Origin of the sequence: Bacillus sp. m3-13, assembly GCF_000175075.1 — a bacterium.
Taxonomy (GTDB): Bacteria; Bacillota; Bacilli; order Bacillales; family Bacillaceae_I; genus Sutcliffiella_A; species Sutcliffiella_A horikoshii_C.
Map to the genome: position 1 here is coordinate 230,687 of NZ_ACPC01000020.1, position 57,671 is coordinate 288,357.

Consider the following 57,671-nt stretch of genomic DNA (forward strand, 5'->3'; position numbering starts at 1 on the left):
TTGAAAACGTATTCACTAAAATCAACACTAAAGGTACTAAAATAATAGAAGCAATAAGTCCGAATCCTGGTAGATCCTTGTCATATTCCTTATCTTCGTCAATTTCCATATATTTTGGTACAACGACGTGAATTTTCTTACCGATATATTTACCGAACACCGGTCCAGCTAAAATCATAGCCGGAATACCTGCGATAACACCAAACAGGATAACCCATCCAAGGTCTGCGCCAATTAAGTCAGCTACAGCAATAGGTCCTGGAGTCGGCGGGATGAAGCTGTGCGTTACAGCAAGACCAGCTAGTAATGGAATACCGTAGTGTAAAAGGGACTTCCCTGTTTTTTTTGCCAAGCCATACACGATTGGCACTAAAATGATGAAACCTACATCAAAGAATACTGGGATTGCTACTAAGAAACCTGTGATACCAAGTGCCCATTGAGACTTGTCTTCTCCAAATTTCTTCATTAAAGTTTGAGCAAGTCTTTCTGCTCCTCCTGAAACTTCTAGCATTTTACCGAACATCGCACCAAGTCCGACAACGACTGCAACGAACCCGAGGGTACCTCCCATTCCGTTTTGGACGGATGCGGTAACTTCATTTAGCGGCATGCCTGAGGCGATACCTACTAGTAAGCTGACTAGCAGCAGGGCTACGAATGCGTGTAGTTTTGTTCGGATGACTAGGAATAATAGTAGAAAGATTGCTGCTGCTGCGATTAGGATTAGCATGGATCCTGACATGATTTGTTCCTCCTTTTTGAATACCTCTATTTTGAAAAAATATGTTTTCACTTTAACTTCCTGATGACTTCCGTTCCAGGTGTTCGCTTTCCGCGGGACGTGTGCTTGAGCCTCCTCGCTTCGCTGTGGGGTCTCAAGCTACCGTTATCCCCCGCTGGAGTCTCACACCTTGCACTCCAGTCATCAGGAGGAATCTTCATTAACTATGACGTCTCTTGTTATCTACATAAATTAATTTAATTCTTCTCTACTGCGTGTCCGCCGAATTCGTTTCGTAGGGCGGCGACTACTTTTCCGGAGAAGGTGTCGGGCTCTAGGGAGCGGTAGCGCATCATTAGGGATAGGGCGATGACTGGTGCTGCGGCATGGAGGTCAAGAGCTGTCTCTACTGTCCACTTACCCTCACCGGATGAATGCATAACGCCTTTGATGCCTTCTAATCTTGCATCTTTGCTGAATGCATTTTCGGTTAGTTCCATGAGCCATGAGCGTACGACGGATCCGTTGTTCCAGACTCTCGCAACCTTTTCATAGTCAAAATCAAAATCACTTTTTTCTAGGATGTCGAAGCCTTCTGCAATTGCTTGCATCATGCCGTACTCCACACCATTGTGGACCATTTTTAAGAAATGGCCGCTACCGGATTTTCCTGCATATAAGTATCCGTTTTCTACACAAATATCTTGGAAAAGTGCCTCCACGTGTTTAAATGCTAATTCATTTCCGCCAACCATGGTGCAAGCTCCGTTGCGAGCGCCTTCCATCCCACCGCTTGTTCCGACATCTAAGTAGTGGACACCTTTTTCAGCAAGCTCTTCCGCACGCTTTAATGTGTCTTTGTAGTTTGAATTTCCTCCATCGATGATGATGTCTCCCTCTGTTACGAATCTACTAATCTCTGAAAGCACATTTTCTGTGATCTCACCAGCCGGCACCATCATCCATACCACTTTTGGTGATTCCAGTTTGCTTAATGCTTCCTCGATGGAGTAAGCACCGATTGCACCAGCCTGTTCGCTTTTGACAACGTTTTCATTATCAACATCAAATGCCACTACTTCATGCTTGTTATCTATTAAATTTAATGTAAGGTTATACCCCATCTTGCCTAATCCTATCATTGCTAGTTTCATAAAAATTGAAACTCCCTTCTTCATTCAAAGCTAAGTATAGAAAAATATTTTTTGTCTTGTTCCTATTATGAAAAAAAATTCCCCAAAATGCAAGCGTTATCAAAAAATAGTTTCTTTTTTTTTGAAACCTCTTTATGATAGATAGTAGATTACTATTTCTGGAGGGTCGCACCATGAACAGACAAGAATCGCAATACTGCATGATGCGCATACGTTCCCACTATCCACAATTCAGGGGGAAGGAGCAAGTCATCGCGGACTATATCCTCAACAATCCACAAAAAATTGTTCACAGCACTATCAACCAGGTTGCCGATGATCTTGGTGTAGCCGACTCTACCGTATTCCGTTTTTGCCAGCGGATTGGCTTTAAAGGCTATCAGGCGATGAAAATTGCACTCGCAACGGAAATTGTCGAACCCATTCAAGATATTCATGAAAATATTATGGAACATGACAGCGAAAAAACGATCGCGGAAAAAGTGTTCCGTTCCAATATTAAAACGCTTGAAGATACGTTGAAAATCCTAGATGACCAGGCTTTCCACCAGGTGATCAGCGCTATTCTCGGGGCACGAAAAGTGGAGTTGTTTGGAAGCGGCGGTTCCAATGTCATCGCGATGGACGCCTATCATAAACTTATCAGGACAGGGGTTTCGGTGAACGTTCAGTCTGATACCCACATGCAGCTTATGTCTGCCAGCCAACTGACAGATGAAGACGTGGCCATCATCATTTCTCATACTGGAGCATCCAAGGATATGATGCACATTCTTGAAGTGGTGAAAGCAAGTGGAGTGAAGACAATCGGCATCACCAACTTTGCCAAATCTCCGTTAAGCCAAGGAGTGGACATCGCACTGTACACGATGTCAGAAGAGACGGACTACAGGTCAGAGGCATTGTCTTCTCGTATCGCCCAGCTTGCCATGATTGATGCCATTTATGTAAATGTGCTTATGGCGAAAAAGGATGAGGGAAAAGAGGCTTTGCAGAAGGTTCGTGCTGCGATATCGGTGAAGCGCGTATAGGCTTCACACAAAAACACGAAAGTCATCAAAGTGACTTCCGTGTTTTTTTAGTTCTATAAGACAATAAAGGAATAAATGACCATCGCTCCAAGTCCAACTGGAACCCCATGTCTTGCCCACTCTTTACTTGTAATCCCAAGTTTTCCAGCCGCAATGATATTCGGAATATTCCCAGGCACCAACATTCCTCCACTTATCATGAGGCCAAGTAAAATCACCCGAATGACTCCCGGATCCAGCTCGGCACTAATCTCAGCCGCCGCCAATGTCGCATTATCCAAAATGGCCGAGGACATATTGAACCAGTACAAAACAGAAGGATCCATTCCTAAAAAATAGGTGGAGACAAATGGCTCAAATCCTGCACCAAGAAAAGTCAGACCCATGACAAAGAAGTAAATCTTCAAGCCTCGAACAAAGATTTCCTCATAACTTTCCCTGTCCTTTACATTCCGTTGCAATTCGTTAGCACCTGATGCTTTCACCATGAAGGCAGCAAGCAAGCCGAACAAGAATAAAGATAATAGGACATCCTTTCCAATCAGCCTTAATAGGTAAAAGAAATCCCCGTTCAACTTACTGATGGTCACGATCGACAGCGGCTCTCCGATCGGGGTAAGCGCTGCTCCTAACCCTATCGAAAAACAAGCAAGTACTGTAAGCCGAATTTGTTCTTTCTTTTCCAAATCAAGTCCTACCACGATGAATACTAATAGAAGCGCAGCAATAATTGCGGTAATGACACTTGAGATTAGTCCAAGAAACACAACAAGCAAAAAGATAAATAACTTAAATGGGACTCTATTTTTCAAAAAGTGAAGAATTCGGCTAAACGGCATCTGCAACCATCTGAAAACCAGGCCCGCCATTAAGACGGCGAGTGAAATGAAGATGGGATCAGTTGCAGCAATGAAGAAAAGGTGTTCATTGTAGACTCCGCTTACCATACTCGAAAGTATCCCCATGCTTAACAGAAATACTTCCATATTTTCTTCTATTTTTTTGGCCAGTAAAGGTCCCAGTAATACGACCAGAAAAATCGATATCAATCCGAAATCCATTTTTCACACTCCCGCTGTCTGAAGAAATTCTTTAGATAACGGTTCATGTATATGCAGGTATTGGACAAACATGACTGGAGTAAAAAAAGAAGAGACATGCGCCAACATGCCGCGTGTCTCTTTAATATTATCCCACAGCTTCCGTCTGCTTCCACTTCTTCCCGACCTGAACGAATAGCAGTCCCAGTTCATGGTGGTCTCCTTCGTACAAAGCGGTTTGAGCAAAACGTGCTTCACCGTTTGCATCCACAACTTGCAGTTTACAAAAAGCCCTGTTTTGTTGAAGGGCTTCGTAAAAATTCGAAACGGAATTTACCGGTATATTGTTCACTTTTGTAATGATTTCTCCAATTTGGAGGTTCATTTTTTCAGCAGGGCTATCTGGGATCACCCCAAGAATAACAAGTCCTTTGTCACGTTGAACAAAGATCGGCTGATGCTTCTCGTCCTCTGTTTTGGCCCTGTAATTCAGCCATTCCCTACCTATTACAGCAACAACCGCTGCAAGGATGGAGGCATTTTCCCACCACAGGCTGCCAACTCCTGTCAACAAGACTACGACGGCAAGCAGAACCAATTGTCGACCAACGACCGGAATTGCATCAAGCGGTAAGCTTGCTTTCAGGCGTTGATAATACCCCATGCTGAATGGAACAAGCCACAAGGAAAGGGTGTGTTCTCCCATTTGCAGGACAGGCCACCACTCAAAGCTTGTCTCGATTCCTCCAGAACCGACGGGCACAAATAAGAATAACGGAAGAATCCATACTCGCTGGACAACATGTGTACCGACCGGCAACCCACGCTTACTTTTTTGAAGCTGCGGAGAGGTTTGCACAGGTGCCTGTTTCCAGACAAACAGTCCTTCAGCAACCATGAGTATCCCCATCAGAATGGCAAGTGTCGGTAAATGCGTTGCTTCTACAGATTCAAACAAGCGCTGAAAGATGGTGACACCCGTCTCCAATTTCGGTAATAGTACAACTGCCAAAGTAGTGAAACCGAATATATAGGCAGTTGAAAGCCATCTTGGCTTAATGAAAAGGGTAAAAATGATGCTAAAGAAACTAAGGAGCACAATCGTCCCAAAAGGAATGATCACTCCTAAACCAATTGTCAGCACAGATAAAGCTAGTCCCACCAAAAGACTCTTACAAGCCTTTTGAAACTCCGTCAGGCCGTATTCCACTCGTATATGAAAGTCATGGCGTTCTCTTTTGACGCGAAAATATCCTAATACTACAGCAACAGCTAAGGTCACATAAAAGACAGGGTGGATGAAAAGGCGACCCACTCCTATCAGCAATTCCCAAAACCATGATTCCATCACCCGATCACCGCCTAAACATACAAACTTTTCTTTTATTTTACCACAAAAAAGTCAGCTCCCACCATAAGGGAAGCTGACTGTATTAATTTATTTCAGCAATGTTTTGATTGCCTCTTTCAGTTGTACGTCGTTCTCTTTGGCACGTACCGCTTCAAGCAATTGTGCTTGCAGCTGTTCTGCTGTCTGGCTATCAACTTTTCCAGATGTGGATAAGTCATTTTCAGCTTGGAACGATTTCACGGCATCTTCCGTTTCTTTGCTGAAATACCCATCCTCACGTCCTGGATCGAAGCCAAGTCCTTTCAACATCACTTGTACATTCTTTACTTTTTCACTGTTTGCATCAAGCGCCAGCTCTTCCTCTTCTTCCATATTAATTGGATTTGCATAGAAGTAATCCGGCTGTTTGACAGGTATAGTAGGCTCCACTCCATCATTGTGAATCCAGTTCCCATCAGGTGTCAACCACTTATAGAGTGTAAGCTTCAGGTTACTGCCATCACCAAGCTCTAGTGCTTGCTGAACAGTCCCTTTACCGAATGAAGCGTCCCCAACGACCTCATAGTTACCTGCTTCTTTTAAGGCACCTGCTAAAATTTCAGACGCAGACGCACTTCCTTTATCGATTAGGGTCACGATTTCATAAGGCTTTTTCTCTGTTAAGGAGGAGAAGAAACGCTGCTTTTCCCCATTACGCTGTTCAATTTGAACATATGGTTTTTCCTTTGTCACAAGCTCTGCAGCAATAATCTGAACTTGATCTAAAAGTCCACCTGGGTTACCACGGACATCGACCACTAATCCTTCAATGTTCTGCTCTTCCAGTGCTGCTAACTGCTCTTGAAAGTCTTTCCCGGTATCTTGTGAGAAGGAGGTAATCTGAATGTACCCCACTTTTTTTCCATCTTGTTCAATCGTTTCAGAATACACCGTTTCAATCGGAATCGTATCACGTGTCACGTCTACATTGAAGGGTTCCTGAACACCAGGACGCTGAATTTCAAGTGTCACAACCGTCCCTTTTTCACCGCGGATCTTAAGTACTGCTTCATATAAATCCAAGCCTTCTATATCTTGATCATCTACTTTGAGAATTTGGTCATTTGGTTGCAGTCCAGCCTTTTCAGCCGGGGAACCACGGAATGGAGAAACAATGGTCACCTTCCCGTTCTGCATGCCCACTTCTGCCCCAATCCCTTCAAAAGAAGATTCAAGCGACTGAGTAAATTGCTCTGCTGTATCTTTATCCATATATACGGAGTATGGATCCTCCAGTGTATCGACCATCCCTTGTATGGCGCCTTGTATCAGTTTTTCTGATTCCGTTTCCTCCACATAGCGAGATGAAATAAGTTCATATGCCTGTTGAATCTTTTCCATCTGTGCCGCCGTTTCTTTCGGCGATTCCTGCGGTGCAGCTTGCTCTGTGTTATCAGTAAGAGGATTTTGCACGGAAGGTACAGCTGCTGCCGGTCCATGACCGAACCATTGTAATCCTGCGTACATTCCTGCCGCTCCAACTAGAACTGATACAACCATTAATACTGTAACAATTTTGCGATTCATGAAAGCTCCTCCTCATCCTATACCCCGTACCGAACGATAGATATGACGCAATTGTACCATAGCCGGCGTTGGTTGAAAATTATTAAAACTTATGTAAGTGGCTGCGGAATGTGGGACCGTCCATAGATATGCCTGTCCCACTCGCCAATTCCCTCGTTCCTGAAGCAAAAGGCATCACACAGGAAGTGTAATGCCTTTTATAGTGTAAGTATATGTGATGGGTGCAAATATTATGTGATGAAATCAGGAAAAGTAATACAAGGCGTAAAAAAACACAACCCCGCCGCCTAGACTGAACAGCGAGATTGTGTTGGTTAAAATTAAAAGTTAATATAAGATGCAGGGTTCACTGCATTGGACTTAGATCCATTCCAAGAACCTTTATGCAATTCAAAGTGCAAGTGAGGGCCTGTTGAGAAGCCAGTGTTCCCCATGTTACCGATGAATTGACCTTTAGATACGGATTGACCTGCACTTACTCCCAAGCTTTCTAAATGGGCATAAACCGTTGTCCAAGTTTGACCATCAATGTAGTGAGTGATGAAAACTACATTACCGTAAGAGCTGGAGTAGTAAGCTTGGAATACTGTACCGCTTCCTGCTGCTACGACAGGTACATTACCGCTTCTTCCGTTTTTCCCAACATCGATACCATAGTGCTGGGATCCCCAACGAGTACCAAAGCCAGATGTTACACTACCAGTTGTCGGTCTTGTCCAAGATCCGGATGAAACTGGTGGCGGCGGTGATGAAACATGTTCAGGAGCTGGTTCAGGTTCTCCTTTAGCCTTTGCTGCCGCAACCGCTGCTTCGTGTTCTCTTTTACGTTGCTCTTCAAGACGCTTTCTTTCCGCCTCTTGTCTCGCGCGTTCTTGTGCTTCACGTTTAGCACGCTCTTCCGCAGCTTTAATTTCAGCGCGGATTGCTTTTTCTTGAGAAGCTAATACTTCTGCTTCATTTTCCAGTTCATGGATTTCGTGCATCGTTTCTTTTTCTTTTTTCTTCAATTCAGCAAGTAGCTTATCTTTTTCTGCTATCTGACCTTTTAATTGAACTTCCATATTTTCCAAATCAACTAGTTGTTGTTCCAATGAAGCTAGTTGCTCACGCATTTCTAGTTCTTTCGCTTCCAGTTCTTTCATGTCATTTTGATGAGCTTGTAGAATATCACGATCGGCTTGAACAATTGTTGCTACCGCACCAACGCGGTCCAGAAAATCTCCAAAGCTTTGTGCACCTAACAATACATCTAAGTAATTCACGGCTCCTCCACCTTGTTGGAAGGAACGAGCGCGATCTTCTAGAAGCTCATTTCTTTTGGCAATACGCTCTTTTAGTACTTCTATTTCTTTTTTAAGTTTTTCAATATCTTTACGAGTTGTATCAATTTCTTCTTTTTTACCACTGATTTTATTTTTTGTTTCTGCAACAGCTTTATCAAGGCGTTCTACTTCTGCTCTAATTTCTTGTTGCTCAGCTTGCAGTTGATTTACTTCAGTTTGTTTTTCAGTTCTTGTGGATTCATTTGATGATTGTTGATCCTTTACTTCGTTAAGCTTTTGTTGCATCTCGTTCGCAAAAGCCTTTTCGGATAATCCCGAAGCAAAAAATCCGGAAAAGCCAATGACTGCAGCAATAGCGATTGTTCCAATCTTTCTTCTCATCCCTTACTTCCCCCTAAACTCTTATGTAACCTGACAGGAACAAATTGGATGTTCCTATCAGGTTTTCTGTATTTTCTAAGCGGGTAATACAATTATAGTAATCTATTACACTCGTAGGAATTTTCGAACAGACATCATGCTTCCCCACATACCGATAAACGCACCAATTGCAATTAAGATTCCAATGACTTGGAATGCGAATGGGTAAAACGGAAGCAACTGTATAAATGTACCTTGTATTCTTGGTTGAACAAGATCTATTAGATAATAGTAAGATGTTAGGATAATACCAATCGGAACGAATGCACCGAGTATTCCTAACCATAATCCTTCTAAGAAAAATGGCCAACGGATGAAACCGTTTGTTGCTCCAACCAGTTTCATGATTTCAATTTCTTTTCTTCGTGCAAATATGGTGATTTTTATTGTGTTAGATATTAGGAACATTGCTGTAAACACTAGTCCGAGGATTAGTGCAAGTCCAACGTTTCTCGCAATCTCAAACACTTTAAACAATCTTTCCACCGTTTCTGCACCATAGATAACTTTATGTGTAAATTCCAGCTCGTCAATTTTCTTGGCTGCTGTAATGGTTTCTTGGGGTGTTGCTGTCTTAATGATGAAAACGTCATATAACGGGTTGTTTTGTTCAAACAGCTCAAAAGCTCCGCCATCTTCTCCAAAACTATCAACCAATCCTTTTAACTCTTCTTCTTTAGAAGAAAATTCTACTGTTTCCACTTCCGGTAAGTTTTGTATCTCTTGTTTTAAAACTTCTTGATCTTCCGGGTTGGCAGTCAAGTCGATGTGGACGCGAATTTCCACGTCACTTTCGATTTCCGAAGCTACATTGTTCAAGTTCATCATTAGTACTAGAAATACACCAACTAATAGGAGGGTAACTGTCACGGCACTGACAGATGCAAACGTCATCCAGCCGTTACGCGCTAAGCTTTTAAAGCTTTCCTTAAAGTGTCGCAGTAGAGTTCTAGGCTTCATAACCGTAGTCCCCCTCTGCTTGGTCACGCGCGATCTTCCCATTTTCAATGGCAATTACACGTTTCTTGATAGTATTTACAATCTCACGGTTGTGCGTTGCCATTACTATCGTCGTACCCTTTTCGTTGATTTCTTCAAAAATATTCATGATCTCCCATGAGGTGTCAGGATCTAGGTTACCTGTTGGCTCATCGGCTATCATCACTTTCGGTTTATTAACAATCGAGCGCGCAATCGAAATACGTTGCTGCTCTCCACCAGAAAGTTCGTTTGGGAGATGTCGTGCCTTGTGCTTTAACTTAACTAAATCGAGCACTTCCATCACACGTTTTTTATATATTTTTTGGACTTTCTTCTATTACTTCTAAGGCAAAGGCTACATTTTCATAGACTGTCAACTGAGGTAAAAGTTTGAAGTCCTGGAATACTACTCCAATGTTTCTACGAAGTAAGGGAACCTTGCTTTCCTTCAGCTTTGAAAGATTTACTCCGTCAATGACAATACTTCCGCTTGTGGGCTTTTCTTCCCTGTACATCATTTTGATGAACGTGGATTTACCAGCTCCACTTGGACCTACTACATAGACAAATTCGCCTGCTTTTATATTTATATTAATACCATCCACAGCTTGTACGCCGTTTGGATATTTCTTAAACACGTCTTGCATTTCAATCATTTAATCACCTGTTGGGTCAAAGATTTGAATCATTGCATTCCTTCTCACTTCCAAAAACGAGTCAGAAATATTCATTAAGCAATTGCGGAAGGTCGATTAGACTAGTACATGGAATTTGCAATATGTATATTTATCTAAAATTTCCGCATAAATTCACTTTCTTATTATATCATCTATTTCGACAAAATAAGAGTTTTTATTATTACAGTTTCTTTTCAAATATAAGTCATCGTTGGTAACATAGGGATATTTTTCCTAGGGGCAGAAAGCTGTCGAATAATATTTGTCGATTTTTATGGAGAAAGGAAAAAAAACACCTTTGGGGGTCAGACCCCCAAAGGTGTTTTCAATGTTACGTAGAATACTATAAGGTTACACTGCAGCAACATCTTGTTGTTTTCGTTATTCGATTGTAAGGAGGTCTACACTAATTACGTAGTTGGATTCTCCGTTTTTGGCTGCATAACCTACTACTGTGTAGCTTCCTGGTTCTAGAACAGTACCATCCACTAATGTTCCATCCCAATTATGGTAGTTGTATCCTTTTCCTAAATTTGCATCGTAGAGAGCGTCACCAATGTAAGTGCTTAGGTCAGAAGAGTAAACCCAAACTTGGTATTCTTCTGCTCCACCAGGTAGATAAGAATAGAATTCGAATTCATTGTTTCCTAATGGTGTAACACCAAAGTGAGTAAGACGAGGGTAATCCGGCTCGCCTACAAATAGAATAGTTGGAACTTGAATTTCCGTATTACCTTCTGTTACCACTAAATGTCCTTCATAGTAACCAGGCTCAAGTTTTGAAGCATCTACTTGTACGTTTACATTTACTTTTTGCGTTTTGCCAGGATTCACACGAAGGTTCTTGCTTGTTTTTACCTTCACGTGTTTACCTACCTCATTTTTGAATGAGAATTCCATGTTGTATTTTTTCGCCTTGTTAGAAAGGTTTTGAATCTCGAATTTTTGTTTTTCTACTTGCTTGCCTTTCTTCTTATCGAATACTCCGAAAGAGTAGCTGCCAGGGTTTACTAAAGTTTCTGCTTGAAGAGCATCTACAACCCGGATACTTCCTGCACCTTGGGAATTGTGTGCATATTCTTCACCTGTAGCAGGGTCAATCAATTTTTCCGCTTTGTTCATAAGTGCGGATTTCACTTCATAAACGCCCCACTCAGGGTTCGCTTCAAGAATTACTGCCACAGCTCCAGCTACGTGTGGAGACGCCATACTTGTACCTTGTTTTGCTCCGTAACCGTGTGGATTAGCAGGGTCAAAAGTAGGTACTGTACTTACAATGTTTACACCAGGAGCAGAAACGTCTGGCTTGATCATCCAAGTGTCAACTACTGGACCACGGGAAGAGAATCCTGCCATTGTTTCTCCGACTGTTTGGTTAAACTCAATGTCAAAGCTAACTGTGTTATTACCTGCAGCCAACTCTTCTTGTAATTTAAGCCCATCTTCATTCGTTAACATGATAGTAGGAACAGCCATGCCTGGAACTTCAGGCATTTCACCTACTACATTATTGTAGATGATTGCACCTACTGCACCAGCATTTTTCGCTGCAGTTGCTTTATCAACGAATGGGTAAGCTCCTCGAATAATCAAGGCGATTTTTCCTTCTAAATCTTTCCCTTCAAAGTCTTGCGGCGCTCCCAAGCCTACATATACAAATTCATATTCTTCGCCATCTAAATTTGTCAATGCTTCATCAGACGGGAAACCTTGAACTTTTGCTGAAGGATATTCTACTCCTTCACTCGTAAAAATAGAAGCATCATATACGTTGTAAGGAAGCTGAGTAGCCCCTACAGAAATTGCTTCACGGGATGTACCCGGAGAACCTACTGTCCAGTTGTTTGGACCAGAGTTTCCATTTGATGTTACCGCTACTACTCCTTCAGCCATTGCTTGATCTAATGCAATGGAAGTTGCCCAGTCAGGAGCGTTTAAAGAGTTACCTAATGAAAGGTTCATAACATCTGCACCATCTTGAACTGCGCGCTCGATAGCTGCTACTACGTTTTCTGTAGATCCGCTGCCACCAGGGCCAAGTACACGGTATGCAAGTAATGTAGCATCAGGCGCCACACCTTTAATTTGTCCATTCGCTGCCACTGTTCCAGCAACGTGTGAGCCATGTGTTGTTGCTGCGCCACGAGGGTCACCTGTAGGCGTTTCTTGTGGATCTGCATCGTTATCTACGAAATCCCATCCTAAATACTCACCAAAGTTAGGCGCTAAGTCAGGGTGTGTGTAATCTACACCAGTATCAATGATTGCAACTTTTACACCTTCACCTGTAAACCCAAGGTCCCAAGCTTCGTTAGAACCGATGAATGGTGCAGAATCAACCATAGCCGGAGTGAATTCTTCTTCCGTTACAACCTCAGTAGTTGTATACTCCACGTTTGGATATACCGCTTTTACACCAGGAGTCGCTAGTAGACTAGGAATCTCATTTGCTGGAATCTCAAGAGAGAAACCGGAGAATACATAGTCATACTCACGTTCCACTTTACTTTTAGAAGTGCGATCTGCCACTTCTTTTTTCACTTTATCACGAGCACTTTTCAGATTCTGCTTGGACTGCTTCTTTCCTTTGTGCTTCGATTCAACAATTGATTCTTCCTGTAATTCAACCATAACCTTAACTGCTTTGGAGGATGATAAATCAAAATCTCCTTGTAAGGTTGCTAACTCAAGGTTTTCATTCCCCGTGTTAGCAGAGACACCGTTCGTAGCAAAAGTACTGAAAACTAGTACTAAAACTAACAAAGGCATGAATGCTGCGATTAATTTGTGCTTCAAATCATCCCACTCCCCTTTTGTTGTATCTTACGACTTATGTAAAAAATTCTAGACAAATACTTAAGTACCATTTACTTACGATAGTCCAAAATCTTTACAAACCAAATTATATTTTAAAAATTTAAATTTTCAATATCCTTTAATGTATTAAACGAACAATTCCGACAATTCAGTTAAAAAGAACCGACAAAATCCCACAAATACCCAACAAAAACACTCTGAATAGCCTACTTTACATTTCATATTAATAGGTAAAAAAGAACATAAAAAAGAACCCTCCATTTTTTTGGAGAGTTCAATCATTCTTATTTATGCTGCGCCAACCATTCCGCTAAAACCGTAGCATCTTCTTCTGGTACTAGACCAGCAGGCATGTTTCCTTGGCCGTTATTGATGATGCTTTCAATTTCTTCTTGACTGTATTTGCTTCCCACTTTTTGAAGGTTTGGACCACTTGCACCCTCCATATTGTTGCCGTGACAGCCAATACAGCTTTGATACAATTGTTGCGCTTCTTCATTTTCCACCATGGTGAATTCGCCACCGCCGGATGTTTCCTGCTCTTCGTCACCGCCGCCACATGCTGCAAGCGTTAAAAGTGAAGATCCAAGTACAAAAGCCATAAAATACTTTTTCATAGGTAGGCCCCCCAATTTTAGATGTAATAATTACCAAGATTGCTTTTATTATATCCTATTTATTCTCTTTTAAAACCCTCACCTAACACTTCAGATGCATTGGTTACGACCACAAATGCAGAAGGGTCAATGGTCCGAACCACTTGTTTCAATTTTGTGAATTCTGTCTGATCGACCACACACATCAAAACAGGCAATTCGTTTTCCGTGTAGCCCCCGTAGGCAGCAAGCTTTGTCACACCACGGTCGATTTTTGTAAGGATGGCATCCTTGACTTCCTCTTCCTTCTTGGTGATGATGATGGCCATCTTGGAATACCCTAGACCCACTTGTACGAAGTCAATGGTTTTGGAGGTGACAAATAGCCCAATAAGCGCGTACATCCCAAGCTCCAAATCAAATACTACTGCGGCTGAGATAACAATTAGCCCATCAATCATCGCAACACACGCCCCAAGCGTCAGACCCGTATATTTATGGATGATTTGTGCAGCAAGGTCAGTTCCACCTGTTGAGGCGCGCCCTCTAAAAACAAGTCCAAGCCCGAGTCCGACACCAATACCTCCAAACAATGATCCTAGCAGAGGATCCTGTGTTGCCGGAGTAACATCACTAGTCCAAAGTACAATTAAAGGCAATGTAATGGTACCGACTAATGTCTTGAGCCCAAACTGCTTTCCAAGAAGAATCACCCCTGCTAAAAAGAGCGGTATGTTAAAGCATAATTGCACGATACCCGGCTCCCAGTCTAGGAGCGATTTCAATATGGTACTGATTCCACTTACCCCGCCGGAAGCAACCTGGTTCGGCAGTAAGAACAGGTTGAACGCCAATGCCACAATCGCAGATCCCAACACCACATATGTATATTCTTTCACCCGTTGATACACGGGATTCACTTGATACCCATTTCTATTTTTCCGACTCAACTTTAAGCCCCCCAGAATCTTTCTAAAATACACACAACGAGCAAGAGTATAGCACGCGATTATAAGGGTGTAAATGGCATTGGTATAACGTGGTAAAGCGTTAATGGAAGTAAACTACGACCGTTCCTTTCCGCTACAGTCACTCGCTTTCCACGGGACGATGCTTGAGCCTCCTCACTTCGTTGCGGGGTCTCAACCTATCGTTACCTCCCGTAGGAGTCGAGTGCCTTCTGCTCCAATCCACTCTTTTGTTTACAAAACAGACTACTATTTTTAGATTGTCCTTCAATTATCACAGTATACTTCCACTAATTAGTGCGAAAAACACCTCCAGCCATTAAAGGCCAGAGGTGTTCCCATTCAAATTATAGTTTCGATCTTAAATAAGCATCAATAAACGGATCCAAGTCCCCATCCATTACCGCTTGTGTATTGCCGACCTCCGTGTTGGTACGGTGGTCCTTTACCATGGAGTATGGATGGAACACATAGGAACGGATTTGGGAACCCCAGCCGATTTCCTTTTGCTCGCCGCGGATCTCATCCAGTTCCGCCTGCTGCTCATCTAGCTTCTTTTGATAAAGCTTTGCTTGCAACATTTTCATCGCGCGCTCACGGTTTTTAATCTGAGAACGCTCAGTCTGACACGTTACAACTACATTTGTCGGTAGGTGAGTAATACGAACCGCGGAATCGGTCGTATTAATATGCTGACCACCCGCTCCACTTGCACGATACGTATCAATTTTTAAATCTTCGGTACGAATATCGATCTCGATGTTATCATCAAACTCCGGCATAACTTCACAAGAAACAAAGCTTGTGTGACGGCGGCCAGAAGAATCGAACGGAGAAATACGCACAAGACGGTGTACCCCTTTTTCTGCTTTCAAATAACCATACGCATTGTGACCTTTAATCAACAAAGTAACACTCTTGATCCCAGCTTCATCTCCTGGCAGGTAATCAAGCGTCTCCACTTTGAAACCTTTACGTTCTGCCCAACGAGTGTACATACGCAACAGCAGGGAACCCCAATCCTGTGACTCCGTACCACCTGCACCAGGATGCAACTCAAGAATCGCATTGTTCTTGTCATGCTCGCCACTCAACAATAATTGAAGTTCAAACTTGTTGAAATCCTCTGCTACTGTTTTCACTTCGCTGCCTAGCTCTGCTTGCAGCTCCGCATCTGGCTCTTCTTTTACCAATTCATATGTCAGTTGCAGGTTTTCATAGTTCTCACTCAACTCATGAAATTGTCCTACAGGCTCTTTTAATGCGTTCGCTTCATTGATGACGACTTGCGCCGAGCTCTGATTGTTCCAGAATTCCGGGTTGGACATCTCATTATCAAGCTCGGCAATACGACGTTCTTTGGCCTCTAAGTCAAAGAGACCCCCTAAACTCGACTAATCGCTTAGCCATTTTTTCTAACTCGTGACGAATCTCTACTAATTCCATTTATTTCACCTCATAAAAATTTTCACTAACACGGATTTAACCCTACATAAACGAACAGGGCAACTAATAGTCTATATTATCGTATTTCACCAAAATAAAAAAGTACCTGCCTGATTCTGTTCAAAAGATGGAGCAAGAATTGCAGGGTAACACAAATATTTCCTTTGCTAAAATAGCTTTTTCAAAAGTTGATCTGAAACACAACAGCTAGACCTATTGGGAGTACTAATTTTCTATTTTCGGTTATTCAAACGTTGGTTTAAAAAGAACTATCTTAAAGTAGTAAAAACACCGGAAAACAGTCATTTAGCACTTTATCCTACAATAGCTATTTCAAAAGTTAATCACAAACAGAACGGCTGAACCCACTGGGATTCCTAGATTTCCATTTTCACTTATTCAAACGTTGGTTTAAAAATCGCTATTGTAGAAGATGTCTAAGCGCTCTATTAACAAGGAAAAAGTGAGGCCGATTAAGCCCCACTCTCCCCAAAACTGCCTTTAGTTTCCGCAGCAGTTTTTATATTTCTTTCCGCTTCCGCAGATGCAAGCATCATTACGGCCAACGTCCATTACTTTTTTCACTGGTTTTTTCTTTGGAGGCTCTCCGCCACTCTCTTTCGGTACAACCGCTTGGCCTTTTGCCACTTCTTCACGTTGCAGGTTATTGCGGATTTGAGCCTTCATGACATACTTTGCCACATCTTCTTCAATGGAAGCAATCATGGTTTCAAACATCGCAAACCCTTCGAACTGATACTCACGAAGCGGATCAATTTGACCGTAAGCACGAAGGTGGATTCCTTGACGCAACTGATCCATCGCATCAATGTGATCCATCCACTTGCTGTCCACCGCACGAAGAACGATAACTTTCTCGAACTCGCGCATTTGTTCCGGAGTAAGCTCCTGTTCCTTCTCATCATAACGAGCTTTTACTTTCTCGACGATAAGCTCAGACATTTCTTCCGGTTCTTTCCCGCGAAGGTCATTAAGCGTAACTGCGCCTTCTTCTAAAAGGTTCGCATCTACATAATCAACGATTCCTTGCAGGTTCCAATCCTCCGGCACTTCCTCTTTGGGAGTATATAGTCCAACTTGACGTTCAATTGCGGAAACAAGCATTCTTTCCACCACTTCACGCAAGTTCTCGGAATCCAACACTTCAAAACGCTGCTTGTAAATAACTTCACGCTGTTGACGAAGAACATCGTCATATTGCAGTAGCTGTTTACGTGCATCAAAGTTATTACCTTCCACACGCTTCTGAGCAGATTCAACCGCACGAGAGACCATCTTACTTTGGATCGGCTGCGTATCATCCATACCCAAACGCTCCATCATGGTTTTCATATTGTCAGAACCAAAACGGCGCATCAGTTCATCTTCCATGGAAAGATAGAATTGCGTCACCCCAGGGTCTCCTTGACGACCAGAACGACCACGAAGCTGGTTATCAATACGACGGGATTCATGACGCTCTGTACCGATAACAGCAAGTCCGCCAACTTCTTTCACGCCTTCGCCAAGCTTGATATCTGTACCACGACCGGCCATGTTCGTTGCAATTGTTACAGACCCTTTTTGACCAGCACCAAGGATAATGTCCGCTTCACGCGCATGGTTTTTCGCATTCAACACGTCATGCTTAATGCCGCGTTTCGTCAGAAGTTTAGAGATAACCTCAGACGTCTCAATTGCAACCGTACCAACAAGCACAGGCTGTCCATTTTTGTTACGCTCAGCGATATCATCCGCCACCGCATTGAACTTACCTTCAATTGTTTTGAAAATAAGATCGGCACGGTCATCACGCACGATGTCCTGATTTGTCGGTATCGCAATAACATTCATATTATAGATATTACGGAATTCCTCTTCCTCTGTTTTCGCTGTACCAGTCATCCCGGCAAGCTTTTCGTACATACGGAAGTAGTTTTGGAATGTAACTGTCGCAAGTGTCATGCTTTCGTTTTGGATATCCAAGCCTTCTTTTGCTTCTATTGCTTGGTGAAGTCCATCAGAATAGCGGCGGCCTTTCATCAAACGACCTGTAAATTGGTCAACGATGACAACCTCGCCTTCCTGCACGACATAATCCACATCATGATGCATCGTCACATGAGCCTTCAATGCCTGGTTAATATGATGATTCAAGGTAACATTGCCGATATCAAACAGATTTTCGATGCCGAAAGCTTTCTCCGCCTTCGTAATTCCATCCTCTGTCAACTGCACACCTTTAGTTTTCACATCATACGTGTAATCCACATCTTTTACCAATGTACGAGCAAACGCATTTGCTTGAATGTACAAGGCTGCAGACTTTTGGGCACTACCAGAAATAATCAAGGGCGTACGCGCTTCATCGATTAAAATGGAGTCAACCTCATCGATTACGGCATAGTGTAGCGGACGCTGTACCATCTGCTCTTTGTACAACACCATGTTGTCACGCAGATAATCGAATCCGAATTCATTGTTTGTACCATAAGTGATATCCGCTTTGTACGCTTCAATCTTTTCATCACGGGAAAGTCCGTTCAGGTTCAACCCGACAGTAAGACCAAGGAACTCATATAGCTGACCCATTTCTGTCGCGTCACGGCTTGCCAAGTATTCATTGACCGTTACGACGTGAACGCCTTTTCCAGTGATCGCGTTCAGGTAAACAGGCATCGTTGCCGTTAACGTTTTACCCTCCCCTGTTTTCATCTCGGAAATGTTTCCTTCATGTAAGGAAACACCACCCATAAGCTGCACTTTATAAGGATAAAGTCCAAGTACACGTTTAGACGCCTCACGAACGACCGCGAAAGCCTCTACCAGCATGTCCTCTAGCTTTTCACCTTTTTGGTAACGGCTTTGAAATTCAGCTGTTTTCTCTTTAATCTGATCATCCGTAAACCTTGCCACATCAGCACTCAGGGAATCTATCTGATCCGCCATCTTCTCCAGACGTTTCAATTGACGCTTATTCATATCAAACACTTTATTTAATAAACCAAGCATACAAACGCTCCTCTGTAACTATAGTCTTATAGCCTAAATAATATATAAATTTTAACACTTATTGGGGGTGGGTACAACTTATTACCGGATATGCCACAACGATTTCCATTTCTCGAAAATTGTCAAGGAGATTTCTGTCGAAACAACAAATATATTTTTCGGAATTGGCTATTCCATTTTTAGTAAAATGGCCCTATAATCATTTTGTCACAACAAAATATTTGACAAAATCGGAGGAACAAAGCGTGTTAAAAAGTAAATTTTTTGTCGTTGTCCTGGCCTTTATTTTTGTATTTTCTTCACTTTCCACTCCTGGTGCTAATGCCTCAAGCTCTTTCTTTAAAGATGCAAATCTTGAACAAGCAGTAATGGACAGTCTTGAAGTGGACGAACTAGATGAGAACAGTTTCACAGACTTCACAGAGCTACACGGTTCTGATTATGGAATAGATAGTTTAGAAGGTTTAGAGACTTACGGAACTAACCTTGAGTTCGTACTTCTAGACAGCAACAATATATCTGACTTAACACCACTTACAAACTTAAAGCAAATCCAACACTTGGAGCTTTCCTTAAATAATATTGAAAACATCAAACCACTTAGTGGATTAAACGAGACTTTCTTATCGCTTGGATACAACAACATATCAGACATTTCCGCCTTTAAAGGATGGACTTCTGGAATGGTGGACCTTTCCGGAAACAATATCACTGATATCACTCCACTTAAAGATATGAAAGAAGGTATGGTTTTCTTATTTGAAAACCCATTGAATGAAAAATCCCTGGAACTGATTAAACAACTTGAACAAAATGAAGATTTAATGATCATTCATGACGGCTCCAAATTTGCTGACCGCCTTTCTGGTCCATCTAGATTTGAAACAGCTGTTGAGATCTCCATGACAGGTTGGTATGAAGCAGATACGGTAGTACTTGCTAACGGCTTGAACTTCCCTGATGCACTTGCTGGTGGACCATTGGCATATGCGATGGATGCACCAATCCTATTAACTCGCCCTGAAACCTTACATGCAGCTGCAAAAGAAGAAATCCTTCGTTTAGGTGCAAGGAAAGTAGTCATTCTAGGCGGAAAAGCAGCAGTATCGGAAAAAGTTGAAAATCAACTTAAAGCACTAGACATCAAGATTGATAGAATAAACGGTGCTGACCGTTACGAAACAGCTAAAAAAATTGCTGACCGTTTAGGGTCACAACATGACGAAGTTGTAGTAGTGAGCGGTAAGAACTTCCCAGATGCATTATCCATCGCACCTTATGCAGCGATGAATGAATTACCAATCCTACTGGTAGCACCTGACAAAGTCCCTGCTTTCACTAAAACAGTACTAAGCAAAGCTACTAAAACTCTTGTTATAGGTGGTCACGCTGCAATTGGAAAATCTCTTGAAAAAGAATTTCCGAACCACACTCGAATCTCTGGTGCGAACCGCTACGAAACTGCAGCAAATGTTATGGAAAAATTAGAAATGGATCCTATGCATGTATTTGTTGCAAACGGCAGAGGCTTTGCAGATGCTCTAACAGGCTCTGTACTTGCAGGTTACTACGGTTCTCCACTTCTTTTGGTTAATCCAGACGAAGCTCCTGAAGCTACTATGTTGGCTGTAGAAAAGTACAACATCAACAGCTTTACTATTTTAGGTGGAGAAGCTTCTGTACCTGAATCTGTAGTAGATCAATTGCTACGTGACTAATATATAAACGTGAAAAGCACTGCATATGCGCAGTGCTTTTTCATTTTCCCTAATAGTATCCCCAATACCTCAGTACTTCCCTCGTCTGGGCGTCATAGCGTTCTTTCCCAGACCACTGAAAATCCTCACCACAACTAGAATTGGTTATTTGAAAAACTTCATATTTCATACCCATACTTGAACTACCAGGTCCATAATGAATACAGGACTTTTTAATTTCCGACCTATTTCCTAGTTCATCGACATAAAAATATTTATCCGTTACCCTCCCAGACCTCCATTCACTAGATGTCTGGAAAATAGCATACTCTTCTATACCTGAACCTTTTAAAGTTGGAAGTTCGTCCAAGCGTAGAGGAATCATAAAGAACTCGCCTTCTTTTGCGATACTTTCTTCATTGGGCATATTATAAAAAACAACAATCGATCCCTCATACCCCTCTGGAATTAAGTAGATATTATTTGTCTCTTCTAAGGAAGTAGTAGTCTGAACATGCACACCCAAAATCGCTAAAGCAGCAAACGGAATAACACTTAATAACTTCGAGAAATGCAACTTCTTACTTTTGTCCTTTGGTGTATCCTTAACAACCTTGATTCCCTCATCAATAAGAAAGAATAATACAGCACAAATAATAGAAAAGATTGCAAGACCTTCTATCACGACCCCTGATATGTAAGCTAAAAACACATATATAAAACCTGCAACGAAAACCCTGCTCTTCGTTAAACTTTTGGTTAGGACATCAGATATAAACGAAACTGGTATACCATATATAAAATTTCCGAATAAGGCAAAAATCAGAACAAGTAAAATAAACCCTTTCTGTTCTGAATCCCAAGAGCTCATAAGTAATAGACCTAGTGTTAAAATAATACTTGAGAATAATGCTGCCACTAATTTTCTCATTAACATTATTTATCCCCCTTTTCCAAGAGAACCATTATCCTCCAATACTCTTCCAGAATATCTTATCACACGGGGACGTGATAAACAGTTATTTTCCGACAAATACCTGCATCATTTCCGGAGAAATTACGACAAAAAAAGAGGCCCACATAGGACCCCTTTAATTTAAAGTATTCACTTATTAATAAGACTCAATCAATCCATATTTTCCATCGTTACGCTTGTATACGACGTTGGTTTCATTCGTTGCAGCGTTTAAGAATACGAAGAAATTATGGCCAAGCAAGTTCATTTGAAGAATCGCTTCCTCACTGTCCATCGGCTTCAGATTGTATCGCTTCGTACGAACCAAGTCTGCTTCGTCCTCATCATCTTCTACTGCCACATGGGCTGGAGCACCGTTATCAATCACTTCGTTAAATAAGTATTTAGGTGAACCTGTATCACGGAGCTTTCGGTTGACCTTTGTTTTATGTTTTCGAATTTGTCGCTCTAGTTTATCTACGACAAGGTCTATCGCTGCATAGAGATCATCGTGACTTTCTTCTGCACGTAACACTAGGCCTGTCATAGGAATGGTTACTTCAATTTTTTGTTGGTTGTTGTAGACTTTCAGATTCACTTTGCATTCTGCATTGTCTGTGGAATCAAAATAGCGTTCAATCTTTCCGATCTTATTTTCTACATAATCTCGGATTGCTGGAGTTACCTCAATGTTTTCACCGCGTACGTTGTACTTCATAAAATGAACTCCTCCTTTTGTTCCTGTTTGGATTTTCCTTACATCCAAACAATCTGCCTACATTCCCCTCCAGTGTTTTTGGAAGGTTAAGCTTGCATTAAGCTTATGTAAACATATTTCTACAATACCCAACAGAATTCCTGCCTAAACGTAAAAGAATTGTTAAGAATTTGTGAATGGTTTTGGCTTGGCTTGTTCTTGTGGGGTGAAACAAGTATATGCTAGGGGGTGAGAAAACTTTCATGTATTTTAGGTACTACTTTTACTTCCTGTTTCCTTGCGTTCCAGTCGTTCGCTTTCCGAGGGGCGTGTGCTTGAGCCTCCTCGCTTCGCTGTGGGGTCTCAAGCTACCGCTATCCCCCTCCGGAGTCTCACGTCTTGCACTTCAGTCAACAGGGTGGATAGCTTACTCAATAAGACCTCACGATATAGCGAAATTAATAATAAAAACCCTCCGAATTTTTGGAGGGCTAGTGGGCGATGTGTGGAAGGATATGGTATTGAATTTCGTTTTTCCAGTTTTCGTATGCTGGTTTGATATAGGTTTGCAGTGCTTCTTTTTCAGGTGCGGTGTTTTGTTCGAAATGGCCAATTTGTTCGAGTTCATCTACCAGATTGCCAAATTGGGCAATGGCATGAAGGGCTTCCTCGTTATTATCAAAGAGAAGAACGAGGTTCACATGCGCTTCTGCAATTTTTCCAATTGCCTCATAGCTATCCAGCATGACTTGGCGCGTTACAGGTGCGGACGCGTTTTGATTTTTGTCACTCAAATAGTAGAAAGCTTCTTCCACCGTTTCAAGTAAGGAATTATACTTCTTTAAAAATAAAAATTCACCTTCTGTCAAATCAGTCATCCTGTACACCTAGTTTCTTTTGTCATAATACATTCCGTCTGCTGTCGGAGAGCTAAATGCTTGCCCATATGCTTTAGCAGTCTTTTTGGACTGCTGAATTTGGCCCCACTCCTGCTTTAACTGTTTGTGAAAAACTTCAAGCTTAGGAGTTACCTGTTGGCTAGCAAGTGCTACCTTTTTACCCAGTTCCATCTCTACTTCTGAAAAAGGCGGTGCTAATCGTTGAAGTAAGGAATCTCTGATTTGCAAGACCTTATCTATCTCTTCCAAAAAGGCGTCCCGGTTTTCTTCGGCAGGTAAAGGCCCATCAAGTAGTGTCAAAAGATGTGTAGTGACTTTATCCAGGTTTTCAATGAGGTTCATTACGCCTTTCCACCTTGCGCGAATGCCTGCTGGCGGTTTGCCTGAATAACTTGCTTCCAGGCATCACGGAACTCCATCATTAGACCTTCCACTTCATCCACGATGGAAGAATCATTCTTCAGGTTAGCATCAATTAGACGACGGTTCATATAATCGTACATTGTCATCATCGACTTTCCAACATCATGACTAGTATCCAATGTGACCATCAGTTCTTGTACAATTTTCTGCGCCTTGATCAGGTTTGTGTTTTTCATTTCAATATCCTTGTCTTCCATTCCCTTTTTGGCAAGCTTCATAAACTTGATAGCCCCGTTATAAAGCATCAACGTCAACTCACCAGGCGTTGCGGTGTTGACGGAATTTTGCTGGTAGGCTTGGTAAGGGTTTTTCATTGCCATATACGTTCACTCCTAGTTATCAGCCATTGGTAAACTGACTCATTAGTTGCATTGATTGTTGATTTGATTGTCCAATTGCCTTTTCCATTGCGGTAAATTGGCGCCAGTAGCGGTCTTCCACAGTTTGCATTCTTCGTTCGAAAGCGGATATGCGCTGGTCGACGTTTAGTAGTTCGCGACCGATGGTGAATTGTTGGGCGGTGCGTGTTGCGTTCCCGGCGCGGGCTTCAATTCCCGATATAGTTGATTCCGCGGCATCACGCAATTTACGAGCTATGCCAAGCGCTGTCCCGTTTTCACCATCCGAAGTGAACATCTGCATAACAGAATTCGGGTCGTTTGCAATTGCCGCTCTCAGCTCATCATCATCAATAACAAGTTTTCCTTTGTCCCGATAATTCGAGCTTGTTGTTATCCCGAGCTGAGCAAGTTGATCATATTGTCCCGTTAAACCAGAAACAGACTCATACAAAGCCGATCTCATTTTGCTTAATCCGGAAGATAGAATGGAGTCATTTCGAAGCAACCCGCTTCTTGCCTTTTCTTCCCACTGTTCAATCTGTTTTTCTGACAAAGCTTCTTTTTCTTCATCAGATAGAGGCTTGTAATCGCGATAGACAGGTTCACCTTTCTTCGCATTAATCTTTTCAATTAATTCATTATATTTGGTAATATAGTTTTTCACTGCATCAAATGTTTGGTCCGTGTCATTTGCAACATTGATAACGGCAGATTGACCCAGCATATCTTCTTTCAAGGTAAAGGTAACACCATTAATGGAAAATGTATTGGAATTCCGTTCCGTTACAACTCCATTTATCGTTACCGTTGCCGGTGTACCCCCAGTTTCTGTCGCTTGATTAAGGTTCATGACACCAGTTAAGAAATCACCTGCAAATTCGATTTCCTTTCCTGTATCTGAAGGGTTAAAGGACCCAGCTTCCCTTTTTGCAACAACCAACCCACCCTTAAATTCATCATAAAATGCGGTTAATCCAAGGTCGGAATTATTTATTTCAGAAACAATATCATCCATTGACTGATCGCCATTAAAGGAGAAAGTTTGCGGTACCGCTTCTCCTGCTTGGTTATATGTTGTTATCTTAAACTCAAAGTCAAATGCAGCAACACTTATTGGTTCGACTGTAACATCTTCCGTAAAGGCAGATCCGAATGTGAATTCCCCTGTCTCTTCGTTTAGATAGACTTGATTCTCGACAATGTCACCTGCTGAGCTGGTAATGACCTCATAATCAACTAGCGTAGATCCATCTGCCATTCTTACAGTAATTGAATCTATACTGCTTCCATCCACTTTCCCGCCTAAAGTAAATGTGGACTCCTCATTAGCTACAGCAGCGTCTGATACAGTTTTCGTCTGGAAATTCCCAAACTTGTCCCGTTGCTCCCATAAACTAGTAGTCGTATCTAATTTAGTGGTACCATCCTTCATGGCTGATGTAGTGGATGAATTGGTAGCCACTTTTGCAATCTGCACATCAGATAGTGTATACGAAACATTGGAAGCAGAAGAACTTGCGGTAGCTGAAACTTTTTCATTTGTTGAAGTTACAGTCTTCTGAGAGTAGGTTTTCTGCAATGTCATATCAAAAGAAAGATTACGAAAATCGTTCAGTAATCTATTTGTTTCGCGGTAATCATCCCGCTTCCACTCTAGCAGTTGTTTCTGCTGTGTCAGTTTATTCATCGGCATACGCTGGGCCTTCATCAAATCACTGACCATCTGATTAATGTCCAACCCACTCTGAAATCCAGTTAAGCGCATATCCTTCACCACCTAAATCTTTTTATCTACAAACAAACCCATATACTCGGTCATCGCCGCATACATATCTAAAAACTTCTTGGAAGGAATCTCCCTTATAACCTCATCAGTGGCAGCATCCACCACCGTCACATAATATTCATTCAATTCATCATGCAGCTCAAATCTTACGGACACATTCATGGGTTTCATAAAATCATTCATGCCGTCCACAATCGTTTCCATCTGTTTTCTACTCTGTTCAGGATGAGCTTGCTTTGTTTCCTTAATTGATACATCTACCTTATTTGAAATTGTTCCTTGAATTAGTGTTCTAGTTGTGGGATCTAAGCTGCCGCCTCCAAATGGCGAAATGTGCATACGGGTCCCCTCCGTGAAATAAAATACTCTAGTAGTATTATCGGATGAACGCTTCAAAGTTAAAGTAAAGTATTAAATTTATTCTTGATACCATCAAACCCTACACCTTTAAAATCTTCAGGGAAAATCGGAAAGAAAATGTATCCATCTAGGTTTTGAAAAAACGTAATCTTTCTGTTTGACTTTTCTCTGTAACCCTTATATTTATTGCTATGGTATAATCCGAAGTATTCAATAATGTAAGTGTGACCTTGAAAGTCTACAATCCAGTCCGGAAAGTAACGTTCTTGCGTAGTAGGGTTTACAAACTTAATTTTCTCTCTTTTTATATGTGCATCTTGTAACCATTCACACAGAAAATTATGAATCTGCAGCTCTTCCATGGAAAAAGAATGCTCAGGAAAAGCTTCCATAAACCACAAATAGAATTTACTATCATAATGTTGATCGACTATACTGATGAATCTCGGAAAGACTTTACGAAAGTACGATCTTGAAAGTTTTGAAGATACTCACGAGAAATATTTCTTTTCCAACAAAAGTTCCTTAGAGCCTTTACTCTATTTTCCTTGCTGTACCAATAACGGTTTGGTACCCTTTGAAATTCTGTAACATCAAATTGTTCTGGGTAGAGTTTGTTAACTAGTTCTATGGGAGAAGCGTTAAATTCTTGGATGAGGCCATACAGACCTTGTTCTTGGAAGAAGGATTTAGTGAAGTGTTTGGGAAATTTGTTAAGTGGAATATTATGTATTTCTAACAATAAATCAATTGTTTTTCTAACATTATTAATATCTTTCCAATAACCATTGGGCTTTGTAAATTCTGCTTCTTTAATATCTGCAGGAAAAAGTGAAATCAATAACTTTGCGGATGAGCCTTTATGTTTTTTCAAGAGCGTTGAAAATCCATAGTTGTATAGCATTTCTTGCTTAACTTGTGAGGGAATGTTCTTGAAGATTATATTTTCTTGTCTTATCATTTCCAATATTCTTTCTCGAGCATAAATGGGATTATCCCAAAACCTTTGAGGAACGTTATCAAAATCAAAAACTTTATATTCTCTTGGATATAAAGCGTTCATCAGTCGAAAGGGCGAATCACCATAACGCTTTAACGGTTTAGAAAATCCCCATTCTACTAACAAATTAACTTTCGCGATTTGTGGGATATCTTCTTTTGTGTAGCCATATTTAATTAAACACTTTTCAAAAAAACTCTTTATATTTTTTGTGTCGGACCAATAGCCACTTGAAACTCTTTGAAAATCCGTTTCTTCAAAACGTCTTTTGTAAACAAATTTTATTAATTTAGGAATAGAGCGATAGTGACTTAAAAGCCCATACATCTTATTCTCTTTTATTAATTGTCTCGATACCAGCGGTATTTCATTATGCGTTAATCTCAGCTTGGATTCCAATACATATCTTAACAAAATAATGATGTTGCTATCCTCATCTAATGAACCTTTCGGCAACGCTTTTTGTTTTCCATCAATAACTTTACAATAATGTTTTATTATATCTTTTTCTTTCATTACTTCCATTTGCATTTAGCGAAAAAAATCTAACTCATCACGCAAAAACAACACCTCTCTTACTTATATTATACCACAAAAAGAACAAATATTCTGTTTTAACACATGAAAAAGAGACCGAAAACAAACCCGATCCAATTCAAAGTTCATAGTTTCACATCAATGGGTTTCCCGAGATGAGAATGGGAGGCAACGGTAGGTTGAGGTACACTGGAATGAATTAGTTCCTTTATGGCCTTGCCCTGTTGCTCCGCATCTCCCATTGCTTTTTTCATAACAAAAATTGAAGCTTGATGCTGCACTTGACTTTGACTAAGGACTATTGAAAGTATTGCGAAGTCCCTATTTCTCTCCCACTAATTTAGAATGCTGGTAAACTTTATTTCCAATTCTAATAACTGTACCTCTTCGGTCCATTTCTTCAACTGTGAGTCGGCACGGAATTTCTCTTCATCTGTGAATTGATTGTGGATAGAGCATTTTCTACTAAATCTCTCATTTTAAATAAAATGTCTTGTACTTCTTTTAGAATGGCATCTTGTTTCTTACATAAATCAAGTTTACCTTTATAGAAAGCTAGCTTTTTTTTGTTCACCCATAATTGGATTACCTTCTCTATTTTATATGGAAAAAGAGACCCTAGATAACCTAGAGTCTCTACTGAAATTGTTATTAACGAAGAAGCTGTAAAACTCCCTGAGGCTGCTGATTTGCTTGAGCTAGCATAGCTTGGGCAGCTTGAGAAAGAATAGAATTCTTTGTTTGATCCATCATTTCTTTCGCCATCGTGCGAACATTTACTTTAATAAATGACTAGACTATATCTTCACCCTAACATATATGTAGGGGTCGGGCACTTCGGATTCACAGTGCTGATGGACACCGTTTCACCTATGGATTTCATCATCATAGCTTTCGCCTTAGATGGTCTATCCTAGTCGTTGAACCTTCTCCATCCTTTCGGAACAGGAGCTTGGCTGCTGATTGCCAAATCTTTTCTTTTTTTAACCATCACGCATGTCGTTTCCAACTACGTTGTGGCAAGAAAAGCTCTCATGGGTTTCCAGCAATTCACCCGATAATAATCGCTAACCGTTACCAGTTAGGACGACTGTGCTTGTCGCTGCTTAGGCAACTAAAGCATAATCAACGTCACGGATACGAGATTCCGCAGCTGTTAGGTTTTCAGAAGATGTACCTAGGTTATTGATAGTGTGTTCTAAGCGGTTTTGAACAGCACCTAATTTTCCACGCTCTGAAGAAACCTTAGAGATTGCATTGTCGATTACTTCAATAGATTTTGAAGCAGATTCTTTGTTAGAGATATTTAATGCAGCTTCAGATTGCACATCATTAGTTCCATTAGTTACAGAATTAGAAGCTGTATATCCAGATTGTCCTGCATTACCTGTTAAACCAAGAGCAGATGAACGCATGTCGTTAATGTTTAATGACATACTTTGTCCAGTATTTGCTCCAATTTGGAACTTCGTGTTGAAGCCAGAACCTTGGGCTCCAGGTCCGACTACTTGTTCAATATTACCTACTGTTTCAGAACTAAACTGAGCGTCCGCTAATGGGGTTCCTGTACCATCTGTTAAAGCAATATCCTTTCCAGTCTCAGAAACGAACTGTAGGGTATTATCTTTAGATAATGAAGCAGTAACTTTATCAGAAATTCCAGCTTCTTGTAAAGCAGCATTAATATCTTTCACTAGATTTTCCATAGCTGCTTGTTTTTCGTTGTCATCTGCGCCAGTGTTAGTTTTATATGCCCCTTCATTAAGAGTTACTGTTACTGCACTCTCGTTGCCAACTGTGATTTCAAAAGTATCACCTTTAGAAAATGCTACATCAGCTGTATCTAAGGTTCCAGCAAATTCAATCCCATGGCGTTCCATTGTTGTTGGATCACCTTTTACTTCTCCTAGTGTTCCTGTTGCAGCTGCATCTGCAAATCCTAACATAACCGCTGAAGGATCACTAGCTGTTGAAACCTCGATAGAACTTGAAGCACCTTGCGATTTCACTGAGAATTCAATGGAACCACCGTTATTTGTAATGTCTACAACTTCAGATAACTTTACACCACCGGATGTTACATTTTTCAATTCATTTACGAAATCATTAGCTGTACCTGCTCCACCTGTACCCTTATAGTCACTACTCCATGTTTGGTTAACTACATCGGAAATATCAAAAGTAGTTCCATTAACTTTAATACTAGCAGTAGCACCAGTAATATCTGCAGCTACCCAAGCAGTTCCTTCAGCAATCTCTGCACTTGTTGCATTCGTTATTTTAGCGCCATCAGAAGAACCAACTCCTCCATTAAGCAACTTTTGAGTATTAAACTCTGTAGTATTACCAATACGGTTAACTTCTGAAGTTAATTGGTTTAACTCATCTTGCATTGCTGTTCTATCAGAATCAGTTGCAGTACCATTTGAAGACTGGTTTGCTAGTTCACGCATTCTTTGTAGAATATCATGTGTTTCATTAAGAGCTCCTTCGGCAGTCTGAATCATAGAAATCAAATTATGTTATCGCAGTGGTTTTTTATCCTCTGCTTCTTTATGTTTCCATAAAGTTCAGGTCATATCTTCACCCCGGTAGGGTGCCCCGCGCTCTTGGGTGGGTTATCGGTACGGTTCCTCACCACCTGACCGTCACACCTTCCTAGCTACTGTTTTACCGATTCACTAGGCTCGGCTCGGTATTGCCCACCATCCACTTCTCAGTTGGTTTGGGGTTCCACCGAATTCACGGAGTTTTCATTTAAGCATTGCTGCTTAAAGCGGCATTTCTATTTACCGTCTTGTGCGTTACGAGAAGCTTGATCTAGTCCACGAACTTGCGCTCTCATTTTCTCAGAGATTGCAAGACCAGCAGCGTCGTCCCCAGCTTTATTAATGCGTAAGCCAGAAGACAATTTCTCCATAGACTTCATTTGAGCGTTTGTTGCAGAACCTAATTGACGGTGCGTGTTTAACGCAGCAATATTGTGATTAATTCTCATTAAAATTTTCCTCCTTGAGTTGTCGCCGATTCACGTCCTTGTGTAATCGGTGTTAGATTTGCAGATAGGTCAAAAGTCGGCCGCCATTTGATTCTATTTGCTTACATGTTTTATATCGACCTGTCTCGACAACTGTTAATAGAGAGAGAGAGATTTTTTTTACAGATTGCATTATTTTTTTAGTTGGTTGCTTAAAGCTTGCAGTAGATCAAGAGAGGAGTGGGATGCTGCGTTGTTTTCCTCTTGGATGGAAAGGTAGATTTCTTTTCTATGTATTTCGATTTGCTTTGGTGCTTGAATGCCGAGTTTCACCTGTTCGCCATTTATACTAAGGACAGTGATTTCGATGTCATCTCCGATTTTAATAGACTCGTCTTTCTTTCGGGTTAATACTAGCATGAGGTCTCCTCCTCTCTATTTGACAATGGCTTCTGGAAATAGATTGTGCTTTGTTTGATATGGGCTACCTGTAAGAATGACTTGCTTTCCAGTTTTCTTTTTCGAGTTCACTACAACAGGAGCCTGCAAGTTTGCAGTTGTCAGATGGAACGGGTCCGCCATCGTCAACACTGCATAAACAGTAACATCTTCAGGTGAATATAGTTCGAGAGCATCCACAGCCTGATCCTCTAATTTAAAATCATAATCAGGGTAGAAAGTGAATGGATTAGTCAGCACAAATCCAAGCTCCGGTGTTTTCACCGACTGCAAAATAAAAAACGTACCGTCCTCTGAAAAAGGAATCACCGTAAACTCCTTCTCCTCCAAGAAACCTGGTAGTCCATTAGGGAAATTGACCACTTCCTCTTCCTGCACCTCTATCAATCCATGATACTTCGTTTCTATTTTCATCGTTTCACAACCTTATATTTTTTGTTCGTAGCCACCTGTGCCAATATGGCGCAGGTTCTCAAAATCTATCTCCAATGATGGATGGTTCGCCAAGCTGAACTGCGAGGAACCTGGTGTGTATTCATGTATCGGATTGTTTATTTTCGCCTCAATGATAGGTTTGCGTTCTCGCACGTCAATATCCACCCTACCAGGCTCATAATCAATTTTCACACTAAAGTGCGACGGAATCCACCCAATATTGAATTCTTTTTTGAGGCCCTCACTGTTTCTCTTAGCCTGACGAGTGATGGCTCCACCACCATTTTCAATCCGCATCATCTCGTTGCCGCCCTGTGCAACCCGCGCCAGACCTGCCAACCAGTCCTGCCTCCCAAGCTGCGCCGCTTCCTCGATCCGTCTACCAACACTCTTCAAATCCATATCCTCCCGCGCCTGCGTCTGATCAATCGTCAATCTCCCAGGCGTTCGTCTCATCGTCAACTCCGCCTTCGGTTGCTCCATACTCAACTCCGCCCTAGGCTGTTCAATCTGCTGAACAGGCTTCTGAATCTGCAACTCAGTCTGTGCAAAAGTGGATTGTAATCGAATTTGAGGAAATAGCATGTATCCTCCAGCTCCTTAATTCCAAAATAAAAACTGCCCCAGAAACAACTGCCATCAAACAGCTCCCTCCAAGACAGTTCCTCACCCTACCTTAAAAAATCTAACAATGAAGGCTGAATCACCCGCGCACCCACACCAAGCGAAGCACGATGCACACTCTCCTGCGACGTTAAATCCGTAATGACCTTCTCAATATCCGCATCCTCATTATCAGACAAGATTCGTGTAGCTACTACTTCCTGATAACCAATACGATTATCCACCATCTCCAAACGGTTGTAACGGGCACCAAGCTCCGAACGTTCCGCCGAAATCGTATCTGCCGACTTATCAAAACGGCCCATCAAATCTTTCAATGCATCTGTATCACTTGTCTCAAGCGCCGACTGAAGCCCATTCCAGATCTCCATCATGTCTTTGTTGAAAACATTTTCCGAATTAATGTTAGACTGGAGCTTGATTCCACGCGATACCTCTACCTCAAACGGAGAGTTTTCCGTACTAACAGACGTAGGATCATTTGCATCCGTGATACGAGGCTTATCAATAGCCGTCCCGTTAAAAATGTATTTCCCCGCAACCTGTGTGTTAGCAACCTGTACAAAATCATGCTTCAGTTGCTCGATTTCTTTTGCCATGGCCTGACGATCTTCTGGTGAATAGGTATCATTTGATCCTTGCACCACCAGTTCACGGGCACGATGCATGACACTTTGCACGTGATCTAATGCCGCTTCTGAATTTTCCATCCAAGCATACGATTCACTTAAATTTCGCTTGTATTGTTCAAGCTCTGTCAGGTTTGTACGGTAATACATACCTTTCATCGCCACGACTGGGTCATCGGATGGCCTGGAGATTTTTTTACCAGTGGAGAGCTGTTCCATTAGCTTGCCCATTTTGCTGTAGCTTGTACTCAATTGACGCAGTGAGTTCTGCGTTAGCATGCTCTGTGTTACTCGCATTTCTCTAACCTACCTTCCGCCTATTCCCATGCCGTTTATTATTTTATCTAAAAGTTCGTCCGTTAACGTAATCATTCTGGCTGACGCATTGTATGCATGCTGATACTGAATCATGCTTGTCATCTCTTCATCTAGTGATACGCCACTTACCGATTGTCGACGCTGGTCTACAGACAACTTTAACGTTTCGCTGTTGTGGGAAAGTCGATTTGCTTCTTGAGCATCTACAGCCAATCCGCCAATTACACTTTCATAGTAGTTTTGGAATGTAGTAGATACACCGTTCAACTGCAGCGAGCGTGCTTTTACTTCTGCTAAAGCTACTGCGTTACTCCCATCCCCTACACGTCCACCAACCTGTCCGACTTTTGGAATATCTATATTAATGAAGTTCCCTTTTGAAACATCTTCAAGACGAACCTTATCTAAATTAAAATTAAAAGAAGGATTTCCGCTCTCGTCTGTAAATTCCTCGGACAATCCCGCACCTAGTTGTTCCAGACTTGCAAAATTCCCAGAGGTTTTCAGTTCTTGCTTCGGGGACTGTGCAGCATCATACACTTTATAAGCAAACTGCTGAACCCCAGCTGCATCTACCGACGACTGCACGGTTACAGAGACATTTTCGACGCCGTTATAACCATGAAATTCCCCGGTTGTGATGACCCCTTTGTTGTAGCCCGAAGCAGCGATATTATCCAATGATTGAACGATATCAGCGGAAACGGTAAACAGCTTTGCCACATCCTTTTTATTACCAGCAGTAATATCTGTATTTTTAAACTCAAAGAACTTAAACGCTGTGTGCTCTCCAGTCTCCATACTTGAAATGCTCCAGCCGGATTCATGGACCCTGTTGATCTCTTGGGCAAACTCATAGGCCACTGTATCAAGGTGGTTCAGCATATCAGGGTATAGACCCTTTTCTGTGTTGCCTTCCATGAAGCCGTACGAATCAATTAGTCCACGAAGTTTACCGGAAGCCTGCATGCTGCCAATTCCAAAGCTTGTATCTCCAAGCCTGTAGCCGTCTACCAGTTCAGTATCATTATGATACTCCAGGGATAGGCTATTCACTTTAAGGCTTGTTGCATCAACCAGGTTGCCGATTTTGCGACCAGAGTCATCCACTAAATCAATGGTAAGTTTCCCTTCTGCAAGTGCACTTGGGCTTCCACCTGTTCCCACTTGAGTTGTCTTGATATTCACAAGCTGGGAAAGCTCGTCAACCAGACGATCTCTTTCATCGTAAAGATCATTAGCAAGATAGCCATGAGGCTCAATTTCACCAATCTGTTTATTGACGTTATTAATCTGCTGGCTAAGTGCATTAACTTGCTTCAGCGTGACATTCATCTCATTTTTAATATCACCTTGAACTGAGGTCAGGGAATCAGATAAGAATCGAAACGTTTCCGCAACCGCCAATCCGCGTTGCCTCACTACAGAACGGGCACCTGCATTAGTAGGGTTTACCGCCAAATCTTGAAATGACTGCCAAAAGCGATCCAAAGTCGTTGAAAGCCCAGTCTCGGATGGCTCGTTCATAATCTCTTCCATCTTTTGAAGAGAATCTGCACGAGATTCCCAGTAACCAAGCTTATTGTTTTCCCCACGATACTGGATATCCAGGAAACTCTCCCGCACACGTTGAATGCTGCCTGCTTCTACCCCTGTCCCAATCTGCCCTGGAATTTGCGGACGATTTAATGATGGAGCAGGATATGGCTCTGTCTGGACAAAATTAACTCTTTGCCTCGTGTAACCTGGTGTATTAGCATTGGCAATGTTATGACCAACCGTTTGAAGGGCAGTTTGCTGGGTAACCAGACCACGTCTCGCAACTTCGAGACTATGAAATGTTGAACGCATGGATGTTCCTCCTAAGCTCTTGAATCGAACAGCGAGCGCGCTGGGGCACTGACACTTTTTTTCGTTATTCGCAGGTTTTTCGTTAGTTCACAGCATTTGGCTGCGGATTTAAGGTATTCAAAGTCATCGTGACAAATTGCAGGGACTGCTGAAGCAGGAGCTGATTAAGCTCGTTTTGTTTTTTGAATGTTATTGATTGTATCAGTTAGCCTTTTGTTTCAAGTCATGCAAGAGAGTTTTCTCCTCAGGGGTGGCCCATTTCTGCAAGCTCAGTAACCGTTTTTCCCTTCTGACAGTTCTGCTCTCTGCTTTTCTAACTGGACAATCGCTCTCGTATACTGCTTTTCTTCTCTAGTAATCTGTTGCAGCTCTTCAACCTTGTTTGCTTTTACAATCTCTTCTTTCCGCACCGTTAGTTCATAGAGGTAGGCATGCAAGGTAAGCATTTTTTCAAGTAGGGTAATGATGGTTGGAATCGACATATGTTCTCCTTATTTTGAAGCAATATTATTTATTAAAATAGTAATCGATCATCTTGTTGGCTACAGCTTTTGAGTCTACTTGGTAAGTGCCGTTATCCACAGAGACTTTCAGTTTAGCGATCTTTTCCTGACGAGCTTCAGCAAATTGGGAACGCTCTTGAAGCTCTTTTGCTTTGCTCGATATTTCTACTTGGTCGCTTTTGGTCTGGTTTGCCTTTGCAGCTTGTTGCTGCTTCATTTGATTTTTATATGGGTTAATCCCTGAAGGTCCTAAATTGTTTATTTTCATTTGGTATCCCTTCCTTCCGAACGGTTTGTCTATTTATTTTATCGACACCTTGGCCAGAATGTTTATTAAAACTTCTTATTTATAACGTGGTATGTTTTTCCTTCTTCACGTATTACACGTTCTCTTTCTTCTTCGCGTTCTAATTGAGAAAGCTGTCCGTGTATATCCTTTTTACAGTTCTGACACAGCTTGTCCTCTCTAATAATCCTACCACAACGGTCGCACGGATAGCCTAAATTCGGAAAATGAGCGAGTTGAATCCGACCTTTTCTGATGAACTTGATAATCAGATATTCCTCAACCCCGGTGTCTTCCACCACTTGGTCCATCGTTGCCGTCCGATTTTCTCGTTGACGGATATATTTGTAAACAGTCTGGTACTTCGCTTCCTCTTCTTTATAGCACGTTTCACATACTTCCCGAAACGCATTTTTTACATAAATCTGACCACAGTTTGGGCAATTATCTAGTTGAGACATTTCGCAACTCCTTTTCGAGCAATGAATTCTTACTCTTTATATCGTAAAAGATGGCAAAATGTTAACTGCGAACAAGAGTGAAGGATGAAATCTCTTTTGCCCCGGCATCTTTTAGGACTTTTGCCGCCATGCGCACGGTGGTTCCAGTTGTGTATATGTCATCGATGAGAAGGATGTTTTTTCCTTTTACTTGTTCTGGGTTCGGGACATAAAAAGTATTCTCCCGTTCCATTCTCTCTTTTCGTGCTTTTTTTGATTGTTTTTCTGAGTTGTTTTTGGAGAGTAACTCTTCGGTCTTTTCAGGTAAAAGCTCTGCTAGAAGTAGCGACTGATTGAAACTACGTTCATATTTGCGGTCTTCACTTAAGGGGATAGGGACAAGGATGGGACTATCTTTCTTCCATTCCGCTTCATATGTTTGGCGGAATGCTTTCTGGAAAACTTGTGCCAAAACGGCATCACCGCGAAATTTATATCTCGCTAACACTTCTTTCATATGGTCATTGTATTGGTAAACCGACCTGTTCTTTTGAAGCAGCCCAGCTGTGGGCGGATCTTCCTCCCATCTAAAACAGTCGGAACAGAGGTTCTCACTGCGGTTTTCTGGTGCCACCATTGTCCACTCACGACCGCAAATAATACATAGCTCTCCTGCGACTTTTTGAAAAGCACTTTCACATTCTTCACAAATGGGGTTATCTTGTTGCAATCCTAGGAATGCGCTCCATCCAAACGAAGAAGAAACATCACCCTGACAAATCAAGCAATTCTTCATTGGAAGAACCCTCCCTTCCGCGCTTGGTAGTTCATTCTTCTGATTTGATCAACAGCAGCGACCATTTCATTTGTCTTTCCATAGTGAAAAAAACGGACGTCGCCACTAGGATAATGGCTGCTTCTGCCCGCCCTTCCCGATATCTGAACAAGCGCACTTTCTGTGAAAACATCATCCTCCGCACCGAGCACTCCTACTTGAACGTCCGCTACTGTCACGCCTCGTTCTAGAATGGTGGTGGTTACTAGTATTTTTATTTTTCCTTCACGGAATCTCGCTACCTTCTCTTTTCGTTCAGTATCCTTTGAATGCACACCCGCCACGAAGTCAGCGTGTTCCTTTGCCAAGATTTTAACCACTTTTTCTAAGATGTCTATCTTGGGAACAAATAGAAATATAGGTCTTTCTTTTTCTAGTAGTTTTCTTATCCAAATACGGACATTCTCGGGAAGCTGGCCTTTCGAGACTTTTTTCTCCCATTTTCCACACCACTCCAACGCTGGAACCGGTAAGGGCTGTTTATGGTATCTAGCTGGAATCACCACAGATTCAAGGCTTTTAGCACGAACCTCTCTTTGCATTTTTTTCGATGGAGTGGCACTTAAGTAGATAAGGCTTCCCTTTTCTGTTCGTGCCTGTTTTGCCGCATACTCAAGCGTTGGATCCATGGAGTAAGGAAAGGCATCGACCTCGTCAATAATGAGGGTGTCAAATGCACGGTAATAACGAAGAAGCTGGTGAGTTGTGGCAATAGTGAGGGGGGCATTTTTCGTTCTGTCTTCGCTGCCTCCGTAAAGGGTGGCAATTTCGATGTCAGGAAAAACTTGATTTAATCTAGGTGATAATTCTAATACTACGTCCGTTCTTGGTGTGCCAATGCAAACACGGCCGCCTTTACTTAGTGCCGTTTCGATTCCTTTGAAAAGAACCTCGGTTTTCCCTGCCCCACAAACGGCCCAGACGAGGAGAGATGTGTTATTTTGGACTGCTTTTATGACTTTGTCGGAGGCGAGTTGCTGACCTTTGGAGAGGTTGCCTTCCCACGAGATGCATACATGTTGGTCACTCAGCCTATGCTGTGGTCCATTCCACGAGATAAGCGGAGTGCACTCACTTACCCGCCCCATCATGATGCAATGGCGGCAATAGGTGCACGTTTGGTGACAGCGGGCACAATTAAACAAAGCAAACAGGTTTTGATCCGTGTTTCCACATCGATTGCATTTGGTTCCTGTTTTGGTGGAATGAACTCCATAATCGAGTTTTACATATCCGTTTTGATAATGTGTTTGGAGGGTGTCATGGCTGAACGGGAGTTCGTCTGCTAGAAGTCTTTTGCCGGAGAGGAAGTGTTGGAGGTCTTGGTCAAATGGGAAGGTTGCCTGGATGGGAGGTTGCGGAATGTTAGGGAAAGCAGATATTCTTTGGGTGTCTTCTGATTTTTGGTTGGTGATTATTATTAGGTCATTGCTTGTTTGAGTGAAAAGCATTAGTTACCTCCTTTGATTTTGAATTTCGGTAGTTGATATGGGTGTTCTCTCTGCCCGTTTTGTTGTTATTTTTGTTTAAACGGTCACTGAGGTGCCCTCTCTAAGCCCCTTCTGTTGGTTTTCTCCCTCAAACGGTAACAGAGAACCCGTCTCTACGACCGTTCTGTCGGTTTTCTTCATCAAATGGTCACAGAGACGTCTCCTCTACACCCGTTTCACTGTTACTTCACTTCAAACGATCACTGAGATGGAAATATACGGATAAACTCTCGTCACTTCACAATAAATCTCCCCAATAAATAAAAAAAGGCACCCCAAGCAACCCACTGCTCCTGATGCCTTTCCATACTCTCGATGTTGTCGCGTCAATATTATCCTATCGCTTATACCACCCAAGCCCCAATGCACCTTCACCAAGGTGCGTTCCAATTACCGGGCCGAAGTAGCTCAAGAAAAACTCCACATGCGGGTATTTCTGTTCAAGCTCTTTCTTCATCTCTTCCGCTTCCGCTTCACGATTCGCGTGAATCACACACGCGCGCATTGGGACTCCCAATGAAGCATCTTCATCAAACAAATCATGAATACGCTTGACCGCTTTTTTGCGAGTACGAATCTTTTCAAACGGAACGATTTTCGTATCAACAAAATGCAACAGTGGTTTCACCTGCAAAAGGCTTCCGACAATCGCTTGGGCACTGCTTAAACGGCCACCACGCTGCAAGTGGGAAAGGTCGTCTACCATAAAGTAAGCTCGGTCAGATTCTTTCATAACGTTCAATCGTTCCATAATTTGCTCGGGAGACTTTCCTTCTGCAGCCAGTTCCGCTGCTTCTAACGCATAGAAGCCTTGGATCATACAGCTGATCTCGGAATCAAATGCGTAAACTTCGATTCCATCCACCATATCACCCGCTGCAACAGCACCTTGAAAAGTACCACTAATGCCGCTAGAAAGATGAATGCTCACCACGGCATCATAGTCCTTAGCAAGTTTTTCAAAAAGCGAAACAAACTCGCCAATTGCCGGCTGGGAAGTTGATGGGAGTTCGCGGCTATTTTTGACCTCTTCGTAAAATTGCTCTACTTTGATGTCCACTTCTTCTTGGTACGATTCATTCCCGAAGATTACATTTAACGGGATCATATGTATGTCATGCTTTTCGCGTAATTCTGCTGAGATGTAGGCAGTACTGTCTGTAACAATCGCCGTTTTCATATTGTAGACCTTCCTTATACAAAAGTATTTCTGTTATCTATTATAGATTGTACATGAAACGGCAATAAGTTTCATCTATTGTTTGATTTAAATTGGGATTAGCATACTCCTCCATTAGCAACCCCACAAAAAAAACCCTGGAGACAAAAATCCCCAAGGCTACCTAACCTCTACCCAGCCATTCTTGATTGCAACAACAACAGCTTGTGTACGGTCATTTACATTCATTTTTTGAAGGATGTTACTTACATGGTTTTTAACCGTCTTCTCACTAATGAACAACGCTTCCCCGATTGCCTTGTTGCTCTTTCCGTCAGCCAACAACTGAAGCACTTCGCACTCCCGGCGAGTCAACAAGTGAAGCGGGCGGCGAATTTCAATTTGTTGATACGTTGTAGCCGTTGAGCCACCGCCATTGCCTCCACGTACACCGCTTCGCACACCATTTTCCGTCAAACGACGGTATTCCCTTACAAGGTTGTGCGTTACTTTCGGGTGAAGATATGACCCACCATCCGCAACCACCTTGACAGCATCAACTAATGCATCTGCGTCCATCTCTTTTAAAAGATACCCGCGTGCACCTGTTTGCAGTGCGTGTGTAACGTAATTCTCGTCATCATGAATGGATAGTACGATGACCTTTGCTTCCGCGTTAGCTTCCACTAAACGTCTTGTAGCCTCCACACCATTTACTTTCGGCATGTTGATGTCCATGATGATGACGTCTGGATCATGCTTTTCCATTAGTTCCAACGCTTCCTCCCCATCGTCACCTTCTGCCACAACGTGAAAGTTAGTTTCAAAATCAAGAATGCGTTTAACTCCTTCACGGAAAAGCTGATGATCATCAATAATCACGATTTTTGTCGTATCCATTCCTCTCATCCTCCCAAATACATCTTTAGCCTAACGGAATCTTGATGAAGACGGTAGTTCCTTTGCCAGCCGAGGATTGGATGTCCATTTCTCCGCTGATCAGTTCCACTCTTTCTCTCATTCCAATTAAACCAAACGACTTTTCTTTTTTTTCTGTCGTATCAAATCCTACTCCGTCATCTTTTACAATGACAATGATATGGGTAGGTTTCACTTCTAATTTTACATAGATGGAGCTTGCCTCAGCATGCTTTATGGCATTTGTCAGCGACTCCTGAACAAGCCGGAACACTGCTACCTCAAGGTTCGAGGAAATGCGGTGTTCCACTCCGAGGTTCATAAATTCAATTTGCGGATATCCGTTATGATAATCCTCGATAGTCGAAATATATTTCTTTAAAGTAGGCACCAACCCAAGATCGTCGAGTGCCATCGGTCGAAGGTCGTAAATAATCCTTCGCACTTCATATAGAGCGGAGCGCACCATTACTTTCAGGGAGCGGATCTCTGAAAGAGCTTCCCCAGGGCCCCGCTCCCGGAAAGTCCGGTCAATCAAGTCGGAGCGCATCATCACATTGGCCAGCATTTGCGCAGGTCCATCATGAATCTCCCGAGAAAGACGCCGGCGTTCCTCCTCTTGCGCTTCCATGATTTTAAAGCCAAAATCACGCTTCTCTGAGGCATCGGCAATCATCTGGCCGACCTGTTGAAGATCTCCTGTGACATAGTTTAAAATCACCGAAACTTGACTAACAAGGCGATCCGCTTTCGTGATGGTTTCTTCAAGATTCAACAATCTGCGCTCTATCTCGTTTCTTCTGTTGCGAAGTTGGGCCTCTTTTTGCGAAATCGTATGAAGTTCCAACTGCAACTCATGTGCATGATCATATGCTTGTCTAATTTGATCTTCTGTATAATTTTTAAACTGTCTGCTCACTTCTGAAAGACGGTTTCTTGCATGCCGGACCTGGACCTCCAGCTTGTCCTGTTTGTGGATAAGCTGTGCCACTTCCAGCTTGACCGCATTTAATTCTTTTCCGAGATTCTCAAATTCTTTGCGGGAGCTTTCCCCGATTTCAAAAATCTCGTCCTTGCTCACTTCAACGGTTTTCACCATCTGTTCAATAATCATGTCTAATTGTTTAGAGTTTATAACTTTCCGAGACATAGGACATCCTCCAAAAGACCCTGTATTCTTAAAAGAATATCGCCAATACTTCTTTATTTTTATAGTACATTATACCCAAAAGGAAGAAAGACACTATATGCTATATCATTCCAATTCTTCCAAACCTTTGTGGGGGTACCTGTCGAAAATTGTCCACACCTTATTATATCGGACCAAAGTTTTACTTGTATAACATTATTATTACAATCGGATTAAACTTTGTCGAATCTTGCTTAGCTAAGGAATTAAGCACTATATTTTATTTGATGTCGACCCCTATCTCGATTTATAATGTATATTATGGCTCTTTTAATGTCACCAAATGTTTTGAGCAGGAAAAGGAGAGTTGCCGGTTTGCTATCTCACTACTATACCGTAAAAGGTAATGGAGAGCATGAAATAATTATCCAGAAATCAAGATTTATTACTAATATCAGTCGTGCGACTACAGAAGATGAAGCTCTAAGCTTTATACAGGAAATAAAGAAAAAGTATCGTGATGCAACCCATAATTGCTCTGCTTACCTTATTGGTGAACATGCTCAAATTCAAAAAGCCAATGATGACGGTGAACCAAGCGGTACTGCCGGAGTCCCGATGCTTGAAGTGTTGAAAAAGAAAAAACTAAAAGATACGGTAGTTGTAGTTACCCGTTATTTTGGTGGGATTAAACTTGGTGCAGGCGGATTAATTCGTGCATATGGAAAGGCTGCTTCAGAAGGACTTTCTGCTACAGGACTAGTGGAGCGCAACTTGATGCAAGTTATGCATACAACTATTGATTACACACTGCTAGGTAAAGTAGAAAACGAAGTGCGTTCATCCACCTATATCATTGACAATATTGAGTACCAAGAAAATGTACAAGTTAATGTGCTTATCCCAGCATTGAATAAAGAAGACTACCTTAATTGGATAATTGATTTAACACACGGAAAAAATAACACAACTGAAGGAAAGCTATTGTATAGAGAGACAGATGTGGTACTCTAGCCTAAAGGAGACTAAACATTGAATAACTCAAGAATAAAACGAAGAAATAGGAAGAAGAGAGTTCTGAAACGGGTCCTTATGTTTTTGGTTATTGTTCTTCTTTCTGTAGTTGCTTATGGTGGCTATGTATTTTATCAAACGTTCCAAGCTGCGAATAGCGCTTATACAGAAATAGATCGTGGAGAGAAGTCGAATCTACGTGACAAAAAAATAGAAATAGGTAAAGATCCTTTTTCAGTATTAATTATGGGTGTGGAAGATTATTCAACAGGTGGCGAAAATGGAAGAACCGATACCCTCATTGTTGCAACCATTAACCCTAAAGACAAAACCATGAAAATGCTCAGCATCCCTCGTGATACCTTAGTAACCATACCAGACAGAAATGAAGAAACAAAAATAAATCATGCTCATTCATATGGCGGGAAAGATTTAACCATTGAAACAGTTGAGTATTTTCTAGATGTTCCGATTGATTATTTCGCAACAGTAAACTTTGAAGGTTTTAAAAATATTATTAACATCGTTGACGGTGTTACTGTGGATGTTCCTTTTGATTTTTACGAAACAAGTGATGAAACAGGAAAAAGACTTAATTTTTATGAAGGTAAAATGGAGTTAGATGGCGAGAAAGCACTTGCTTATGCAAGAATGAGGAAACAAGATCCTAGGGGAGACTTTGGGCGTAATGACAGACAACGTCAGATCATGGCAGCCGTCATCGACAAAATCTTATCACCACGAAATGTGTTTAAAGTGGATGAAATTGCTGGAGAACTTGGAAGTAATGTTGAAACAAATGTAAGAATGGCTCAAGGACTCGGATTGGCACAGCAGTTCGCCAACTTTAAATCCAATGATATCGAAACCATTAATATTGAGGGAGAAGACTCTTATATTGGTGGTGTGTACTACTTCGTCCCTTACGATGAAAGTATACAGGAAGTTCGCAGTTCGATCCGCTCTCACCTTGAAATACAACCTGCAGAAGATGATTTATAACACTAGCCTTCCCGTTCCCCGGGGAGGTTTTTTCCTGTCCCCACGCCCACGTGTACACCGCGCACAATAAAAGAGCCAAACCCAACAAAGGGTCTGGCTCTTATATAACATCTATCAATCTATCATTTTTTGATAGGTGACTTATGGATTAATTAATGTCTTCCAAATACTTTCCTGTAGAACTTCATAAACGGCTTGTTCTGTTCGTTAAAGATACCTACAAGTTCTGCAATAAACTGGATCAAGATGATAAGCAGTACGGTAATTAAAATCGTACCCCAGATGGTTGCAGAAGTTAAAAAGATTGCACATGCTGCAAAGATGATACCGAATCCGTAAATGACAAGCACCGTATTCCTATGGGACAAACCTGAAGCCAACAACCTGTGATGTAAATGACTTTTATCAGGTGCAGATATTGGTTGCTTGTTCAAGATTCGGCGAATGATCGCAAATGCTGTATCAAATACTGGCACACCGAGGATAATAATCGGGATGACAAAACTGAAAAGAGTCACACTTTTATAAAGCCCAAGTAGTGATAATACGGAAATGCAGTAGCCTAAAAACAGTGCACCTGTATCTCCCATAAAGATTTTAGCTGGGTGGAAATTATAAAACAAAAATCCAATGGTGCTACCCAAGATAATAAGGGATAGCGTCAAAATTAACTCTTTACCACCAAGACCTGCAATTACTGCGATAGTCGCAATAGCAATAGTTGATATACCTGCTGCAAGCCCATCCAATCCGTCAATAAGGTTGATCGCATTTGTTATCCCGACAATCCACAAAATAGTAATAGGGATGGACAACCAGCCTAATTCAAGGCGTTCCACGATAAATGGGATGGTAATGAAGTCAATTTTAAGTCCTGTATAAACTATAACACCTGCAGCGGCTATTTGCCCTACAAGCTTTGTTCTTGCTTTTAATTCATACTTATCATCAAAGACTCCAATCAGGACAATTATCAATGCCCCTATGGTAATTCCGGTAATTCTTTGATCGTATAGACCAACAAATATATATCCTACAACAACACCAATGAAGATCGCTAGTCCCCCTAGACGAGGCATGATCTTCTGGTGAACTTTTCGATGGTTCGGTTTATCGGTTGCTCCAATATAATGAGCGAATTTTATGACCAATGGCGTGATAACGAGGACGGTGATGAATGACACTACGAAAGCAAGTATTAATTGTAAATCCATTGTCGTCACCTAATTTCTTGTTCTTATTTTTAGCATTTCATCTTTGAGGAACAAACATGTCTAGTTTAATTATCCAATTGCTTGTATCGCACCCTTTGTCATTTTAACAGATATTTTCTGCATTGAAAATATAAATGTGTAAATGTAATATTAGGTGTCCATGTTGTAATATGGATGACTTAAGCGTAAACAGCACTCACTTTTTCTTTAGTCATATACCCATTAAACCCGTTTTCGAACGCCATTGTAAGCATAATTTACAAAACACCATACAGACTTAAAAAATCCCAGCTTCTCTATTTGACGATAAACTTGCCAATTTCGTTTCGCTGTTTTGAATTTATTACTGGAAATAGATCCTTCGACATACCGGTATTTAGCTAAATTCTCCTGAATACCATAAGCAATATAGCCCTTTTTAAGGATAGAAAGCCAGTAGGCAAAATCCTGTCTGGTTCTAATCAACGGCATTTTCATCTTGCCAAGTTTTTCAATATTAAGGACAACAGTTAAGCATCCAATAATTGTATTCTTTAAATAACCGTCATAATCAATTTGATCAGGTACACCGACCACTTTATTTAGGTCATTTCCGTCTTCATCAATAATGGAATATTTAGTGAAGGAAAAGGCAATATCCTTCTCTTCCATAAATGCAATTTGCTTCTCAAGTTTTGTCGGCACCCACATATCATCGCTATCAAGAAATGCCACATACTTACCTTTTGCTGCTTCAATAGCTGTATTACGAGCGACAGCAGCACCACTGTTGACTTCTAGTTGTATTAAATTAATTCGCGCATCATTTTTTGCATATTGTTTTATAATAGAAACACTGTTATCACTTGATTGATCATCTACAAGGATGATTTCCCAGTTCTCATATGTTTGATTAAGCACAGACTCAATGCAGCTTGCAATATGTTTTTCTGCGTTATATACAGGTGTAACGACTGTCACTAAAGGAGAATGGTTTCGTTCATTCATGATTAATTCCTCCTACCAAAAATTAAGCAATGTTACTAATTATGTTTACCTATACTTTCTTTTACATTCCTTACAAAAATAATCAAATGGCTATCGAATATCGATAGCCATTAAAACCTAGCATCTATTAATCTTAATAAATATTAATTGCCCAAAAGAATTTTGTCAATTTTCCACAAAACGCTGGAATGAACAGCCTGTCTGCCGCCAAGTATCCCGAATTCCTCATGGTGATTATTTATAAGATAACTCTCTGTGGAAGAATCAATATCTTCAGGACGTACAAGTATCAATGCCTTACCTTGCTTCGCAGCCAGCAATCCTCCAGTCAAGGCATCTTTAAAATCTGCTCCTGTAGCAAAATAGTACCCATCATAGGATGAATTAAAGTATTCGGCAACAGCAACATTAGTTTTGTAACGATCTGCTCCAGAAATTCGTGTCGCTTGTAAGTTTTTTTGAACGGATTCACTAATGGGTTTAGTGCCACCAATAATATATTTACGGGTAAAATTATGGGACTGAAGAAAATCTTTTGTAGCACTTGGGACCCATGTTTGTTCTACAAATACTATTGGCATATTTCGTTTGGCCGCTTCAACTGAAGCAGACAACGCATCCGGAAAGCTCTTTCCATTCACTATCATTACTTCCCCATTTTCTTCTGCTACAAACTTACTTATTTCCACAGCTGTAGCATAGCGTGTTTTTCCTGAAATCCGTGTTGATTTCATTCCATTAGCGTGTAGTTTATCCTGCACACTTTTACTTATAGCCTGTTCTCCTCCGACTACAATCACATGGTCTACTCCCTGTTCTTTCATGGAAGCAATGGTCCCCTGTGGTAAAAAGCTTTTCTCTGACAGGTAGATAGGACTATTAATTTTATAAGCCAAAGGAATTACCGATAGGCTGTCTGCAAAAGTTTTGTTGCTGGATAAAATTGCGAAATTCCCTTTCAAAACACGGGTACCCTTTGTCAGGGTGGATGTAGAAACAGTATCCCAGCCTCTTTTCGCAACTTCGACTGAAGTTTCCAAAGAATTCTTTCCTGATATCCTGTTTTTTTCATGATAATACTGAAGAGAACCTGCTGCATTTACTCGGCCTAGCCTGATTGGAAAGTTAGAGGCATCCTTGCTTGATTCTTCTATGATTTCCTTTAATTGTCGACCTGTGAGATTCTTGTCAGTACTTTTCAGCATAGCTGCTTGCGAAGAAACTAATGGAGCTGCCATGCTTGTACCGCTCATTTTTCCGTAACCGCTAATGCTATTTGAAAAAGAAGTAGGCAGTGCGCTAAATATTTCAACTCCAGGAGCAACTACAGCGACAGAGTCACCATAATTTGAAAAATCAGCTATTCCACCTGCTAAATTAGATGCCCCTACAGACATGACTCCTGGATAGCCTGCTGGATACTCTATTGTATTAGAAGAATTATTTCCGGCTGCAGCTACTACCATTACGCCACTCTTTACCGCTTTATCAATCGCTTCTTTCAACGTACTGTTTTGTTTCTCCCCTGCAATACTGATGTTGATGATGTCTGCACCATTCTCGACTGCATAATCAACACCGGAGGCAATATCAGAAGCAAAAGCACCATGGCGATCTCCTACTTTGATTGGCATTAAATATGTATCTTTAACAATGGATGCTATGCCGTTGCCGTTATTGGTTTTGGCACCGACAATACCGGCTACATGTGTCCCATGGCCAATTTCGTCCACCGGCATACTACTTGGCGACATGATATTATAAGGTTTTACCATGTTGTCTTTAAGATCAGGGTGATCAGGATCTATCCCTGAGTCAAGTACAGCAACGACAGGCTTATATTGTTGCTCGTATTCTGACCACGCTTCCTGTACATCCATCACTTGTAAGTAATCTTTTTGAAATGGGTAGTGGGGGTCGTCTATACTGGTATTTGTGGTTGTATAATAGAAGAAACTATCCTCTTCTACGTATTCCACTTCATCTTGGCTTTCAAGATCTTTTTTAATTTTATTAAAGTCTTTCTTTTTAATGTTTTTTATTTGTGGTTTTGCTTTACTAAAAGAATAATTGTCTTTTTCTTTATATTTGACAATTATCCTCATGTGCTCATCTTGAGAAGCTTGCACAACCTCTTTGTCGAAAAGAGGGGTAAAGCACAAGAGCGTTACTAGAATTAAACCTAAGCTTTTTTTCATCGTCTTTTCTCCCCAATACCCCTTAGTTTCTCTTTTGTCTGTTTTATACTGTTGTTTTTTCAGATAAACATTACGTCTTTAATAATCCAGCCGTTTCCGTTTCTTTCGACTGTGAGATTTACCTCAATATTAAATGTTTCATCTACCCAACGTACGAGCACTTCTTTATCTTCTAAATGGATATATTCTGCTTCTTCAATTTCAGAACTTAAAGAAAGAAATTGTTCGATAAAGGCACCCATCTCTTCGTTTTCTCCAGACCAATAATCGACTAGATCACTTAACATCGGTTCTGCAAAATAATTGGATAAGTATCCTTCTAATTCCTCACGAGTCATGTCCTCTGGATTTGGATAATGCTCTTCTACCGTTAGATTATGAAATTTAAATTTAGCAATTTCAATATAAGACATGATATTCCGCTGTTGACCCACACTGATTTCTTCTGCTTCTTGTGGTTCTTGATTGTAAAGGACCTCTTCACTATCTAAAAAGAAAAAGCCTGAAATAAAGATAATACTAAAAAGCAATAGTAATATATTTCTCCAACGTTTTTTCACCCAACACACCTCATTAATGCGTTTATTCTATACAAGACCAAAAGATGTGCAAATATTGCACACCTTTCCTTTTTTGTTCTTATACTTTTTAAAGCTTGTTGACCGTCCTTCTTCCGATCGATGCATAATAATACCCAAGGTCCGCCATTTGATTGAGGTCGAACATGTTTCTACCATCAATCAAGACAGGTTGCTTCAGCTTTTTCTTTAAATCAGCTAAATCAAGATCCTTGAATTCCTTCCAGTCAGTAAGGACAATTACTGCATCTGCACCTTGGACAGCTTCTTCATATGAATTCACAGTATTTAAGTTTGCAATTTCTCTTTTGGCATTTGCCATTGCTACCGGATCATACGCAATTACATCTGCACCGTCTTCCAATAATTTCGGTATAACATCAATAGAAGGAGCAGCACGCATGTCGTCTGTATTAGGTTTAAATGCCAATCCAAGTACAGCAAGCTTCTTCCCTTCTAGTTCCCCATTGAATGCTTCTTTTACTTTATCGTATACACGGAATCGTTGCATGGCATTAACGTTTTCAACATCTTTTACTATTCTCAGGTTATAACCTACGTTTGCTGCTATATTAATCAAAGCATTTGTATCTTTAGGGAAGCAAGACCCTCCATAACCAATCCCGGCAGCCAAAAAGGCTTTTCCAATTCGATTATCATATCCCATGCCTTCTGCTACTTTTGTTACATCCGCTCCGACAAGTTCACATATGTTGGCAATTTCATTAATAAAACTAATCTTAGTCGCTAGAAATGCATTAGCGGCATACTTAATCATTTCTGCCGTTTCAATATCAGCAACCACAATATTTGTATTAAAAGGTTTATGAAGCTCTGTTAGCACTTCTTTCGCCTTATCGCTTTCCACTCCGATTACTGCTCTTTCCATATTCATCGTATCGTAAATAGCAGAACCTTCACGAAGGAATTCAGGGTTAGATGCTACATCAAAGTTAGAATTGCCGGCTTCTTTTTCAATAATACCTTTAACCCACTTCCCTGTTCCAACAGGTACCGTACTTTTAGTAACAATCACTTTATAACCATTTAGGTTCTTCCCGATTGACGTAGCAACCGCTTCAACAAACCTGAGGTCTGCTTCCCCATTTTCTTTCGGAGGAGTCCCCACTGCGATAAGGACAACGTCTGCTTCATCTAAAGCATTATCCAACTGAGTTGTAAAAGAAAGACGATTTTCTTTAATATTTTTCAGTACCAGTTCTTCCAATCCTGGTTCATAAATAGGGATAATCCCTTTTTTTAAGTTACTAATTTTATTTTCATCAATATCCACGCAAGTGACTTTGTTTCCTATGTCACTAAAACAGACTCCGGAAACAAGTCCAACATAACCTGTTCCAATAACACAAATATTCATCTTAATCCCTCGCTCGCTATTCTATAAGTTGCGGACTAAATCTTTTAAGTATTTTTCAACAGGCTCTTTTAGATCATTTCTCATTAGCGCAAATTCAATCTGAGCTTGAATAAAACCGAATTTATTTCCTATATCATATCTTGTCCCTTTGAAATGGAATCCATAGACATCTTGGGAATTCGTTAATTCTTGAAGTGCATCCGTCAATTGTATTTCGTTTCCTCTTCCAGGTTCAATCGTTTCCAGTACATCAATGATTTCAGGAGTCAGCACGTATCTACCCATGATAGCCAAGTTAGAAGGGGCCTCTTCCACAGAAGGTTTTTCTACAAGCGACTTAACTTTAAATGAGTCTTTTCCACTTTCATCATGGTCATAGTCAATTACCCCATAACTGGATAAATCTTCGTTAGGAACTTCCTGCACACCGATAACAGAAGCGTTTTTCGCTTCAAATTCGTCTATTAATTGCTTTAAACAAGGCTGATCCTTAGAAACAACAATATCGTCCCCAAGCATAACGGCAAATGGTTCATTACCGATAAATTTTCTTGCACACCAAATGGCATGTCCCAACCCTTTTGGTTCTTTCTGTCGTATATAATGAATATCTGCCATTTCCGAGATTTTTTTAATTTCATCGAGTTGTTCAAACTTTTCTTTTGCCAACAACGTTTCTTCAAGTTCCAAGGAACGGTCGAAATGATCTTCAATTGCACGTTTTCCTCTGCCTGTTACAATAAGTATTTCTTCAATTCCTGATTGAATAGCTTCTTCAATAATATATTGAATCGTCGGTCTGTCCACGATGGGTAACATTTCTTTTGGTTGTGCTTTTGTTGCCGGCAGAAACCTTGTTCCTAAACCAGCTGCAGGAATTATCGCCTTTTTCACTTTCATTATCCCAACACCTCAATCCTTTAAATTAGTTGTATAATTTTAGGGTCATCTACTTTTCAATCTTGATAGTGTAGACATTCCTTTATCTCTTTTCCCTAATTCCACAAAAATAAAGATAATAATTACAATCGCCCAAAATCTTGGTGATACAAAGTCTGAACGGTACATGGATGTGATAGCCAAATGCACCCAGAGTATGAGCGAATATAAAAAGTATTTATGCTCGTTACGTACTTTAAATAAACGATAAAAAACATAGACAAACATTGCGGTAACTAATAGGAATCCGAAAACTCCATGTTCAAATAATAAATCAATAAAAATATTATTAGATGTTACACTAAGCGGACCTTGATGGTATAGAAATTTCGTTTGTGCCAAGAACCAATAGCTCCCCGGACCAAATCCGAATATACTATTAACCCAGGAGTAGTCAAATAGCCAGGCAATAGGCATAACCAGCATATACAGTCTGCTATGTCTGTGAATATCAAACAACGTATCAAACCTACCTGTAATAGGCTGTAACAATTGCAAGGCGAAATCCCACTGTAAAATCATAAGAATTGCGACTGGAATTAGCCCGTAAAGGGTGTACTTCAGTATCTTCCTCTTGTTTTCTAACTTTGTTGTGAAGAAAATGACTACTATAAAGCCTATTAATAGAGCCATATTCGCATATCCACTGACAGAAAAAGAAAAAATCAACACGAACATGCATGGGATGAAGACAAGAAGAAAGTATTTCTTCTTACTGGCATATAAAACTAGCCCAATAATGAGAGCATCAATTAAAAACGGTACAAGATAACTTGGCTCGTCCGTAATTGACGTTAACCGGAAATTAAATAGTACGTTTGATTCTACGCTATGTACAAAAGATCTGGTATTTAGGTCAATCATCGGATAACCAAACATGAAATGAAGAAATTGCCATATCCCGATTGCGGTTACAATTAAAACTCCGAATAAATACCATCTAGTAATGGATAAAAGCACCTTGTTATCCAAAAAGGATACCAGCTTAAAGAAGGCATAAAACAGCATTAAAAATAATGTTAGATTAATTACCCTGTTGGGTAACGCCTGTGTGATGTAGTCTACATAATGAACAGATAACATCACTGTCAAGTTAAAGAAAGCTGCCAATATGGCAAGAATACCCGGTATGTAAATGGAGCCTAAAAACGCTTTTTGTTCAATGCTTAAGGGATTCAATTGTTTTCTGTCTTTAAAATGAACAAGAAGCAAAAGAAACAATACCCCTGTTGTTAAAAAAGTGGCTAAGACGGATGATGGAACTGGTGTCAACTTTTGATAGATGCCTGAAACGGAATAAGGCGCCAAGAACATGAATAATCCCATGATAATAAGAATTATTTTTTCCTTATGCTGTTTCAATGCTGTTAGAAAATAACCCATTTGATATTACCAATCCTTTTCTGATCTATTTCTACTTTTTTCGACTTACCTAATTAGATATAATAGCACATACCGTTCCAACGTTAAATAGTTTGCCCACTTTGCCACAACTCATTTGATTTATAGAAAAAAAACTATATAATATGGGAAGAATATATCCCATCTGGTCAAATAGTACGGCTAAGAAATAACGCTTATGGGGGAAGAAAATGAAGTTAAAACTGTTTAGTTTATTCGCAATAGCATCAATATTCTTAACCGCATGCGGGGATAGTGTCCTTGTTGTTCGAACTCCTCTAGAAGGTGATCATTATGTGAGGAGCAATATAGAGTCTCTTGAATGGAGTCACTTCTCAGACATGGTTGCCAGTGATAGCGACATCCAAGAGGACGACTTCAATCAACTAAAGTGGACATTAGAACACTACAACAAAACCCGCTATATCATGGTTACTGATGAGTTATATCGTTTTGATGAAAATGGAAAGATGGTCTATTATTCAGACTGGAAAGAAGAAAACGGTGAATATAAATTAGAGAAATTGGAATTTCCTAATTATGATACAACCGGTAATATGGAGTAGAAAACGGCCTTAGCGGACGTTTTCTACTTTTTTTTGTATTGAAGCATCTCTTTCAATGACGCAATGTAAAAAGGAAATGGTCTTTCGAGATAATTGAACTTCTTAATAAATAAAAAGGTCAGCATAGCAAATCCAACTGGAGTGTTAAAAATTCTTTTAAACAGTGGCCCTTTGCTGGAGAATGCTTTAAAATTTAACCTCGTGTCCATGCTAGGCTTGCCATGATAGACGACAACCTTTGGTACATAACTGATTTGATACCCTTCTTTATGCATCATGTGAAGGAAAATGTTCTCTTCCCCGCTTGGGTATTTTGCTCCAAGCCCGAAATCTTCATCAAAAGAAACCTTTTCCTTATCTACAATCTGAAGATTCAAGAAAATTTCAATAGAAGACTTTCTAAATAAATCTTGGAACTTTAAACTCTCCTGAGCATTTTTCGGATAATCCTTATAGTACTCTTTTTTCTCCGGGTCGTAGATTTGGTAACAAACAATTCCCCCATTGTTTTCTTCAAAGTAGTTATGAACCTCCAAAAATGCATGAGGCTCGTACCAACAATCATCATCAGAGAATGTAACAATATTACCTTTTGTATAGTTAATTCCCATATTTCTTGAGTAAGACAGCCCTTTTCTATCTAAAGAAACATGCTCATAAGCAAATGAATAATTAGCAAGAAGGGTGCCTACTTTTTCATGATTATCTTGAGAAACCACGATGGCTTCAAAATTTTGATACGTCTGGTCACTGAGACTTTGGAATAATCGTTCTAATTCCATTTCTCTCGTTCCTAGTGTAGGTATGACAACACTAATCATTTCTTATCGCCCTCACCATCTTCTGTTTTAAAACCTCGTGCATGTCAGTTGCGTCTTCCTGGTTGAAATAATGAAATAAATGCTAGTAAGAAAGGCGGTAAGAATAATGCTACCGCTTTTATATTTGGATAATAGTAAATGCTTTTTAAAGAATACTTTAATGAATATAGATAATTATTTCGATGAACTGCCTTTGAGAGATGCAAGAATCTTGATGATTTGAATCTTCTTTGGAGCGTAGGGGATTTCCCCTCCAGTACTTTACGGTATTTATCGAAAAGATACGTTAATGCTCGGTGGTGATTCTCGCTTTTCCCACTAATCTGATTGGCTGCATTTTTTGCAATAGTATATCTGACATTATATTGATTATCATGAGCCACTTTTGTCCGTTCACAGCATCTTATCCATAAATCATAGTCTTGCATGGCAGGCAGATTATTATCAAAACCACCAGCCTGTTGAAATACTTCTTTTTTAACTGCAACGGATGAAGTAGTGCCGATATAATTATCTTCAAATATTTTGGGATACAGGTTACCCTTTACCGTAGCAGGAATCCTTCTAATCACCTTTTTACGGTTGGTGTTATATACAACTAATTTCCCTGAATATACTAAGCCAACATCTTGGTCCACTTCAAATTCTTTAAGCTGGCTTTTAATTTTTCCAGGCTCCCACGTATCATCATCGTCCAAAAACATCAAAATATCCCCTGCCGCATTTTCGGCACCTAAGTTCCGTGCATAACAAGCACCTTTACTCTTAGGTATTTTGAGGTATCGAAATGTAAAATGGTCGTTCTCATATCCGTTCAGGAACCGTTCCGTTTCTCTGTCCTCACCATCCATAACCACCATAACTTCGTCCGGCTTTTCCGTTTGCTCCTCTATACTTTGCAAGGCCAGAAGCAAAAGATGCGGTCTATTATGTGTAGGGATGATGACAGATACATTATTCATATATGCTCTCACCCTAACCCTTCGTTTCTTCTACCCTCTGCTTTAAAAACTCTTCATATTTGGAGACAACATACTCCTCCTTCATTTGCATTAGATGCAGGGAGAGTGCCTCTTTATCTCTTGAACCCTTTACTTGTATCTGTTCTAACATTGCCTTAGCAAGCTCGTCTGGTTTCCCCACAGGGACAAGCGAACCAAATTTCCCTTTTAGAAGAATTTCTTCAGGCCCACACTCACATGCAGTCGATATGACCGGCTTATCTAAATAAAGTGCCTCCACAAGTACGTTTCCGAAGCCTTCCCATCTAGAACTTAACACAAACAAAGATGCCTTGCTTATATAGGCATAAGGATTATGAACAAATCCGCGGAGTTCTACCGCATGATCCATCTTTTCCTTGGAGATGATATTTTCCATCTCCCTTCTTATCGTCTGCTTCCCGTCTCCCAGGATAATTAAACGTGCATGTGGTGCGCTTGGGAGAACCTTTGCAAACGCCTTTAACATAGTAGGATAATCTTTTGCTTCAAATATCCTACCTGCAGCCACCATTGTAAAATAGTTAGGGTCATTCAACCATGGATTCTCTACCGCTTCGAGCGATTTCTCCTTTATTTTACTATTAATGACAGGATTGTAGATTACTTCTATTCTATCATTATTCAACCCCAAAAAGTTACCGGATTGTTTTGCCACACAATTAGAGACTGCTACAAAATGATCGGCACGGGGAAATAACTTTCGCATCATTGCTGGATAAAAACGGTGCAGTTTCGTCCTTGGACGCAAATAGGACTGCTTCAAGTTCGTATGCAATGCAATGATATGCTTTGTTTTCACATTTGCAGTCCTCATCGCAAGGCTTGATACGATATTGGCGTTATCAAGCCCTGACATAAGAATGTTCGGCTTATTTTCCTGCAAGTACTTTCGCAGCTTCCATACACTTAAAAACGTTTTCTTAGAGCCAAGAGGCACTAACTGTACCTTATCCGAAACTGTTTCTATCAGCTGACCCTCGCGCTTGATGAGGACGAGATCTACTTTATGCCCCTTTTCTGCCAATCCGTTTGCTAAAGTGATGACCACTTTCTCAGCTCCGCCAAAGGTTAGCACCGGAATAAACAAAGCAATATACATCACTTAGTTTTCCTTTTATCCAAGATTAGTTTTTCATAACTGTCCGCACTATTTTTTATAGTGAAGAACAACGATCGTTCAAGCAGCTTTTCTTTTGGCAACGGACTCTTAATAGTCGCATCCATCGCACGTGCTAAAGCGATATAGTCTCCTACCTTCACCAATGTACCGTACTTTCCGCCTTCTAGGATTTCACCTGGTCCACTTGGACAATTTGTGGATACAACAGGAGTCCCCACCGCAAGTGCTTCTGCCACCACATTCCCAAACCCTTCATACGCAGAAGATAGTACGAATAAATCGGCCATTCTCATATAAGGATATGGGTTGGATTGGAAGCCTACAAAGTCCACCACATCTTTCAGTTTATATTGATCCACAAGTGATAAAAGATGATTTTTTTCCGGTCCATCGCCCACCACAATCAATCGTACTTTTCTGGAATCTTGCAAGACTCTCATTGCATTTAACAAAGTAGGATAATCTTTAGCCTTATCAAATCTTCCCACCGTAACAGCAACAGGGATATCTTCCTTAAACCAAGGATGGTCCACCTCCTGCTGAGCTTTAGCGAGTAATTCTTCTGTCACAACGGGATTGTACACTACATGTATCTTTGACTTATCTATTCCTGTAATGTCATAAAGATCATCTGCTACACCCTTTGAAACGCCAACTATATGATCTGCAAAGCGGTAGAAATGCTTTACAAGACGCGCTATAAGTTTAAACGACCTGGAATTTAACACCTCTAACTGACGACTTATATTTACCCGGGTACTTACAATTAAGTTTGTCCTGGACCTTGCAAGCAATTTTGCCATGATGACCGTTAGATTTATATAATCTTTTGCAGATATAAAAGCATCTGGATTTTTTTCCATCATATAGTTCTTAATGTCTGGAATACAAGAAAGCAATCTAGGCTTATTCAGATCAATCAGATTCACACTTGCTGGAACAAGGTCCTTGTATTCCCCATTGGCATCCGCCACTATAAGGTCAACTTCATACCCTCTTTTTGTAAATTCTTCTGCGAGATTTAGCGTCATCCGTTCCACTCCGCCGCCGCCAAGGCTTGCCAAGATAAAGGCAATTCTTTTCTTTTCCATGGTGTACCCCTCAAATCTTTACAAAGTTTTTTTCAATCTTTTCATTAATATAGTTCGTGCATTCATGATATTTAATACTACAGCAGCTAGTAAAAAGGTGATGCCTCCTACTGCCAATTGAGCCATAAGGAAAAGGACACCTGTTTTATCTTGCATCGGCCATAGAGCAAGTCCCATCGCAATCGATGCCATAACAACATTGATGAAATCTTTAGCCGGGAATGGAAGTGGGTTAATTTGAATATGAACAATAATCCAACTCATCACCACGGCCGCGGCATACGCAATCACAGTCGCCATTGCCGCTCCCTCTATTCCATATTTGGGAATCAACAGAAAATTTAGAGTTACATTGAGCACAGCTGCCACAATGACCGGGAATATTTGCAAAGCCGTCTTTTGTTTTAAATGAAACATAATGTCCACGCTATACAGCTTGAATCCTTTTAACAAGGCTCCTATTGCGATATATGGCATTAGGACAAGCGCATCTTCACGGAAAGATTCACCTAAGAAAAGGTGAGCTATATTGGTGGCAATAAGT

General features: G+C 40.9%; 52 protein-coding genes and 5 pseudogenes (2 of these 57 running past the window's edge). 5 read left to right on the forward strand and 52 right to left on the reverse strand.

Annotation, left to right across the window (positions count from 1 at the left end):
* Together M313_RS0114950 and gnd are read right to left on the reverse strand one after the other, a co-directional pair.
* Window positions 1–745: the 5' portion of a GntP family permease gene (locus M313_RS0114950; protein ID WP_010196933.1), read on the reverse strand. It extends 602 nt beyond the left edge of the window; the window shows 745 of its 1,347 coding nt (coding positions 1–745); its start codon is at window positions 743–745; the stop codon falls past the left edge of the window.
* A gap of 236 nt (window positions 746–981) precedes the next feature.
* Complete coding sequence (gnd, locus tag M313_RS0114955; protein ID WP_010196935.1) at window positions 982–1,878, reverse strand: phosphogluconate dehydrogenase (NAD(+)-dependent, decarboxylating); 897 nt, start codon at window positions 1,876–1,878, stop codon at window positions 982–984.
* Between the two features lie 173 nt (window positions 1,879–2,051).
* Here gnd and M313_RS0114960 point away from each other — a divergent pair, with 173 nt between their 5' ends.
* Window positions 2,052–2,909, forward strand: coding sequence for a MurR/RpiR family transcriptional regulator (locus tag M313_RS0114960; RefSeq protein ID WP_010196937.1), 858 nt, complete (start codon window positions 2,052–2,054; stop codon window positions 2,907–2,909).
* 53 nt (window positions 2,910–2,962) lie between these two features.
* On the opposite strand, the gene M313_RS0114965 is transcribed toward M313_RS0114960, so the two are convergent.
* The 11 genes and pseudogenes from M313_RS0114965 to secA all read right to left on the reverse strand — a co-directional run bounded on the left by M313_RS0114965 (window position 2,963) and on the right by secA (window position 19,066).
* On the reverse strand, window positions 2,963–3,970 hold the full coding sequence (locus M313_RS0114965; RefSeq protein WP_010196938.1) for a DUF1646 family protein: 1,008 nt from the start codon (window positions 3,968–3,970) through the stop codon (window positions 2,963–2,965).
* Between the two features lie 127 nt (window positions 3,971–4,097).
* The gene (locus M313_RS0114970) at window positions 4,098–5,297 is read right to left on the reverse strand and encodes a PDZ domain-containing protein (protein ID WP_010196940.1); all 1,200 of its coding nucleotides are present in this window, start codon (window positions 5,295–5,297) and stop codon (window positions 4,098–4,100) included.
* Window positions 5,298–5,387: 90 nt separating this feature from the next.
* On the reverse strand, window positions 5,388–6,866 hold the full coding sequence (locus M313_RS0114975) for a S41 family peptidase (protein WP_010196941.1): 1,479 nt from the start codon (window positions 6,864–6,866) through the stop codon (window positions 5,388–5,390).
* A gap of 320 nt (window positions 6,867–7,186) precedes the next feature.
* The gene (locus tag M313_RS0114980; RefSeq protein ID WP_010196943.1) at window positions 7,187–8,530 is read right to left on the reverse strand and encodes a murein hydrolase activator EnvC family protein; all 1,344 of its coding nucleotides are present in this window, start codon (window positions 8,528–8,530) and stop codon (window positions 7,187–7,189) included.
* A 105-nt stretch (window positions 8,531–8,635) separates the two neighbouring features.
* Complete coding sequence (gene ftsX, locus M313_RS0114985) at window positions 8,636–9,529, reverse strand: permease-like cell division protein FtsX (RefSeq protein WP_010196944.1); 894 nt, start codon at window positions 9,527–9,529, stop codon at window positions 8,636–8,638.
* A pseudogene (ftsE, locus tag M313_RS23720) lies at window positions 9,519–10,206 on the reverse strand (cell division ATP-binding protein FtsE). Before ftsE ends, ftsX begins: the two are co-directional and overlap by 11 nt.
* Before the next feature lie 402 nt (window positions 10,207–10,608).
* Complete coding sequence (locus M313_RS0114995) at window positions 10,609–13,023, reverse strand: S8 family serine peptidase (protein ID WP_010196950.1); 2,415 nt, start codon at window positions 13,021–13,023, stop codon at window positions 10,609–10,611.
* Window positions 13,024–13,328: 305 nt separating this feature from the next.
* Window positions 13,329–13,661: a cytochrome c551 gene (gene cccB / locus M313_RS0115000; protein ID WP_010196951.1), complete on the reverse strand. Its 333-nt coding sequence runs from the start codon at window positions 13,659–13,661 to the stop codon at window positions 13,329–13,331.
* A 59-nt stretch (window positions 13,662–13,720) separates the two neighbouring features.
* A complete protein-coding gene (locus tag M313_RS0115005; RefSeq protein ID WP_010196952.1) occupies window positions 13,721–14,590 on the reverse strand; it encodes a YitT family protein in 870 nt (289 codons plus the stop codon).
* A gap of 365 nt (window positions 14,591–14,955) precedes the next feature.
* A protein-coding gene (prfB, locus tag M313_RS0115010; protein ID WP_157182479.1) for a peptide chain release factor 2 occupies window positions 14,956–16,054 on the reverse strand; the annotation gives its coding sequence in 2 pieces (ribosomal slippage) (window positions 14,956–15,981 and window positions 15,983–16,054; 1,098 coding nt in all).
* A gap of 501 nt (window positions 16,055–16,555) precedes the next feature.
* Window positions 16,556–19,066 carry a preprotein translocase subunit SecA gene (gene secA, locus M313_RS0115015; protein WP_010196955.1) on the reverse strand — a complete coding sequence of 837 codons (2,511 nt, stop codon included), beginning with the start codon at window positions 19,064–19,066 and terminating at the stop codon, window positions 16,556–16,558.
* 245 nt (window positions 19,067–19,311) lie between these two features.
* Between secA and M313_RS24655 the strand changes: the two genes are divergently transcribed.
* Window positions 19,312–20,784 (forward strand): cell wall-binding repeat-containing protein, encoded by a 1,473-nt coding sequence (locus tag M313_RS24655; RefSeq protein WP_010196962.1) that lies wholly within the window; start codon window positions 19,312–19,314, stop codon window positions 20,782–20,784.
* Between the two features lie 49 nt (window positions 20,785–20,833).
* Here M313_RS24655 and M313_RS0115025 read toward each other — a convergent pair whose 3' ends face one another.
* The 27 genes and pseudogenes from M313_RS0115025 to M313_RS0115145 all read right to left on the reverse strand — a co-directional run bounded on the left by M313_RS0115025 (window position 20,834) and on the right by M313_RS0115145 (window position 41,835).
* The gene (locus M313_RS0115025; protein ID WP_010196967.1) at window positions 20,834–21,700 is read right to left on the reverse strand and encodes a DUF6843 domain-containing protein; all 867 of its coding nucleotides are present in this window, start codon (window positions 21,698–21,700) and stop codon (window positions 20,834–20,836) included.
* A 175-nt stretch (window positions 21,701–21,875) separates the two neighbouring features.
* A complete protein-coding gene (gene hpf, locus M313_RS0115030; protein ID WP_010196969.1) occupies window positions 21,876–22,436 on the reverse strand; it encodes a ribosome hibernation-promoting factor, HPF/YfiA family in 561 nt (186 codons plus the stop codon).
* A 470-nt stretch (window positions 22,437–22,906) separates the two neighbouring features.
* Window positions 22,907–23,293 (reverse strand): DUF8042 domain-containing protein, encoded by a 387-nt coding sequence (locus M313_RS0115035; protein WP_010196972.1) that lies wholly within the window; start codon window positions 23,291–23,293, stop codon window positions 22,907–22,909.
* Between the two features lie 9 nt (window positions 23,294–23,302).
* Window positions 23,303–23,656 (reverse strand): flagellar protein FliT, encoded by a 354-nt coding sequence (fliT, locus tag M313_RS0115040; RefSeq protein WP_010196975.1) that lies wholly within the window; start codon window positions 23,654–23,656, stop codon window positions 23,303–23,305.
* Entirely contained in the window at window positions 23,656–24,057 is a 402-nt protein-coding gene (gene fliS / locus M313_RS0115045; protein ID WP_010196983.1) for a flagellar export chaperone FliS, read from the reverse strand. The genes fliT and fliS overlap by 1 nt, the downstream gene beginning before the upstream one ends.
* Before the next feature lie 19 nt (window positions 24,058–24,076).
* Window positions 24,077–25,843: a flagellar filament capping protein FliD gene (gene fliD, locus M313_RS0115050; RefSeq protein ID WP_010196986.1), complete on the reverse strand. Its 1,767-nt coding sequence runs from the start codon at window positions 25,841–25,843 to the stop codon at window positions 24,077–24,079.
* Between the two features lie 12 nt (window positions 25,844–25,855).
* Window positions 25,856–26,203 (reverse strand): flagellar protein FlaG, encoded by a 348-nt coding sequence (gene flaG / locus M313_RS0115055; RefSeq protein ID WP_010196989.1) that lies wholly within the window; start codon window positions 26,201–26,203, stop codon window positions 25,856–25,858.
* Window positions 26,204–26,262: 59 nt separating this feature from the next.
* On the reverse strand, window positions 26,263–26,616 hold the full coding sequence (locus M313_RS0115060) for a hypothetical protein (RefSeq protein ID WP_010196990.1): 354 nt from the start codon (window positions 26,614–26,616) through the stop codon (window positions 26,263–26,265).
* Between the two features lie 38 nt (window positions 26,617–26,654).
* Entirely contained in the window at window positions 26,655–27,740 is a 1,086-nt protein-coding gene (locus tag M313_RS0115065) for a DUF4046 domain-containing protein (RefSeq protein WP_157182480.1), read from the reverse strand.
* A gap of 146 nt (window positions 27,741–27,886) precedes the next feature.
* On the reverse strand, window positions 27,887–28,015 hold the full coding sequence (locus M313_RS25355; protein ID WP_234946573.1) for a hypothetical protein: 129 nt from the start codon (window positions 28,013–28,015) through the stop codon (window positions 27,887–27,889).
* Window positions 28,016–28,412: 397 nt separating this feature from the next.
* A pseudogene (locus M313_RS25360) lies at window positions 28,413–28,526 on the reverse strand (flagellin); the annotation flags it as partial.
* A 353-nt stretch (window positions 28,527–28,879) separates the two neighbouring features.
* Window positions 28,880–29,035: pseudogene (locus tag M313_RS27015) on the reverse strand (flagellin); the annotation flags it as partial.
* 1,092 nt (window positions 29,036–30,127) lie between these two features.
* A pseudogene (locus M313_RS27020) lies at window positions 30,128–30,268 on the reverse strand (flagellin N-terminal helical domain-containing protein); the annotation flags it as partial.
* Between the two features lie 284 nt (window positions 30,269–30,552).
* Window positions 30,553–30,759, reverse strand: a pseudogene (locus M313_RS0115080) (flagellin N-terminal helical domain-containing protein); the annotation flags it as partial.
* Window positions 30,760–30,930: 171 nt separating this feature from the next.
* Complete coding sequence (gene csrA, locus M313_RS0115085; RefSeq protein WP_010197004.1) at window positions 30,931–31,158, reverse strand: carbon storage regulator CsrA; 228 nt, start codon at window positions 31,156–31,158, stop codon at window positions 30,931–30,933.
* Window positions 31,159–31,173: 15 nt separating this feature from the next.
* Window positions 31,174–31,611 (reverse strand): flagellar assembly protein FliW, encoded by a 438-nt coding sequence (gene fliW / locus M313_RS0115090; RefSeq protein WP_010197007.1) that lies wholly within the window; start codon window positions 31,609–31,611, stop codon window positions 31,174–31,176.
* Between the two features lie 12 nt (window positions 31,612–31,623).
* Window positions 31,624–32,217 (reverse strand): DUF6470 family protein, encoded by a 594-nt coding sequence (locus tag M313_RS0115095; protein WP_010197009.1) that lies wholly within the window; start codon window positions 32,215–32,217, stop codon window positions 31,624–31,626.
* An 86-nt stretch (window positions 32,218–32,303) separates the two neighbouring features.
* Window positions 32,304–33,182, reverse strand: coding sequence for a flagellar hook-associated protein FlgL (gene flgL, locus M313_RS0115100; RefSeq protein ID WP_010197012.1), 879 nt, complete (start codon window positions 33,180–33,182; stop codon window positions 32,304–32,306).
* Between the two features lie 9 nt (window positions 33,183–33,191).
* On the reverse strand, window positions 33,192–35,054 hold the full coding sequence (gene flgK, locus M313_RS0115105; protein WP_010197014.1) for a flagellar hook-associated protein FlgK: 1,863 nt from the start codon (window positions 35,052–35,054) through the stop codon (window positions 33,192–33,194).
* A gap of 269 nt (window positions 35,055–35,323) precedes the next feature.
* Complete coding sequence (gene flgN / locus M313_RS0115110) at window positions 35,324–35,536, reverse strand: flagellar export chaperone FlgN (RefSeq protein WP_010197194.1); 213 nt, start codon at window positions 35,534–35,536, stop codon at window positions 35,324–35,326.
* Window positions 35,537–35,561: 25 nt separating this feature from the next.
* Window positions 35,562–35,825: a flagellar biosynthesis anti-sigma factor FlgM gene (gene flgM / locus M313_RS0115115; RefSeq protein ID WP_010197197.1), complete on the reverse strand. Its 264-nt coding sequence runs from the start codon at window positions 35,823–35,825 to the stop codon at window positions 35,562–35,564.
* A gap of 65 nt (window positions 35,826–35,890) precedes the next feature.
* Complete coding sequence (locus M313_RS0115120) at window positions 35,891–36,304, reverse strand: TIGR03826 family flagellar region protein (protein WP_010197200.1); 414 nt, start codon at window positions 36,302–36,304, stop codon at window positions 35,891–35,893.
* 61 nt (window positions 36,305–36,365) lie between these two features.
* Window positions 36,366–37,079, reverse strand: coding sequence for a ComF family protein (locus M313_RS0115125; protein WP_010197202.1), 714 nt, complete (start codon window positions 37,077–37,079; stop codon window positions 36,366–36,368).
* Window positions 37,076–38,569, reverse strand: a complete 1,494-nt coding sequence (locus M313_RS0115130) for an ATP-dependent helicase ComFA (RefSeq protein ID WP_010197205.1) — start codon at window positions 38,567–38,569, stop codon at window positions 37,076–37,078. The genes M313_RS0115125 and M313_RS0115130 overlap by 4 nt, the downstream gene beginning before the upstream one ends.
* A gap of 376 nt (window positions 38,570–38,945) precedes the next feature.
* Window positions 38,946–39,788: a DegV family protein gene (locus M313_RS0115135; RefSeq protein ID WP_010197208.1), complete on the reverse strand. Its 843-nt coding sequence runs from the start codon at window positions 39,786–39,788 to the stop codon at window positions 38,946–38,948.
* A 159-nt stretch (window positions 39,789–39,947) separates the two neighbouring features.
* A complete protein-coding gene (locus M313_RS0115140) occupies window positions 39,948–40,667 on the reverse strand; it encodes a response regulator (RefSeq protein WP_010197211.1) in 720 nt (239 codons plus the stop codon).
* 25 nt (window positions 40,668–40,692) lie between these two features.
* Window positions 40,693–41,835 carry a sensor histidine kinase gene (locus M313_RS0115145; RefSeq protein ID WP_010197213.1) on the reverse strand — a complete coding sequence of 381 codons (1,143 nt, stop codon included), beginning with the start codon at window positions 41,833–41,835 and terminating at the stop codon, window positions 40,693–40,695.
* A gap of 354 nt (window positions 41,836–42,189) precedes the next feature.
* Here M313_RS0115145 and M313_RS0115150 point away from each other — a divergent pair, with 354 nt between their 5' ends.
* Entirely contained in the window at window positions 42,190–42,828 is a 639-nt protein-coding gene (locus M313_RS0115150; protein ID WP_010197214.1) for a YigZ family protein, read from the forward strand.
* Between the two features lie 18 nt (window positions 42,829–42,846).
* Window positions 42,847–43,830: an LCP family protein gene (locus M313_RS0115155; RefSeq protein WP_010197215.1), complete on the forward strand. Its 984-nt coding sequence runs from the start codon at window positions 42,847–42,849 to the stop codon at window positions 43,828–43,830.
* Window positions 43,831–43,982: 152 nt separating this feature from the next.
* Here the strand turns inward: M313_RS0115155 and M313_RS0115160 are convergent, their stop codons facing one another.
* The 7 genes from M313_RS0115160 to M313_RS0115190 all read right to left on the reverse strand — a co-directional run bounded on the left by M313_RS0115160 (window position 43,983) and on the right by M313_RS0115190 (window position 52,507).
* Window positions 43,983–45,044: a glycosyltransferase family 4 protein gene (locus M313_RS0115160; protein ID WP_010197216.1), complete on the reverse strand. Its 1,062-nt coding sequence runs from the start codon at window positions 45,042–45,044 to the stop codon at window positions 43,983–43,985.
* A gap of 222 nt (window positions 45,045–45,266) precedes the next feature.
* Window positions 45,267–46,031, reverse strand: coding sequence for a glycosyltransferase family 2 protein (locus M313_RS0115165; RefSeq protein ID WP_010197219.1), 765 nt, complete (start codon window positions 46,029–46,031; stop codon window positions 45,267–45,269).
* 143 nt (window positions 46,032–46,174) lie between these two features.
* Window positions 46,175–48,229: a S8 family serine peptidase gene (locus M313_RS24660; RefSeq protein ID WP_010197222.1), complete on the reverse strand. Its 2,055-nt coding sequence runs from the start codon at window positions 48,227–48,229 to the stop codon at window positions 46,175–46,177.
* A 59-nt stretch (window positions 48,230–48,288) separates the two neighbouring features.
* A complete protein-coding gene (locus tag M313_RS0115175; RefSeq protein ID WP_010197224.1) occupies window positions 48,289–48,789 on the reverse strand; it encodes a hypothetical protein in 501 nt (166 codons plus the stop codon).
* Window positions 48,790–48,877: 88 nt separating this feature from the next.
* Window positions 48,878–50,185, reverse strand: coding sequence for a UDP-glucose dehydrogenase family protein (locus tag M313_RS0115180; protein WP_010197226.1), 1,308 nt, complete (start codon window positions 50,183–50,185; stop codon window positions 48,878–48,880).
* Window positions 50,186–50,206: 21 nt separating this feature from the next.
* Complete coding sequence (gene galU / locus M313_RS0115185) at window positions 50,207–51,085, reverse strand: UTP--glucose-1-phosphate uridylyltransferase GalU (protein ID WP_010197228.1); 879 nt, start codon at window positions 51,083–51,085, stop codon at window positions 50,207–50,209.
* Window positions 51,086–51,130: 45 nt separating this feature from the next.
* Entirely contained in the window at window positions 51,131–52,507 is a 1,377-nt protein-coding gene (locus M313_RS0115190) for an O-antigen ligase family protein (RefSeq protein WP_010197229.1), read from the reverse strand.
* 209 nt (window positions 52,508–52,716) lie between these two features.
* On the opposite strand from M313_RS0115190, the gene M313_RS0115195 reads away from it, so the two are divergent.
* Complete coding sequence (locus tag M313_RS0115195) at window positions 52,717–53,091, forward strand: hypothetical protein (protein ID WP_010197231.1); 375 nt, start codon at window positions 52,717–52,719, stop codon at window positions 53,089–53,091.
* 23 nt (window positions 53,092–53,114) lie between these two features.
* Here M313_RS0115195 and M313_RS0115200 read toward each other — a convergent pair whose 3' ends face one another.
* The 5 genes in view from M313_RS0115200 to M313_RS0115220 are tightly spaced (at most 44 nt apart) and all read right to left on the reverse strand, a layout consistent with a single transcriptional unit that may run on beyond the window.
* Window positions 53,115–53,912 (reverse strand): glycosyltransferase family 2 protein, encoded by a 798-nt coding sequence (locus M313_RS0115200; protein WP_010197233.1) that lies wholly within the window; start codon window positions 53,910–53,912, stop codon window positions 53,115–53,117.
* A gap of 44 nt (window positions 53,913–53,956) precedes the next feature.
* Window positions 53,957–54,874 carry a glycosyltransferase family A protein gene (locus tag M313_RS23735; protein ID WP_010197236.1) on the reverse strand — a complete coding sequence of 306 codons (918 nt, stop codon included), beginning with the start codon at window positions 54,872–54,874 and terminating at the stop codon, window positions 53,957–53,959.
* Window positions 54,875–54,887: 13 nt separating this feature from the next.
* Window positions 54,888–56,015: a glycosyltransferase gene (locus M313_RS0115210; protein ID WP_010197238.1), complete on the reverse strand. Its 1,128-nt coding sequence runs from the start codon at window positions 56,013–56,015 to the stop codon at window positions 54,888–54,890.
* Window positions 56,015–57,127, reverse strand: coding sequence for a glycosyltransferase (locus tag M313_RS0115215; protein WP_010197241.1), 1,113 nt, complete (start codon window positions 57,125–57,127; stop codon window positions 56,015–56,017). Before M313_RS0115215 ends, M313_RS0115210 begins: the two co-directional genes overlap by 1 nt.
* A gap of 18 nt (window positions 57,128–57,145) precedes the next feature.
* A protein-coding gene (locus tag M313_RS0115220; RefSeq protein WP_010197244.1) for an oligosaccharide flippase family protein crosses the window boundary here: on the reverse strand, window positions 57,146–57,671 show its final stretch. The gene runs 905 nt beyond the window's last position; only the last 526 of its 1,431 coding nucleotides appear in the window; its start codon lies beyond the right edge, outside the window — the gene reads right to left on this strand; the stop codon is at window positions 57,146–57,148.

Bases quoted from the DNA above. Each gene is read 5' to 3' on its own strand.
- M313_RS0115145 (WP_010197213.1), bottom strand. From the start codon at position 41,835: ATGTCTCGGAAAGTTATAAACTCTAAACAATTAGACATGATTATTGAA.
- M313_RS0115130 (WP_010197205.1), bottom strand. From the start codon at position 38,569: ATGCTTTTCACTCAAACAAGCAATGACCTAATAATAATCACCAACCAA.
- flgK (WP_010197014.1), bottom strand. From the start codon at position 35,054: ATGCGTTCAACATTTCATAGTCTCGAAGTTGCGAGACGTGGTCTGGTT.
- cccB (WP_010196951.1), bottom strand. From the start codon at position 13,661: ATGAAAAAGTATTTTATGGCTTTTGTACTTGGATCTTCACTTTTAACG.
- M313_RS0115065 (WP_157182480.1), bottom strand. From the start codon at position 27,740: ATGAAAGAAAAAGATATAATAAAACATTATTGTAAAGTTATTGATGGA.
- M313_RS0115165 (WP_010197219.1), bottom strand. From the start codon at position 46,031: ATGAATGAACGAAACCATTCTCCTTTAGTGACAGTCGTTACACCTGTA.
- fliT (WP_010196975.1), bottom strand. From the start codon at position 23,656: ATGAACCTCATTGAAAACCTGGATAAAGTCACTACACATCTTTTGACA.
- ftsX (WP_010196944.1), bottom strand. From the start codon at position 9,529: ATGAAGCCTAGAACTCTACTGCGACACTTTAAGGAAAGCTTTAAAAGC.
- M313_RS25355 (WP_234946573.1), bottom strand. From the start codon at position 28,015: ATGAAAAAAGCAATGGGAGATGCGGAGCAACAGGGCAAGGCCATAAAG.
- fliS (WP_010196983.1), bottom strand. From the start codon at position 24,057: ATGGCAATGAAAAACCCTTACCAAGCCTACCAGCAAAATTCCGTCAAC.
- M313_RS0115215 (WP_010197241.1), bottom strand. From the start codon at position 57,127: ATGGAAAAGAAAAGAATTGCCTTTATCTTGGCAAGCCTTGGCGGCGGC.
- flaG (WP_010196989.1), bottom strand. From the start codon at position 26,203: ATGCACATTTCGCCATTTGGAGGCGGCAGCTTAGATCCCACAACTAGA.
- M313_RS0114970 (WP_010196940.1), bottom strand. From the start codon at position 5,297: ATGGAATCATGGTTTTGGGAATTGCTGATAGGAGTGGGTCGCCTTTTC.
- M313_RS0114965 (WP_010196938.1), bottom strand. From the start codon at position 3,970: ATGGATTTCGGATTGATATCGATTTTTCTGGTCGTATTACTGGGACCT.
- M313_RS23735 (WP_010197236.1), bottom strand. From the start codon at position 54,874: ATGAATAATGTATCTGTCATCATCCCTACACATAATAGACCGCATCTT.
- M313_RS0114975 (WP_010196941.1), bottom strand. From the start codon at position 6,866: ATGAATCGCAAAATTGTTACAGTATTAATGGTTGTATCAGTTCTAGTT.
- M313_RS0115190 (WP_010197229.1), bottom strand. From the start codon at position 52,507: ATGGGTTATTTTCTAACAGCATTGAAACAGCATAAGGAAAAAATAATT.
- gnd (WP_010196935.1), bottom strand. From the start codon at position 1,878: ATGAAACTAGCAATGATAGGATTAGGCAAGATGGGGTATAACCTTACA.
- M313_RS0114980 (WP_010196943.1), bottom strand. From the start codon at position 8,530: ATGAGAAGAAAGATTGGAACAATCGCTATTGCTGCAGTCATTGGCTTT.
- M313_RS0115120 (WP_010197200.1), bottom strand. From the start codon at position 36,304: ATGTCTCAACTAGATAATTGCCCAAACTGTGGTCAGATTTATGTAAAA.
- M313_RS0114960 (WP_010196937.1), top strand. From the start codon at position 2,052: ATGAACAGACAAGAATCGCAATACTGCATGATGCGCATACGTTCCCAC.
- M313_RS0115025 (WP_010196967.1), bottom strand. From the start codon at position 21,700: ATGTTAATGAGAAAATTAGTGGCAGCATTATTCTCAAGTATTATTTTA.
- M313_RS0115200 (WP_010197233.1), bottom strand. From the start codon at position 53,912: ATGATTAGTGTTGTCATACCTACACTAGGAACGAGAGAAATGGAATTA.
- M313_RS0115135 (WP_010197208.1), bottom strand. From the start codon at position 39,788: ATGAAAACGGCGATTGTTACAGACAGTACTGCCTACATCTCAGCAGAA.
- M313_RS0115095 (WP_010197009.1), bottom strand. From the start codon at position 32,217: ATGCTATTTCCTCAAATTCGATTACAATCCACTTTTGCACAGACTGAG.
- flgL (WP_010197012.1), bottom strand. From the start codon at position 33,182: ATGCGAGTAACACAGAGCATGCTAACGCAGAACTCACTGCGTCAATTG.
- flgM (WP_010197197.1), bottom strand. From the start codon at position 35,825: ATGAAAATAAACAATTTAGGACCTTCAGGGATTAACCCATATAAAAAT.
- flgN (WP_010197194.1), bottom strand. From the start codon at position 35,536: ATGTCGATTCCAACCATCATTACCCTACTTGAAAAAATGCTTACCTTG.
- M313_RS0115060 (WP_010196990.1), bottom strand. From the start codon at position 26,616: ATGGAAGCTTTTCCTGAGCATTCTTTTTCCATGGAAGAGCTGCAGATT.
- M313_RS0115180 (WP_010197226.1), bottom strand. From the start codon at position 50,185: ATGAATATTTGTGTTATTGGAACAGGTTATGTTGGACTTGTTTCCGGA.
- M313_RS0115125 (WP_010197202.1), bottom strand. From the start codon at position 37,079: ATGAAGAATTGCTTGATTTGTCAGGGTGATGTTTCTTCTTCGTTTGGA.
- M313_RS0115210 (WP_010197238.1), bottom strand. From the start codon at position 56,015: ATGTATATTGCTTTGTTTATTCCGGTGCTAACCTTTGGCGGAGCTGAG.
- fliD (WP_010196986.1), bottom strand. From the start codon at position 25,843: ATGCGCTTAACTGGATTTCAGAGTGGGTTGGACATTAATCAGATGGTC.
- galU (WP_010197228.1), bottom strand. From the start codon at position 51,085: ATGAAAGTGAAAAAGGCGATAATTCCTGCAGCTGGTTTAGGAACAAGG.
- hpf (WP_010196969.1), bottom strand. From the start codon at position 22,436: ATGAAGTACAACGTACGCGGTGAAAACATTGAGGTAACTCCAGCAATC.
- M313_RS0115035 (WP_010196972.1), bottom strand. From the start codon at position 23,293: ATGACTGATTTGACAGAAGGTGAATTTTTATTTTTAAAGAAGTATAAT.
- M313_RS24660 (WP_010197222.1), bottom strand. From the start codon at position 48,229: ATGAAAAAAAGCTTAGGTTTAATTCTAGTAACGCTCTTGTGCTTTACC.
- secA (WP_010196955.1), bottom strand. From the start codon at position 19,066: ATGCTTGGTTTATTAAATAAAGTGTTTGATATGAATAAGCGTCAATTG.
- M313_RS0115160 (WP_010197216.1), bottom strand. From the start codon at position 45,044: ATGGATTTACAATTAATACTTGCTTTCGTAGTGTCATTCATCACCGTC.
- csrA (WP_010197004.1), bottom strand. From the start codon at position 31,158: ATGCTAGTATTAACCCGAAAGAAAGACGAGTCTATTAAAATCGGAGAT.
- fliW (WP_010197007.1), bottom strand. From the start codon at position 31,611: ATGAAAATAGAAACGAAGTATCATGGATTGATAGAGGTGCAGGAAGAG.
- M313_RS0115195 (WP_010197231.1), top strand. From the start codon at position 52,717: ATGAAGTTAAAACTGTTTAGTTTATTCGCAATAGCATCAATATTCTTA.
- M313_RS0115140 (WP_010197211.1), bottom strand. From the start codon at position 40,667: ATGGATACGACAAAAATCGTGATTATTGATGATCATCAGCTTTTCCGT.